We start from the raw sequence: 42417 nt of genomic DNA on the forward strand, positions 1-42417 counted from the left end.
GTATTAGGATGACCGCCATGGCTGCCGAGCTGTGGGCATTGCGACTGCGGGTCGCGCGGGTGCTGGTGTACCCGTTGTGGCGCAGCGTCGCCGGTGCGCCCGCGGCCGTCGACGTGCGGGCCGATATCGCGTGGTGGGTCGAGTGCATCGGCGCGCCGAAACTGCGCGCACTGGACGAATATTCGCGATTCGCCTACCTCGCGGCCGCACTGCCCGAGTTCCGGACGCTCGTCCATTACCGGCTGCGCGGCCGCTCCCCCGCGCTGCGAATCCTCTTGGGGGCCTGCTACCGGCCGCTGCCGACGCTCACCCTCGAGGCCGATCGGATCGGACCGGCCCTGTTCATGCAGCACGGTGTCGCCACCATCGTCACCGCCCAGTCCATCGGCGGCCACTGCTGGATCAATCAGCAGGTGACGATCGGGCACGACGCGAAGGGCCGTCCGACACTGGGCGATCGGGTCCGCGTCGGGGCCGGGGCGGTCGTGCTCGGCCCGATCACCCTGCACGACGGGGCCACCGTCGGGGCGAACGCGACGGTGATCCACGATGTGCCCGCCGGGGTGACCATGGTCGCGCCGCTGGCGACCGAGCTCATCCGGCGGCGCGGCGACGCACCAGCCTAGGCACCCACGCCAGATCCGGGAGCACCTGCGCGAGCAGGGTGGCGAGCGCGGCGGCGACGACGACACCGACCGCACCGAAGTGCGCGGCCACCAGGATGCCGCCGCCGATGCTGAGCGCCGCCATCACCACCGTCCGAAGCGCCTGCCAGCGGGCCTCGTTCGGCCTGGTCAGCAGGACGTTGGCCGGGAGATGCGCGCTCTGGGCCACCAGCAGCGCGCCGAAGGCCAGCGCCAGCCCGGAGGACACCCCGATGCGCCCGCCGGACAGGATCGATGCCGCCCACGGTCCCAGCGCGGCCAGCGCGGCGGTGCCGACGGCCGCGATCGCGACGAATATCGCGGTGATCCGCCACCAGATCCGGACCGTTTCCGCCGACGCGCCACGGCGTTTCACGAAAACCGGCCAGTAGGCCAGACCCGCCGTCGAGATCACCGACCAGATCACGCCGTAGAGCTGGGCCGTCAGGGCGTAGCGGGACAGTTCGTCCGGAGTGGACAGGTGCGAGAGCAGCAACCGGCCGGTCTGCAATCCGGCGGGGAGTCCGACCCCGACGAGGAACAGCCACAGGCTCCCCGCAAGCAGCCGGGCGCGGCGATCACCGACCCTGGCGAACACCGAGCGACCGAGACCGGAGAGACGAAGGGCTGCAACGGTACCCACGCCATGCCCGGCCAGCACGCCTACCAACGCCGATACGCAGTACCAGATCGGGCTCACGTCGGCCGCAGCCAGCAGCAGCGTCGTGAGTAGAGCGAATGCCGGGCAACTCATCAGAACGAGCGTCGCGAGCTCGTTGCGGTCGATGCCGATGAGAATCCGGACGCCCAGTCCGGCCGGAATGGTGAGCGCGAAAAGAATTGCGGCAACGGTGATGGCCCAACCGTCCTCCGGCCCGGACGACAGCCCCGTGAGCAGCGTCCACCGGCCCGTCGCGAGGATCGCAATCGCGATGACCGTCGAACCCGCTGCCACGCCGAGCAACACGCGGTAGGCGCGCCGGATGACGTCGGCGGCGAGCGGATCATGGCGCAGCTGGGCGCTCGCGCTCAAGACCGTCGCGCCGATGCCGAGGTCCGCGAACGGGAACAGCAGGGTCACGGTGGCGATCAGGGACACCAGGCCGAAGACCGCCGAGCCGGTGTGGCGCACGATGATCGCGGTGTTCGCCAGGCCCAGCAGCGCGACGATCGGGGTGCCCGCGATGCGGTAGAGCGTGCCGCGCAGCAGCGCCCGGCGCTCGTCCGGGGCCAGCCTGGTCGGATCGGTCATCGGCGCAGTCGGATCGGTCATCGGCGCAGCATGATTCGGACGCCGTTCAGCACGGCGTAGGCCACCGCGAACGGACCGGGGCGCCCGTGCCGCAGCGCCGCCCGCAGCGCCCGGCCGACACCCGACAGCGAACCTGCCGCTACCGCAGCGCTGACCGGACTCGTACACAGGTAGTCGCCACGGATCCGGGGCGGCTCGGTGCGCAGGTACTCCAGCCCCCACGCGATATAGTCGTCCACCTGGTCGGCGTCCGAACGCGAAACCGATTCGCCCCCGACGAAATAGGTGCCGAGCACCTCCGGCACCTGGATCACGCGCACATCCGGAACGGCCCGACGCACCGCCAGCAACCAGGTGGCTTCATCGTGAACCGTGTCGATATCCCAGCCGACGGCGCGGGCGAGTTCGATGGGAAAGCACAGCGTCGAGGTCTGCAGCACAGCGCCGCCGACCCGCAGCGAGGTGAACCGGAACAGGTATCGCGCCACCGATTCCCGCGGCTCGATCAACCGGCGCGGCCAGACCCGGCGGTGCTCGCCGGGGCCCGACACGACCATCCGAGACGAGCAGATCCAGTGGCGGCCTTCGACCGCGTCGAGCTGCCGCCGCAGCTTCTCCGGCAGCCATTCGTCGTCATCGTCGAGCAGCGCGATCACGGTGCCGTGCGCGGCCTCGATTCCGACCTGCCGGGCCGCGCCGGGGCGGACGCGACCGGCGGTGCGCACGACCGTGATCCGGGTGTCGGACGGTAGGTCCAAGACGATCCCCTCGGCGGCGACCACGATGACCTCGGCGACCGGTCGCGTCTGGCACAGGGCCGATGCCACGGCCCGGCGCAAGGACGCTCGCCCGACCGTCGGTATGACGACGCTGACGGCGGGATGCCCGGTGTCCGCCGGATTCATACGGTGTCCGCCGGATTCATGACGCCCGCCGGAAGTGGACCGCGCAGTAAGCGAGGACGAGACAGGCGAGCTCGGGGATCATATTGTAGGTCCAGGGCGCGTAGAGCAGGTCCCAGATCCCTTGCAGCGCAACCAGTACGAACAGCGGAGCCCACTCCCCCAGCCGGTCGTGATTCCAGAACACCCCGGCGCAGGCGACGAGGATCAGCAGCGGCAGCAGGGCCGCGACCACCCCGCCTTCAGCCCAGGTGCCGAACAGGATCGAGTGGAAGGCGGAGTAGTCGAATACCGGTAGCCGCCAGTACAGCTCGAAAGGAAACGTCGGCGCGAATCCTATCCGGATAGCGAGATGTTCTGCCCGCGCGTACAACTCGGGCGTGAGGTGCTGGGCACTGCCCCAGCCGAGCAGCGGCCGCTCCGCGATCGCGGACAGCGTCATCGGCGGTTCGGTCCGCCCGGCCAGCAACAATGGCAGGTGCGTCGCGTCCTGTTCGACCGTCTTGCGCCGCAAGGCCGATCCGAACAGGCCCGCGCGGGCCGCGATCGGCATTAAGTACGCGAACAGCAGCCCGAATCCGGTGACCCCGGCGAGCGACCGGCCGCGCCCGATGCGCGCGCCGAGCAGGTGCCTGGTCGCCAGCCACACCGCCGCGACCACGCACACCAGGGCGTGCGACCGGAAGTTCAGGCCCAGGCTGGCCAGCGCGAGCACGGCGAGCACACCGCAGATCACCATCGGACGGGCGTGCGCGCGAATCAGCGCGAAGACCATCAGCACCGTCACCGCGTGCGCGATCCCGTACTTCCACAGGTCCAGGAAGCGGCCGGTATTGGTCAGCTCGATTCCCTTGACCAGGAAGAAGACGACGCTGCCCGCGGCGATCCCGGCCAGCAGGGACGCGATCGCGTCGATCGAGCGTCCGGTGAGCACCGCGAAGCCGATGAAATACAACCCGAACGCGGGCAGCGCCAGCGCGTTCGGCCACAGCACGCTCACGCCGTTCACCAGGCACGAGACCAGAAACGAGATCCAGGCCAGCGCGGCGATCACGATCGGGGCCAGATCCACGCCGCGATGCGACATCAGCGCGAAGCCGGGAACGGCCAGCAGGCAGATCAGCGACAGCCCGGTCACGGTGAAGCTCGCCACCTGCACACCCGCCGTCGCACCCACGATGACCAGCGCGAACACCGACCCGTAGCGAAGCGGGCGCGCAGCGGATAGCGGTGCGGCCGGAAACCGCAGATCGGTCACTGATCAATCCCCTTGCAACAACGAACGACTGGCGTCGTGTCGGAAAGTAACGGTACATTGTTCGTGCTAGTGGGGGGTGTTTGCCAGGGGAGGTGATCATGAGCGATGCCGGACCGGAACGCTCCCTGGCGGCGCTGCGGGGACACTCCTACGACAAGGGCCGCGGCCTGCTCGCGCAGGTGCTGTGGGTCGCCGTCTCGACCCTGATCTTCACGCAGGTGTGGTGCCCGAATCGATTGCGGGTGAGCATCCTCCGGCTGTTCGGCGCGAGTATCGGCACGGGGGTGCTGATCAGGCACCGGGTCAGCGTGCAGTGGCCCTGGAAGCTCACCGTGGGCGACGACTCGTGGATCGGGACCGGGGCGGAGCTGTACAACATCGAACCGATCACGCTCGGCGCCAATGTCTGTGTCTCCCAACGCGCCTACCTGTGCACGGGCAGCCACGACCGGCACTCGCCGACCTTCGCCTACGACAACGGGCCGATCGTCGTCGAGGACGGCGCCTGGGTGTGCACGCGGGCCACGATCCTGCGCGGGGTCACCATCGGCGCGCACTCCGTGGTCGGGGCGACCGCGCTGGTCAGCGTGGATGTGCCGCCGTATGCGCTGGTGCGGCCGCCGCCGTCCGTGGTGACGCCACGCTGATGCGGATCCTGCACCTGGTCACGCTGGTGTCACCGGAGGGCGCCTACGGCGGGCCGGTGCGGGTGGCGTTCAACCAGGCGGCCGAACTCCGCGGGCGCGGCGACGAGGTGGTCGTGGCGGCGGCCGGGCGCGGGTACGACACCCCGCCCACCGTCATCGACGGTATTCCCGTGCGGCTGTTTCCGGCCCGGACCCTGGTTCCCGCAACGGGTTTCGCCGGTCTGGGCGCGCCCGGCCTGTGGCGGTGGCTGCGCCACAACGCCAGCGGATTCGATGTCGTGCACATCCACCTCGGCCGCGATCTGGTGAGCCTGCCGGGGGCCCTCGCGGTGCGACATGCGGGGACGCCCTACGTCCTACAACCACACGGCATGATCACACCCACCTCGAATCCCCTTGCCGGGCCATTGGATACGGGCTGGACCCGTAAGGTGCTGCGGGACGCCCGCGCGGTCTGCTTCCTCACCTCGGCCGAGCGGGAGGCGCTGACCGCCGTCGCCGGTCCGGGACTGCGCCTGGTGCACCTCGACAACGGCGTGCCCGCCTACCCGCCCGCCGCCGGGGCGCGCACGCCCGAGGTGCTGTTCGCCGCGCGGCTGCACGCCCGGAAACGACCGCTCGCGTTCGCCGAGATGGCAAAGACCTTGCTGGCCAATGGAATCGATGCGAACTTCACCCTGATCGGTCCCGACGAGGGTGAGGGACCGGCGGTGCGGGCGGCGCTCGGCGACGACCCCCGACTGAGCTGGGCGGGTCCGCTCGACCCGGCCCGGATGCCTGAGCGGATGGCCGCGGCCACGGTCTTCGTGCTGCCGTCGGTACGGGAGCCGTACCCGATGGCGGTGCTCGAGGCGATGTCGGTCGGGCTGCCGGTGGTGATCTCACCCGACTGCGGTCTCGCACCGCTGGTCGAGCGAACCGGCAGCGGCATCGTGACGGCACCGACCGCAGCCGGACTCGCCGCGGCGGTCCGGTCGCTGCTCACCGACCCCGCGCGCGCCCGAGACATGGGTGCGCGCGGCAGGCGGGCCGTGGCAACGGAACTGGGGATGGCGCGCATCGGCGATACGCTCCGCGAGCTCTACCGCGAGGCCACCCGATGACCCGGCCCAAGCTATCCGATCTCGCCGCGGTGACCGTCGCCATCGCCATCGCCGCCGGGCTGGTGTTCGCCCTGCGCGCCGATCCGACCGAGCACGGCGAGAGCACGCCGAGGCGGCTCGTCATTCCCCAGCAGATCGAACCGACCGCATTGTTCATCGGCGACTCGTACACGGGCGCAAGCATGCTCGCCGAGATGTCCTACGCCTGCCAGGCGGCGGTCCGGCTGCGCTGGCTCTGCGACCTGGCCGCCATGCCCGGCACCGGGTACATCAGCGGCGGGCAGGCCAACCGATTCCGCCTCGAGTACCTGGGCGATTCGACCTCGTTCGACGAGCGCATCACGCGCCTGGCCCGGCGCGCGGACCCGAACATCGTCGTGCTCGACGGCGGCCGCAACGATAAATTCGCGCCACTCGACGATGTGTACCAGGCCATGCTCGGCACGGTCGCCGACGCGCACCGCACCTGGCCCGCGGCGAAGATCGTGTTCGTGCGACCGCGTTTTCTGCGAGATCCAGCCGATGACAACGGTTTCGACGACGATTTCTTCGCCCGCCTGCAGAGCGAACCGGCCATGGCCGAGGTGGTCGTGATCGATCCGATCGCGTCGCTCGACCAGAGCGACACCGCGGGCTGGCTCGGTCCGGACCGCATGCATCCCAACGCGGAAGGCAACCGGCGCATTGCCGCCGCCCTGGTCGACAGCCTCACTACCCAAGGATTGGCGGCGTCGCGATGAAACCCCCTGCCCCGCACGATGCCACGGCCGCGCACGATGCGACTGCCGCGCAACCCTCCGCGATCGCACAATCCTCCACGGTCCCACAATCCGCCCCAGTCTCAGAATTCGCCGCGGTCCGGGAATACGCCGCCCTGCTGCGGCGGCGCTGGCGCTGGGTGATGTGGGGAATGCTCGCGGCCTTGGCGACCACCACGGTGTTCCTGCTGGTGCGGCCACCGGTGTACCGGTCGGAGGCGACCGTGTTCATCCGGACGCCCGGCGACGTGAGCCGCGTCATCGACGGCGGGGATTCCTACGCGAAGGCGCGTGGGCGGACCTACGCCGAACTGGCCGAGAGCCCGGACCTCGCCGCGGTGGTGCTCGGCGATCTCACGCTTGCCGAGGATCCGGCCCGCTTCGCCCACCGCATTTCCGCGTCGAACCGGACCGGAACCGTGCTGATCGACCTCGGCATCACCGGCCCCACCGCCGCGGAGACCGCCCGGACCGCCGAGGTTTTCCTGACCGACTACGCCGCGCTGGTCCGCACGCTCGAAACGGTCCCCGGCAGCCCGGTGCCGCGCGCCGAACTGGTGGTCGTCACCGGACCCAGCCGCCCCGAGCGCGAATTCGCCTGGGGTGCACCGATTTCCGCTGTTCTGGCTGGAGCCGCACTGGTCGGCTGCGTGCTGGGCGCGGGTGCGGCGGTGGCGCGCCGGCTCTTCGAACCCGATACCGAACCCGAGGCGGGCAATTGAAGCTGAATCAATTCGCTGCGCAGTTGCGCAGGTACTGGGCGACATTCGGCGTCGTCGCGGTGATCGTCGCGGCGGCGGGCATCGGCCTGGCCGTGCTGAGCCCGCCCCGATACGTCTCGACGACCCAGCTGCTGGTGTCGATCGAGGGCTCGACCACCGCCTCGGCGTACGAGAACGACAATGTCGTCACCGGGCGGGTCGCCACCTACGTCGCGCTGCTCACCACCGATGCCGTCGCCCAGCGCGTCATCGACCGGCTCGGGCTCACCGAATCACCGCGCGACCTGGCGGGGCAGATCAGCGCGGCGGCGGTGCCGCCCAGGACGGCGATCATCGATGTGGCGGTGACCGATTCGTCCCCCGACCGCGCCCGCCGCATCGCGGCCGCCATCGGTCCCGAATTCATCGCCTACGCCGACAGCCTCGAGACACCGACCGGCGAGGACAAGCAGCAGGTGCGCACCAAGGTCGTGACCGCGGCCGGTGAGCCCGGCAGCCGGCTGCCCGAAACGCTCTCGCTGGCCGGGCTCGGCGTGGTGACCGGGCTGCTGCTCGGCGCGGTCGCGGTGTGGATCCGCGGCCGCACCGATCCGGTCCTGCGAACCACCGCCGACGCGGCCGCGGCCGGGGTGCCGCTGCTCGGGTCGGTGGCCGCGGTGCCCGCGCCCTCGGAGGACGAATTCATCGGATACCGCGGGCTGCGGGCACATCTCGAGCGGCGGCCCGTCCATCTCGACCAACAGCGGGCACATCTCGGGCAATTCACGCCGACGCCGTCGGTCTGGGTGATCGCCAGTGCCACAGGCGAAGCCGACGTGGCGACCGTGGCGCGGAATCTGAGCCGCACCATCGAACGGCACGGCGGGCAGCCGGTGGTGCTGGTCGGCGACAGCTGCGATCCGGCGCAGGCCAGGGCCCTGATCGAGCCCGCGCGACCGGACCACACCCACGTTCTGGTCACCGCGCCACCGGTAACGAAAAGCGTCTCCGCGTCGGTATATGGAGAGTTCTCGGACGGTGTGGTCCTGCTGGCGGCCCTCGACTCGTCGCGCCGGGGCGAGGTGCGTGCGGCGGTCGCGCATCTGCGGGCGGCAGCGGTCCGGGTGGCGGGCATCGTGGTGGCAAATACGTGGAAACACAATCGAACTGAAGGATGACGAGGTGTCGTGTAATTTCGGCCTTCGAGCCGGGTATGCGATGTTCGAAGGGGGAAGTTGACATGGATTTATTCGATGTCGCGCGCTCGTGCGCCCGCCGCTGGTATGTGATCCTGCCGCTGCTGATCCTCTGCCTGCTCTACGGGAAGCAGACCTACGCGGCGGCCAAGCCGGTCTACTACGCCAATGCCGTAATCGGTTTCGCGCCAACGAGTTTCCGCATGGATCAGGCGGTGGCGGGGGAACCGGTGCGACGCAACGGCCTGCTCGATGTGGGCGGCGCGACGCTGCTGGCCAACCTCGCGGCGCTGGGCCTGCGGCAGCCGGCGGTCATCGACAAGGTGGTCGCCGGGGGCGGGCAGCCCAACTATGTCGCGCGACTGTTCCCCGTCACCACCGGTTCGCAGCAGATCCCGCTGGTCATGCTCGAGGAGACCGCGGCCGACCCGCAGTCCGCGTCCAAGACCCTGGAACTGGTGACGGCGCAGGCCGATCCGACACTGCGCACCCTGCAACAGCACGCCGCGGTGCCCGAGGATCAGATGGTCTCCTCGTTCACCGTGCAGCCGCCCAGTACGCCCGTGGCGGCCACGCCGTCGCGCACCCGGTCGACGATCTCGGTGCTGGCGGCCGGGGTCGGATTGTCCATCCTGCTGACCGTGCTGCTCGATGTGGCGGTCGGGCGGTTGAACCGCAAACGTCAACGGCCCGCGCCGCCGATACCGTTCGGTTCGCATGAACCGGTGGCCGGTGACGTCCACGCTGCGAATTCGAATTCGATGTGAGTACCGCCCAAGTCGTCGCCGGCCGATCCGCCGTCGGTGAGCGGCGGCGCGAAGCCAAGCCGTGGGCGCTCGCGATCCTGTGCGTGCTGATCCCGATCCTGCCCGCCTACGTGGTGCCCGGCGGTCCGCTGAAAAGCAATGGCGCGCCCGCGAAGGTCCTGGCGCTGTGGCTGTTCGGGCTGGTGGTGCTCGGCTTCGTGGCGGGTCGTCGCACCGGGCGGGAGCGGCGGATCAATCCCGGGGTCGCGGTCCTGCTCGTGTACTTCTTCGCGTGGCTGTGGATCTACGGGCTCGGGCGGCTGCACATCGACGACCCGCTGCTCGAGGCGGCCAAGAGCCGCGCGGTGATCGCCCTGATCGCGAATATCGGTGCGGCGCTGTATGTCTTCGCGCGCATCAAGACGATCCGGGATCGTGATTTCGTGCTCGGCGCGCTGCTCATCGGGCTCGCCTTCGAATGCGCGGTGGGGCTGCTGCAGGGCGTGGCGTCGGTCGATCTGCGATTCCTGTTCCAGCCACCGGGTTTCGTCGTCAACACCACCGACCTCACCCTCGACGAGCGCATCGGCGCCAAACGCGTCATCGGCACCGCGCAGCACGCCATCGAGTTCTCGGTGCTGGCGGTGGCGGCGGTGCCGCTGGGGGTCTACTTCGCGCGCAATGCCCGGCGCGGCGAGGTGCGGGTGCTGGCGGCGGTGGCGGCGCTGCTGGGGCTGGCGGCCATGCCCGCGGCGGTCTCCCGGTCCGGGGTGATCTCGCTGGTGGTCGCGCTGCTGGTCTACATGTTCTATTTCCGGGTGCGCACCATCGCGATCGCCGCGACGGCGCTGGTGCTCGCGGTCGTCGGCTACATCGCGATCTTCCCGACCGTGGTCAACGCGCTGTGGGGGACCATCACCGGGTCCGCCGACGATCCGAGCATCAAACACCGCACCGAAGATTACGCGGGCGTCTCACGAATCTTCCACGACCACCCGTACTTCGGCCTCGGGCTCGGCGGGCAACCGCACCTGCTCGACAACGAGTGGCTCCAGACTGTGGTGCAAGGTGGGATCTTCGGGATCGCCGCCATGATCGTGCTCAGCGGAGGGGCGCTGTTCGGTGTGTCGGGTGGCCTGCGGGCCGCCCGGACCCGGCGCGAGCGCGAACAGGCGTTCATGCTCGGCGCGGTTGTCGCCGCAATCCTGGTGTCCAGCACCACCTTCGACCTCTTCTACTACCAGCAGGCGACACTGATCTTCTTCATCACGTTCGCGCTGCTGTGGTCGACCTACTCGATTCCGGCGCAGGGTGGGGGCGGGCTCGGCCGCAGCCGCTTCCGACGCGACCCGCCACCCGGCGGTCTACCGGCGACGAACGGCCGCGCGGAATCGCATGCGCCCGAACCGAAGCCACCCGCGGCGGAAAATGCTCCGGCCGTGACCGAACCGGAACCACCCGCAGCTGTACAGGGACCGCCAGTGGCCGACACCGAATCACTCGCAGCGAGCCTGGAACCGCCTGCCACCGACGCGGAATCGCCCGCGGTCGGCAAGGGGCTGTCGTCAGGAGTGCGCTGGACCAGCGTCTCGATGGTGGGGCGCGAGATCGCGCGGACCGGATTCACCGTGCTGCTCGCGCGGCTGATCGGGCCGGACGCGTTCGGCATCGTCGCGCAGGCCACCGTCTACCTGGGCATCCTGAGTCTGCTACTCGACCAAGGCTTTGCCAGCGCGTTGATCCAGCGCCCCACGCTCGACCGGTACATGCCCGGCGCGACCATGACGGTCAATATCGGTGTCGGCGCGGTCCTGGCCGCCGTCACCATCGGTATCGCGCCGGCGTGGGCGGCGTTCATGCACACCCCGGACCTGAAATGGGTGCTGATCGCGCTGGCCCCCAGCCTGATCGTCCGGGCCGCGGCGATCACGCCCCGGGCAATGCTGTGGCGCGAGATGGAGTTCCGCAAGAACGGCATCGCCGACATCACCTCCGCGCTGCTCGGCGGCGCGGTCGGATTGGCCGTCGTGCTGGCGGGCGGCACCTACTGGGCCCTGGTGGCCCAGCTGGTCACCACCGATCTCGTCATCACAGTCGTCCTGATCGCGGTCGCGGGCTCCTGGCCGAACCTGCGCCTGAACCGCCTGCGCGAAATCGCGGGCTTCTCCTGGCGTGCCTTCGTCGGCGCGGTCCTGGTCAACTCCCTGGCCCGCAATGCCGACAACCTGCTCATCGGCAGATTCCAAGGCGCGCAAGCCCTCGCCTTCTATGCCCTGGCCTACCGGCTGCTGCTACTGCCGGTTCAGCTGACCGTCCAGAGCATCGGCTCGGTCCTGTTCCCGTTGTTCGCGCGCCTCGCCGACAACCTTCCCGCCCTCCGCGCCGAACTGGCCCGGGCGACCCGAATCATGGCCCTGGTGGCCCTCCCCGGCATGGCCCTGGTCTCGATCGCCGCCCCCCAACTGATCCAGCTCGTCTTCGGATCCGCTTGGGCCCCCGCGATTCCCATTGTCCGAGTCCTGGCCATGGCGGGCGCCCTCCCGGCCGTCTACCAACCCTCGACCATCCCGGTGATGCTCGGCCTGGGCCACGCGAAACTGCAACTCCGCTACGCCGTCCTCTGCACAGCCGTCTCGATCGGCGGCATAGTCGCGGGCCTCCCCTTCGGCCCCTTCGGCGTAGCCGTCGGCTACAGTGCCGCCACCGTGGCCCTCCTGCCCGTCGAATGGGTCGTCCGCCGCCGCTGCGTCGGCGTAAGCCTGCGCACACAATTCACCCAACTGCTCCCCGGCCTGCACATCGCCTTCTGGATGGCCGCGGCCTACGCATCCATCGCCCTGATCCTCCCCGGCCACGACTTCGTAATCCTGTGCGCCGGAACAGCAGTCGCCCTCGCCGTCGGCGCAGTGGTACTCCGCCTGGCCTACCGCACCCAACTCGACGAGATCCTGCACCTGGTCCGACGCGTCGCGGGCAAGCGCGGCAACGACACCGAACCCGCCCCGGAACCACCGGCCGCCCGAACCGCCGATCCATCCGGCACTCGATCACCCTGACCACCGTCACCCCCACCAACCCCTGCATCCGGGTCGGCGCGAATGCGCTCAGGCGAGCTGCTCGCGGAGGAACGCGACGGCGTCGGTGAGTGCGGACTCGCCTTCGGGATGGGTGGCCTTGTCCTTGAAGAATTGCACGAAGCCGTGTTTGGACGCGGGATAGACGCGGTGGGTGGCCGGGACGCCGACGGCGGTCAGTGCTTCGGCGTAGGAGATGGCCTCCTCGCGCAGTGGGTCGTATTCGCCGACGAGGATCGCGGTGGGCGGCAGACCGGCGAGATCGCCCCGCAGCGGTGAGACGCGTGGGTCGTCGATGCCGATGCCCGCGGGGAGATAGGCCCGCAGGGCGTTGGTGTTGACCAGCCGGGTGGGGAAACGGTCGCGCCCGAACTGTTTCCAGGAGTCGGTGTCCATCCGGTTGCTCAGGCCGGGATAGAACAGCAATTGGGCGGACAGGGTGGGGCCGTTGCGGTCTCGTGCGCAGGCGGCGGCGACGGCGGCGAGGTTTCCCCCGGCGCTGTCGCCGCAGATGACCAGGCGTGTGGGATCGGCTCCGAGCGTTTCGCCGTGTTCGGCGGCCCAGTCGAGCACGGCGAGCAGATCGTCGAGTCCGGCGGGGAATGGGTGTTCGGGCGCCAGCCGCCAGTCCACGGATATCACCAGCATCTCGGCTCGATTGGCCAGCGCCCAGCACAGCACGTCGTGGGTGTCGAGGTCACCGGAGACGAAGCCGCCGCCGTGCGCGAACACCATGATCGGCAACGGCCGCGGGTCGTCGACACTCGGGCGGTAGGTGCGCACGGTGATGCAGCGGTCCGGCGCGGCCGCGGGAATGGCCATCCTGCGCAGCTCCGCGACCGGGTCGGGGTCACCGGCGGTCGGCATCAGCGCCCAGTAGCTCTCGCGCATGCCGCGCACGAAGTCGATCAAATCGGGATCGTTCAACAGGACGCCTTCCTCAGGATATTGAATCTTGTTCCGGTGCAACACCATTCGCCGCACGATGGCCGCAGTCCCGCGCGCGGCGAAGCCAGCTAGCCGATGGTGTTCACTTCGTACAGGTGAACTGCATGACGTCGATCAAGCCCGAGCGGAAACGGTCGGCGCAGCCGGTGAGGTAACGCATGTAGGTCGCGTAGGTCTGCTCACCGCACAGTGCGACCGCATCGTCCCGGCGCTCCTGCAGGGCCTGCGCCCAGTGGTCCAGGGTCCGCGCGTAGTGCAATTGCAGTGGCTGGATCTGCCCCACGGTGAAGCCGCCCGCTTCGGCGTATTCCTTGACGCCCTTGAACGCCGGGCTGTACGGGTAGGGCAGGCACCCGCCGGGGAAGATGTCCTTGCGAATGAATTTGAGGAACTCGACATCATCGCGGGTGTAGGTGATCCCCTGGTCGTGCAGCTGCCCCTGGGTGTACATCACGATGGTGTGCAACAGCATTCGCCCGTCTTCGGGCAGCGACGAATAGGCGAGGTCGAAGAATTCCGGGTAACGCTCCTTGCGGAAGTGCTCGAACGCGCCGATGCTGACGATACGGTCGACCCGCCCGTCGAACTCCTCCCAACCCTGCAACCGAACCTCGCCCCGGCCCGCCCCCAGCCGCTGGTCGAGCAGCGCGCCGACGTGCTCGTACTGGTTGCGGCTCAAGGTCAGGCCGATGACGTTCACGCCGTACCGTTCGGCGGCCCGCAGGATCGTCGAGCCCCATCCACAGCCGACGTCGAGCAGCGTCATGCCCGGGCGTAGATCCAGCTTGCCCAGGGTCAGATCGATCTTGGCCAGCTGAGCCTGTTCGAGCGTGAAGTCGTCCTGCTCGAAGTAGGCGCAGCTGTAGGTGCGGGTGGGATCGAGGAACAGCGCGAAGAACTCGTCCGACAGGTCATAGTGCGACTGGACGTCGGCGTAGAAAGGCGTGTACTGACTCATTCTTCCTCCGTCTACTGGAATGTTCGGGACAGAGCTGAGCAGCGAAATCACAACAGGATCAGGTGAATCTGCGCGGTAGCTGGGTGCGGTGGTAGTCCACGAAAACACTGCCCGCACCGACGCCGAGAACCGATCATAGGGGTTCGAGCCGGTCGCCCAGGATGGGGCCGCCATCACCGGTACGCAGGAACGAGTCCGAGCATGGCGATTTCTTGTCAGTGAACGGCATTTTTGCCACTGGCAGCCAGCACTGAGATTGCTGAAAAATCACCAGGGTGATTGAAAAAGTGATAGCAACGGCGGTATTGACGGTGTCCGCGGCATGGCCCACGGTCGTGGCGGCCGCGCCCGTCGACGACTACGTGAAGTGCACGGACCGCATCGATTACGCCGGCGATCCGCGCCCGAACGTCGAGATCAACATGCTCGGCGAATGGCTCGGGTACTGCCCTCCCCCATGTTCTGACCGCGACCATCGAGGAGATCGACAATGACCGGCACCGACGAGAAGCTCACCGCCCTCGGCATCGAGAAAATGCTCGAGGACTACTTCGACCTGATCTACACGCAGAACATGGATCTGTTCGACCGTGTATTCCATCCGTCCGCGGTGCTCTATTCCGCGCAGGACGGTGTCGTGGTGGCGCGTCCGCGCGAGGAATATCGAGAACTCATGCGGGCGCGGCGCTCCCCCGAGCAGAACGGCGCGCCTCGCGACGACAGTGTGCTGCGGATCGACGTGCTCTCACCGGAGATGGCGATGGCCAAGGTGCGGCTGCGGCTCAACGACAACATCATGGTGGATTTCCTGAATCTGCTTTTGGTCGACGGACATTGGATGATCGTCGCCAAGCTCTACCATCGGAAGCTGTCGCGGCGGGCCCGGCAGGGGGTGTATCGGGCGCTCGCGTACGGGAATCGGGAGCGGCTCGCGGATGCGATGCTGCCGCGGGTGCGTGACCTGTACGGGGATCGCGAGGCCGCGCGGATGCTGGCGTTCTGTTCGGCGAAGGTGGTGACGGAGTTGCTGCCGGAGCTGGCGTATGCGGCGACACACCGGTCGGGGCTGGGGCATCGGCACATCGGCGTGATCGTCGACTATGTGAGCGCGCGGGCGGCGGACGCGGGCAAGGACGAGTGGCGTGAGCTCTGGGAGTGGCTCACCGCCGACGTGCACGCGGCCGCGGGCCACGACCCGGCGCAGGTGCTCTCGCTCGCCGCGCAGGCGGTCACGCTGATCCCGATCTCTGCGCTGAAACCCGTTGCGGGCCAGCTGACCCGGCACGATCCGGACGCGATGTGCGAGCTGATCCTGCATTCGAGCGGGCGCGGCCGGGTGCTGATGGGTCCCGCGGTCTGGCGAGCCCTGCGCGGGCTGCCCGATGATCGACTCGAACGGCTCTACGAGGCCTGCGCACCGCACGAACGACACCGATTCCTGCGCATCCTGCCACCCGCGCGGCGGACCGCGATCGCCCGCCCCCTGCTGACCCGCCCCGGCCTCGGCCCCGGCGCGACCGACCTGGTCGCGCTCGACGCCCTGCCCGGACGCGAACGTGTCGCCATCGCGCGGGAACTGCTCGCCCGCCCGGGTGGCGCGGACATCCCGGAGATCGCCGAGCTGCTCACCGCCCGGCTGCCGTGGTCCGAGGCGAAACCCATACTGGCCGAGGCGATCCGGCGGCCCGAGGCCGAGGAACGGGCACGCGCCTACCCCGGCCTGGTGACCGCGGCCGTCGGCACCCGCGATCCGGAGGTCGTCGGCGAGCTGCTGGACCTGCTGAAGCGCCTGCGCAATGAGCAGGATCCGGTGCGCCGCAGCGCATTACACGCGGTGACGACGATTCCGTCCCTCATCGAAGCCGGTCACCTGCCCGCGCTCGAACAACTGGCCGGCGATGCGCTGCAGGCCCGCGACCGCTCGTATCAGAGCGTGGCAACCATCGGGACCCTCACCCGCACCCTGCTGCTGCGCGGCGCGCAGACCGGCGACAGCGCGTTCACCGACACCGCCTTGCGACTCACCACCCGGCTGGCCGAGCTCTCCGCACCCCTGAATCTGACCGGGCTGCACCACAATCTGCCGCGCGGCATGGAGCATCGGCTCTTCGCCGCGCTCCGCCGACGCCTGCTCGACGACGCCGCTCGTGACAGCTGGGCACTGACCCTGGAATTGTCCGACGGGCTGCGACGGCGCGCCTACGCCCTCACCGAACTCCAGGACCTGGTTCTGAAAGCCGTTACCGCGCACGATGATTCGACCGTGCGCTGGGCGGTGCGGCTGGCGTTGGCCGCACCCGCCACCCGCGACTCGCACCTGGACGGCCTGCTGCGCCGCGACCGATCGCTCATCGCGCTGCCGGAGGTGCAGGCGATCATCGCCACGCGACGCACGGACCTGCTCGACACGGTCCTCGGCGGGGCGACCTCGGGCCGCTTCCTGTCCAAGAAGATCCGATTCGTACCCGGCTTCTACACCGGATTCGACCGCTGGACACCACGCCAGGTGGACCGGTACGCGGCCCTGCTGGACACCTACGCGCGATCGTCGAAAGCCTCAGTCGCGGAACGTACCGACGCGGTCCGCCGGTTGGGCCTGCTACCCGGAACCTTCGATCGTCTTCGCCCTTATATAAGGGCAGACGATCTCACCGTCGCCGAGGCCGCGCTCACTGCCCTCGGCCGCAGCGACGAACCCGAGCGAGCCATCGCGGTGCTGGCCGCCCACACCGGCGACGACAAGGCGCGGGTCGCGGTGAGCAGCATCAGCGCCTGCGCCTATGCGATTCCGCCGGATCGCCTGGGCACCACCCTGGCACCGCTGCTGGACTCGCCGAAGATCACCGCGGTCAAGGAGGGCGTGCGACTGCTCGCCGTCCTGCACGCCCCCGACGCGATGACGATCATCCGGGCCCGCTGGGATCGGCCGGGCACACACCGCGACATCCGCCGGGCGGCCGTGTTCGCCACCCGCTGGCTGCTGGATCACGAGCAGGCGTGGCAGCTCGTCGCCGAGGCCGCCGCCGATCCCGAAGTGGCGGGGGCCATTCTCGACCTGCCGCCGCGACAGCTGCCGGTGCCGCAACGGGAACGCTTCGCCGCCTTCCTGCGCGACCTGGCAGCCGGATCGGATCACCGCGTGGCCGGTGCCGCGATGGACGCACTCACCCGCTGGCACCGGTGGTCCCCGGCGGACACGAGCGCGGTCCTCGTCGATCGTTTCACCGATCTGTCCGAGCTGGGCCTGTGGCAGACCGCGATGCGGGCCATCCTCTCCCGGGTGGCCGCGGAGGGCGACCCGAGCGTCCTGCTCGCCATCGTCGACCGTCTCCCGGACACGGCGTTGCCCGGCCGGGATCTGCCTGCCCGGCAACGGCTTTCCACCTTGCTGAAATGGCTGACCACCACCGTGCGCAACAATGACGCCGCCCGCCCGGTCGCCGCACCGGTCATCGAGCGGCTGGCCGCGGATCCGCTCTGGCACGGACAGCTCATCGAGCTCGCCATCGCGGCCGTGCGCTGGACCGAGGCCGAGCCGACCGTCGCCGCGGTGGAAGCCTTGTCCGCCATGGCCTCCGGCACGCTCACCGGCCTGCCCGCCGAACAGCTCGCCGCCCGGCTCCCCCGCGATCTCGGTGGCGGCCCGGCCGACCTGCTGGCCCCCGATCGCCACCGCTCTGGCCGCGAGTCGCCGGGCGTCCAGCGCACTGGTGGCCGTCGCACTGACCGCCAGGTGCGGTTCCGGACTCGGCTGGCCCGCACCCTGGCCCGATCTCCTGACGAGGCTGCGCGAGCATCCGGACCTCGACGTCCGTCGCGGCGCGAGCGCCGTGTACATGACCCCGGAATAACGGGACAGGCCCGGAACCTGGTGATTCCAGGCCTGTTTCTCACCCCGCCAGCGCGGGCTGCGATGCGCCGCCGAACCGCAGGGCCGGGTCGTCGATCGGGCCCTTGCGCAGTCGCGCGAGGTCCGAGGCGTAGGTCATCGTCACCGTCCACGGGCCGGATGTGCCCTGCTTGGGCAGGGCGCCGGCCGCGCGCTGGACGTAGCCCGCGTGGAAGTCCAGCATCGGACGGCGCTCGACGGTCCGGTCTGCGACCGGCTCCACCGTGTCGTAGCCGCGCTCGTCCATCAGCGCCAGCATGCGGCACAGGTGCTCGCACACCAGGTCCAGCTTCAGCGTCCACGAGGAATTGGTGTAACCGATCGCGTAGCCGAAGTTCGGTACTCCGCTGAGCATCATGCCCTTGAACGCCAGCGTCTCCCCCACATCGATGGGCGTGCCGTCCTTGCTCAGCTGAATGCCGCCGAACGGCAACAACTTCAGGCCGGTGGCGGTCACGATGATGTCCGCCTCCAGCTGCTTGCCGGACTTCAGCGCGATGCCGTGCTCGGTGAACCGGTCGATGTGATCGGTCACCACGTCGGCCTTGCCCTGACGGATGGCTTTGAACAGATCGCCGTCCCGCACCGCGCACAGTCGCTCGTCCCACGGGTTGTAGCCCGGCTTGAAGTGCACGTCGACATCGAACCCGCGCGGCAGCAGGGCCTTGTTCACCTCGCGGATGATGCGCCGGGCCACGGCCGGATGAAGTTGGCTCACTTCCCAGATCAGGCGCTGCCGCGCGATATTGAGCCGCCGGGTGGCCCAGTAGGCGGTGTGGTCGGGCAGCAGTTTGCGCAGGGCGACGGCCACATAGTCCTTGCCGGGCAAGGGGATCGCGTAGGTCGGCGAGCGCTGGAGCATGGTGACGTGCGCCGCGTCCCCGGCCATGGCGGGCACCACCGTCATCGCGGTGGCTCCGCTGCCGATCACCACCACGCGCCGCCCGCGGTAGTCGAGGTCCTCGGGCCAGAACTGCGGGTGCACGATCTGCCCGGCGAAGTCCTCCTGGCCTTCGAAGTGCGGCGCGTACCCCTCCTCGTAGGAGTAGTAGCCCGCCGCGCTGAACAGGAACTGGCAGGTCATCTCCTCGACGCGGCCGGTGGCCACCTGCTGCACCCGCACGGTCCAGCGTCGTTGCGCGGTCGAGAAGTCCGCGCTGAGCACCTTGTGCCCGAAGCGGATGTGCGGCATGAGCGCGTCCTCGTCGACGGCCTCATCGAGGTAGTCGAGGATCTCCTGACCGTCGGCGATCGCGTAATCCCTTGTCCACGGCTTGAACTCGAAGGCGTAGGTGTGCAGATCGGAGTCCGATCGAATGCCGGGATAGCGGAACAGATCCCAGGTGCCGCCGATCCGGTCGCGAGCGTCCAGCAGCACGAAGGACTTGCCGGGCAGCAACTTCTTCAGATAGTGGCCCATGCCGATGCCGGAGAGTCCGGCTCCGACGACCAGCACATCCACGTGCGTCGCCCGGCTCTCCCGAGACCCGGTGGTCTTCGGCTCACTGCTCATCGTGCTGTCCTACTTTCCTTCGAACTGACATGGTCGGGGCGGGCGGCCGATTCGAGTTCCGCCCAGGTGGTGAATTTGACGCGCGGCCGGCCGGTCGCGGAACCGAGCACCGATTCCGCGGAGTCGATGGCCCGCCACCCCGCCGAACCGATCGCGCGCGGCGCCCGGCGGGTGAGGATGGTCTCGAAGGCGCGTCGCGTGCCGCCCGGTGTGGGCAGCAGACCGCGATCGAGGTCGTCGAGCAGCGCGGTCACCGTCTGCTCGGCACAGCCCTTGTTGGTGCCGATGTAGCCGGACGGGCCGCGTTTGGCCCAGCCCGCCACGTACACCCCCGGCCGGACCCGGCCGTCCTGGTGCGCTATGGTGCCCGCGTCGTCGTCGAAGGGCAGGCCGGGCAACCGCCGCGCCCGGTGGCCGATGGCGTGCAGCACCAGACCGGTGTCGATGACCTCGGTGTCCTCGGTCATGGCCACCCGGGACGTGCCGTCCGCGCCGGATTCCACTCGGGTGCAGGCGATTTCGATGCCGCTCACCCGATCCGATCCGGTCAGGCGCACCGGAGCGGCATGGAACTTCAGCACGATCCGGCGGGCCGCGCCCGTGGCGGGCCGTGCGGCCAGCTCGGCCAGCAGCGTGGTCTTGGCGTCGACCGGTCTGATCGGAGTGCCGCCGGTGTCGACGCCCACATCGACACCGGGCAGCGCGGCCAGCCCGATCAGCTCGCCGATGGTGCAGGCCGCCGACTCCGGTCCGCGCCTGCTCAGCACCACGACCTCGCGAATATCGCTGGTACGCAGGGCCGCGAGCGCGTCGTCGGCGATGTCGGTGTGCGCCAGGCGTTCCGGGTCGGCGGTGAGGATGCGGGCGATGTCGAGCGCGACATTGCCGTTGCCCACCGCCACCGCTCGCGCGGTGTCCAGCGAGGCGGGCGCGGTGACGTGATCGGGATGGCCGTTGTACCAGGCCACCAGATCCGAGGCGGCCACACTGCCCGCCAGCTCTTCGCCCTCGATGCCCAGGGCCTTCGGGTTCGGCGCACCGACCGCGTAGATCACCGCGTGGTAGTGGTCGGCGAGTTCGTGGTGGGACACGTCGCGGCCGACCTCGACCCCCAGGTGATAGGCGAAGCCCGGCTGGCCCTCGATCGCCCCGAACAGCCGGGCGATTCCCTTGACGGCCTGATGGTCGGGCGCCACCCCGGAACGCACCAGTCCGTACGGCGTCGGCAGCCGGTCGAATACGTCCACCGCCACCCCGACGTGTTTCAGCAGCTCGTCGGCGGCGAACAGCCCGGCGGGACCGGCCCCGACCACCGCGACCCGAATCGGGCGGTGCGGGGCCAGCTTCCGCTTCGGCGGCGCCAGCGCCAGCGGGGTGCGATCGGCGTGCGGGTGGTCCTCGTAGTAGGCCGCGTTGAGCTCGAGGAACGGCAGCTGTGCCGGGGTCAGCGTGGTGTGCGGGACGATCGCGTCCACCGAGCAGGCGGTGGCGCAGTTGCCGCAGTCCACGCAGGTGCGCGGGTCCACGTAGAGCATCTCGGCGGTGGCGAAACCCGGTTCGCCCGGCGCGGGGTGGATGCAGTTGACCGGGCACGCGACGACGCACGAGGCGTCGTTGCAGCAGGGCTGGGTGACGACGTAGGGCATGTCAGGCCGCCGACCGCTGCGCGGGCTCGCTACGGAATCGCGAGGACGGGCCGTCGATGCCGAGCAGTTTCCACACCCGGGCCGAGATCGGGTTCATCAGCCGGGCGTCCTCGGCCAGGCCCCGGACGTCGGCGAAGACGTCGTGCAGCTGCTGGCGGGAGTCGGGGATGTCCCAGAAGGCCTCGCGGATCACGCTTCTCGGAATGTCCAGCGCGTCGGTCATCTCCTTCGGCGGGATGACGATCACGTCGCAGAGCACGCGCATGATGATCGGGAAGGCGAGCGAGAGCAGCGCCCGCCGGGCGGGCGGGTAGCTCGCCACGGTCTCGCGCAGGTAGCGGTGGGCGAAGGAGATGTGGCGGGCCTCCTCGGCGACATGGATCTGCATGATCCGCTGGATCAGCGGATGCAGCTCGATTCCCGAACGCAGATACGCCTTCTGGATGTGATCGATCGGCTCCTCACCGGCCAGCACACCGGTCCAGAACAACTCCGGGACCAGCTTGCCCGCCAGCGAGACGAACGGCCCGGCATGCCGGAACCACCGCCGCGCCCCCGGAACATCGGCCCCGGAACGGTTGACGAACTCCTGGAACATCTGCGTGTGATGGCACTCCTCGGTGGCCTCGTGGGTCAAGTAACGGAACTCCGGGCTGCCATTGGGCATGTCCATGACGAACGCCATGATCCCGCCGATCAGGATCTCCTCGAAGGTGCGCCCGACCTTGCAGACATTGGCCTGCCGCCAGATGCCGATCTCGATCCGCCGTTCCAGCGGCAGGGCCAGATACCAGGGATGCCGCCCGAGCGGATCCACCTCGGGCAGCACCCAGCGCGGATCGCCGCGGTCGATCGCGTAATCGGGGTTGTCCCAGTCGATGTCGGTGAAGGCGTCGAAGTGCACTGCCACCGACGCCGCGGACAGAGTCCGCACGGCCTCGTCGAATGTCTGCGTCGCGGTCATGTCGCTCCCGGTCGATCGGCGGCCCACCCGGGCCGGATATATGTGTTACCGAGAGTTGCACTTTTCATGCCGCAGGCCAACAAGCCGAAGGACACACAATTCATGGGCCTTTCGACCCTCCGCCACCCATCTCCCGACCTCCGGTCGATCCGCCGAACAGGTTGCGAGCGCACTGCGTTCAGGCGATGGCCCGGGCTCGGGACGCGCTGGTCGCGGCGAGAACGAAACCGGCCACGGCCAGCACCATCAGGAATAGCGACCCGCCCACGGGAGGAACTTCGAGGTAGGGGTGGCCCGTCGCACCGAACAGCGACAGCCGGGTCACCCAGGCGGGCCAGTCGAACATCGGCGCCACCAGGGCGAGCAGATACGAAGCCCCGAGCACGATCGCCAGTCCCGCAACGGCATAGCGCGGCATCCAGGTCACGAGCCAGGTCGCGACCGCGCCCAGTCCGGCAGCCAGCAGCAGTGCGCTCAGGGCCACGCGAGCCAGACCGGCCGGATCGAGCGAGACGTCGACGACCCGCGCGCCGATCAGCAATCCGGCGAGGGCGGCGGCCGCGATCACGATGGTTCCGGCGAGCACCGTGATCAGCCGCTGGCGGATCAGCGCAGTGCGCGACATCGGGGTGGCCAACAGCAGTGCCAGGCGGCCCTGTTCGCGATCGTTCACCCAGCTCGCGGCCTGGGTGACCACATATGCCGCCACGATGGGGCCGGTGAATTCGGAGACGAAGCCCAGGTATTGGGTGCCGGCGCTGAAACCGGGGTCCACCTGCAGCATCCGGCGGGTGATGTCGAACTTGTCCCACATGTCGATCACCTCCGGCTCTAGCCAGGCCATCAACCCGAGCGCCGCGGCGGAGGCCGTCGACCAGACAGCCAGCCCGGCGCGCTCGCGCAGCATAGTCGCCGACCACAGCCGGTGCAGCATCGGGCGCTGTACTCGCACAACGGATCCCGCGCGCCGAGCCGGGCGCGCCCACGGCGAATTGCCGACATCACGGCGGCCGAAAAGCCACGCCGCGATCCCGGTCAGAGCTGCGGCCGCCGCCAGCAGGCCGATCAGCGAGAGCACGTCGAAGCCCGCGCCGGGGACCAGGGCACGGCACCGCGCGAAGTAGTAGAACGGCGAGAGGAACCGCAGAAACGTCAACGGCCCGAACCGGTCCCACACATTGGTGTAGAGGTAGAGCGCCACCACGATCAGTGCCGCAATCGCGCTCGACGACCGCGCGGTCACACCGAGTTGTGCTATCACCGCGCCGAGTCCGTAACCGGCGACCGCGCACGCCGCTGCGGCGAAGGCGATCGCGAACGAACCAGCGGTGTCCGGGTCGCCACCTACGGCCATCGCCAGTGCCAGCCCGGCGCCGACGCCGACGCCGATCAGCCCCAGCACCATAGCGAATCCGAGAGCGCGGTCGCGTACCAGCTGTGCGCGGGTGCGTCCGGTGGCCAGGAGCAGCTCGACCGAACGCCCGGACTCGGCCCCGCGAACCGCGCCGACCCCCTGCACCGCAGCGTAGAGGGTCAGGAACAGCACCAGCAGGGTGACGTTGTGATAGGTCAGGTAGCCGCCGAGTGCGTCGAGCCGATCGGCGGGCCAGCGCAGCAATCGCATCGCCTGCACACCGGCCTGCATGCTCTCGGCCATGCCTTTGGGGCCGCCCGCGAAACGCTCTGTCTCACTGCGGAATCCCGCGCCGATGGCCGTCATGGCGATCGCGCTGCCCAGGATCCAGCCGAAAATGCCACGGCGGTGGCCGCGGACGGTGTCAACGGCCAGTCGCAGGCTCGGGGGTGGTTTCGAACTCATGCAGGAACACCTCCTCGAGTGACAACTCGTGGCTGTCCAGTTCGACCACACCGGCTGCGGTCAGGACGTCCAGTAGCGGCCGGATCGTGCCCTGGACCGAACAGGTGAGGTGGTGATCGGTGACCCGCGGATCGCCGACGCCGGGAATGCCTTGCAGCCGCTCCGGATCCAAGGTCTCGGAGACGATCGCCTCGATCCGGTGAATCCGTTTGGCCCGCAGCTCGTTCAGCGAGCCGACCTTCCATACCCGGCCGTCGCGGATCAATCCGATGCGATCGCAGACCGATTCGACCTCCGAGAGCACGTGCGAGGACAGCAGCACCGTCGCGCCGCCCGCGACGGCCTCGTGCAGCAGTTCGTGAAAGACCCTCTGCATCAAGGGATCCAGTCCCAGCGTCGGTTCGTCCAGGATCAGCAGTTCGGGGCGGTGCATGAACGCCTGGATCAAACCGACCTTCTGTTTGTTGCCGTGCGAGAGCTCCTCGTACCGGCGGCCGAGGTCCAGGTGCAGCCGATCGGCGAGGACGTGGATGTGGTCCTCGTCGACGCCGCCGCGCAGGCCCGCGAGGGTGCCGATCACGTACCCCGCGGTCACGCGCGGCCACTGGACCAGTTCGCCGGGCAGGTAGCCGATCCGGCGTTTGAGCTGCACGCTGTCGGTGTGGGCGTCGAGCCCGAAGATCGTCGCGTGCCCCTGGTCGGGACGGGTGAGGTCCATCAGCAGCCGGATCGTGGTCGTCTTCCCGGCGCCGTTGGGGCCGATGAAACCGAACGTCTCCCCGAGGCCGACGGTCAGGTCCAGGTCGAAGACGCCGCGGCCCGCGCCGAAGTCTTTCGTCAGCCCCGCACAGGTCAGCACCGGTGCGGCAGCCGAGTGGGCATCGATATCGGAGGTCATGATTCATGGTCACAGCCGGCGCCACGGACCGGCAGAGCCCTTCGTCCCCGACCGACGAGGATCCGGCGACGCAAGCCAGTCCGGCGACGGTGACCACGGCCAGCCCGTTCTTCGATTTCCTACGCTATCGACGGCAGCACGACTTCCCACGTCGGGCGAAAATCACTGGAGTACGGGTCCTTACGACTCGACGCCGGGCAGCGGCACCCGTCCTAGCGGTCGGCGCCGTGCTCGCTCGGCGTGGTCGGGAGCAGCTTGGTCCAGTCGATTCGAGCCAGCAGTACGACCATCAGGAGCAGAACGAGTTGGAGGGCTATCCCGTACCCGGAAGTGACCGCTTCGCGGAACACCGCACCGAGGCTCTGCTCGGCCACACTCGTGGCACCGACATAGAGGGAGTAGCTGACCAGTCGTCCGGCGACGAACGCCACGGTGATCGGCGGCAACCGCCGACCCATCAGCCCGGCGGCCCAGATCATGGGGTCCTCGCGCTGTCGGTTCGGTGGGACCGGGTCGGCGGGCGGGCCTCCCACAGGCGGCCCGCCGCGATGACCACGCCTGCCCACAGCGCGCCCAGCACCCAGCCGGCGAGGACGTCGCTGAGGTAGTGGACACCCAGGTAGACGCGGGAAAAGCCCACTCCCGCAACCACTGCCAGCACCATCGTCCACACAGCAACCTGTCCGGCCAACGATCTGACGCACCACCGGGTGAGCAGCCAGGCACTGATGATTCCGACCACGCACACGCCGGTGGAGTGCCCGGACGGAAACGATGAACCGTCGATGTCCACGGACGGGTGCGGCAGCGCCGGGCGCGGGCGACCGACCACGAACTTGACCGCCACCACGGCGAGCAGGAACCCCGCCACTGCCAGCGCGCCGATGCCGAGGGGCGCGACCGTGCGCGTCGGACCGGCGGCGACAACAACGACCACGGTCATGACAGCGACGAGCATGAGCGGATCACCGAGCCGCGTGAGTGCCGTCATCACCGCCGTGAGTCCGTGATAGCGATGCGCGGCAACCCATCCCGTCAACGGAGTGTCGATCGCGGCGATTCCGTCGCCATCGACCACATTGTCGAGGATGGCGGCGAACACTATCGCCAGCACCGACATCCCGGCAGCGCCGACAGCCGCCGTGACCAGCGCGGTACGGCGATCGGTCGGACCGGACGACCGGGTCATCGTCGTGGCTGCCGAGCGGCGCCGGATCGGCCCGGTGCCGAGTCATATTCGGGTTCGTCCTCGGTCAGGGTGAAGTAGTTCTCCTCCTCCTGCCGGAAGTGCAGTTGCAGCACGGTGTAGAGCCCGTACAGGCAGGCGAGCAGGTCATCGGTCTGCTCGGGGCCGATGCGACCGGCGATCCGCGCCAGGTTCAGATGTGTTTCGATGCGCATCGTCAGCCGTTGGATTTCCGCGTGGGTGCGGCTCATGGTGGCGGTGGCCTCGGCGCTGCCGAGCGGCACTGCGAGTGCGGGATACCGTTCGGCCTCCTCGGCCTGCTCATGCGGTAGCAGCTCCTCGGCGAGGAAACGGTGCGCGTCCTCGACCGCGGCCAGCGCGGCCGCGTCGTCGCCCGGGGCGGCGAGCCTGTCGGCGGCGGTGCGCAGCAGGGCCAGCGTGTCGCGCAGGGTTTCGTGCTCGTCGGCGAAGCGGTGCAGCATGGCCTCGGTGTCGGCGGGAATTTCGGTGCGTAGCGCGGGATTGCCCCGTAAGGCGCGCAGCGCATTGAGGATCACCGCCACGTCGATGCCCTCCTGCAACAACGCACCGGCGGCCGGAGGCAGCCGGCCGAACGCGGCGACGACCATGGCCACCAGCGACAAACCCATTCCGACGACCGCACTCTGCACGGCGATACGGCGCGACCAGCGGGCGGTGTCCATGGCATCGGCGAGACGGTCCAGCCGGTCGGTGGTCAACACGATGTCGGCCGCCTCGGACGACGCCGTCGATCCGCGCGCGCCCATCGCCACCCCCACCGATGCGGCGGCCAGCGCGGGCGCGTCGTTGACGCCGTCACCGACCATGACCGTCACCGCGGCCTCGCATTCGCGGCGCACGGCCTCGACCTTGTCGGCCGGGCTCTGCCCGGCGTACACCTCGTCGAGGCCGAGGACCGTGGCGACCTCGCGCGCGGGCTCGGCTCGGTCGCCGGTGAGCATGACCAGCCGTCGCATACCCGCCTGGCGTAAACGGCGGATGGTGCGAGGTGCGCGCCGCCGCAACGGATCTCGTAGCAGGATGGCCGCGACGAGCTCGTCGACGACGACGACCCACGCGATCGCCGCGCTATCCAGGCTTGCCCGGTTCACGACCGATCGCGTCCAATCGGCGCCGGTGGACCCGTCGGGCAGTTTGCCGACATCGACCCGGCGGCCGTCGACGGTGCCGGACACCCCGCGGCCGGCTTGCTCGACCACCTCGGTCGGAGCCGAGAGCTCGAGACCGCGCGCAAGAGCCTCGGTGACGATCGCTTCGGCCAGTACGTGCGGTGACACCTGGTCCACCGAGGCCGCGAGGCGCATCATCTCGTGTGCGTCGCATCCGGGCGCGGCGATCAGGTCGACGACCTTCGGACGGCCGGCGGTGAGGGTTCCGGTCTTGTCCATCACCAAAGTGGTTGCGTGACCGAGACTTTCCAGCGCGCCCCCGCCACGCACCACCACACCCAGCCGCGAGGCCCGCGACAGCCCGGACACGATGGCCACCGGAGCGGCCAGCAGCAGCGGACACGGAGTAGCCACCACCAGCACCGCGACCGCCCGCACCGCCGACCCGCTCCACAGATACGCGCCCGCGGCGACCAGCAACGCCAGCGGCAGGAACCACGCAGCGTACCGGTCGGCCAACCGCACCACGGGCGCGTTCTCCGCATTGGCCTGTTGCGCAAGCCGCACGATCCCGGCATAGGTGCTATCGGCCGCGGTGGCACCCGCGCACATCTCGAACGCGTCACCCGCATTGACCACACCGCTGCGGACCGGGTCGCCGGGCGCGCGCTCCACCTGGAGCGGCTCCCCCGTCAGTACCGACTCATCCAGCACCGCAACGGTATTCAGGACCCGTCCGTCGACGGGCGCCACTTCCCCCGCCGCGACCACGAGCACATCGCCGACGGCCACCCGGTCGAGTGGAATCACCGTCACCTCGTCACCGGCACGGCGGCGGGCCGATCGCGGCGCGTGTTCGAGCAGAGCACGCAGGTCCCGGGAGGCGCGGCGTTCGGCGGCAGCATCGAGAGCGCGCCCACCGGCCAGCATGACCGCGATCAACGCACCCGCGAGATACTCGCCGACCAGTACCGTTCCCGCCAGCGACAGCACCGCGATCAAGTCGACCCCGGCCCGGCCCTTCAGCAGAGTGGAGATCATCCAGTACAGCGCCGGCACGAACGCCGAAGCCGTCGCCGCGATCCAGAAACCGTCGGCGATATCACGCATGCCCGTCACCCACAGCACGCCACCGATCGCCAGCGCGCCCACGGTCAACGCCACCAGCGCAGGTTCGAACCACGATCCGAACCGATGCTTCCACGACTGTGTGCCGGTTGTCGGCTGGCTCATCGCACACTCCTTCCGGCCGGGGTGACTGCCGACCCGACAACCAGTGCACCGGAACGGCGACCACCAGGACAGGGGACGCGGTCCTGACCACCGGTGCCCTTCGCCCTTCGCCGCCCGATATCCACCGGTCGGGGACTTCGGCGACCTCTTCGGAGTCGTAGTGCTCTGTCAACGGGACCACGCGGGTGGCAACGATCGGAGCACAGAGGTCGATCGAATCGACCCGGCAACCGAAGGACCCCGCTCATGACTTTCCTGGAGATGGTGAACCCGCATTCCGAGCGCCATCGCGGCGAGCATGCGGGCTGGCTGCGGGCGGCGGTCCTGGGCGCCAACGACGGACTGGTGTCGACCGCGAGCCTGATGGTCGGTGTCGCGGCCAGCGGTGCCGCCGCGGGCGCGGTCCTGACCGCGGGGCTGGCCGGGTTGGCGGCCGGGTCGATGGCGATGGCCGCGGGCGAATACGTCTCGGTCAGTTCACAAGTCGACGTCGAACGCGGCGACCGGGCCAAAGAGGAACACGAATTGGCCACCGACCCGGATGCCGAACTCGCCGCACTGGCCGGCATCTACCGCGACCGCGGACTGCCCGCAGAACTGGCCGCGCAAGTCGCCGCCGTGCTGCATGAGAATGATCCGCTCACCGCTCATCTGCGCGACGAACTCGGCCACACCGAAATCACCGCCGCCCGCCCCGCACAAGCCGCGATGGCCTCGGCCGCAAGTTTCTTCATCGGTGGCCTGCTGCCGCTGCTCGGTTTGATCGCCCCGTCCAGCAGTACCCGGCTGGGGCTCATCGTGCTCGTCACCGTGCTCGGACTGGCCATCGCGGGCGTACTCGGTGCCCGAGTCGCCGGTACGAGCACCCTGCGCCCGGCGCTGCGAGTCGTCATCGGCGGCAGCCTCGCCATGGCGGTCACGGCACTGGTCGGTCAACTCGTCCACGTCGCCGGAATCTGACGAGGCCGTCGTCGAGGCGATCGGCCCATCGCCGGAAAGCAGGTCATGTGTGAATGCTCAGGCCGCGGGCCCGGTGCAGGAGACACGGGTGCTGGTCGTGGAGGACGACCGAGGCATCGCCGACGCTTTGGTGCGCGGTCTGCGGCAGGCCGGATACACGGTCGAGGGCGTCCACACCGGACGGGCCGCCCTGGCTGCCGCCACCCCGGATGTAGTCCTGCTCGACCTGGGTCTGCCCGACCTCGACGGTGTCGAGGTGTGTCGGCGGTTGCGGGCGCGTTCGGACGCGGCGATCATCGCCGTGACCGCGCGGGGCGAAGAGGCGGACCGGGTGGTCGCGCTCGACGAGGGAGCCGACGACTATCTGGTCAAGCCGTTCGGGCTGGCGGAGTTGCTGGCACGGATGCGGGCCGTGCTGCGCCGTCGACGCCCGGCCGGACCCGAGATACTGCGGCACGGGCCGTTGACGATCGACCTTCGTGCGCGACAGGTGTTCGTCGATGGGCACGCGATCACATTGACGCCCAAGGAATTCGGCATCCTGGAGTGCCTGGCCGCTGATCCCGGACGGGTGGTGAGCCGACAGCAGATCCTGGAGCGGGCCTGGGACGCACACTGGTACGGTCCCACCAAAGTGCTCGACGTGCACATCGCCGCCCTGCGACGCAAGCTCGGCGTACCCGGGCTCATCGAGACCGTATACGGACACGGATTCCGGCTGGGATCGGTCCAGGAGCGGAATCCATTGTGACGCGCAGGATCTCGTGGACGCTGCTGGTGCTGACCTCGGTGCTGCTGGTGCTGGCGGTCCTACCCCTGGCGGCGTCGCTGACGGCACGCGAACGCATCGCCTACCGCGACGGCCAGCGCGCGGCCACCCGCGTGATCGCGGCGGTCGCCGAAGAGACTCTCTCCGACCACAAATCGGCCGACCCCATGCTCCGGGAGTTGCAAGCCGCGGCTGAGGCCGGTGACTGCGCCGCGGTGTACGACGCGGCCGCGCGCCTGGTAGCCGCTACACCCTGCGCCGCGGCCCAGGGCTGGGATGCCGAGGAGCTGGTGAAAGACGTACTGACAGGCCAGGAACCGGAGCCGACGGCGAACGAAGGCCGCCTGCTGGTCGCGGAACCGGCCGGCGAGGTACACCGACCCGCCGGAGTTGTCGTCCTCGCCCGCGCGGCGGGACCGCTCAACGCCCGCGTCACTGCGATCTGGGGCTGGTCCGCCGCGATCGGCGCGCTGGGACTGGCATCCTCCGCGCTGCTGTCCATCCGCCTCGCCCGGTGGGTCAGCCGCCCCTTGTCCTCCCTGGACACCAGCGCCCGGCGGCTGGGCGAGGGCGCACTCGGCGAACGCGCCGACGTCAGCGACGGACCACCCGAGATTCGCCGTCTCGCAGCCACTTTCAACACCATGGCGGCCCGCACCGAGGCACTCGTGCACGGGCACCAGGCCGTCATCGCCGATGTGTCCCATCAACTGCGCACTCCGCTGGCCGCGCTGCGGCTGCGACTCGATGTCCTCGCCGTCGGTGTCGACGACGACACCGCCACCGAACTGGCCGCGGCACAAGAGGAGATCGCGCGGCTGTCCCGGCTGGTCGACGGGCTGCTGGCGGTCGCCCGCGCCGAGCAGACGACACCTCCCCCCACCGCTGTGCGGGTCGACGAGGTGGTGGCCGAGCGGGTGGCGGCCTGGTCCCCGGTCGCCGAGGAGCACGGAGTGCGGCTCACGGCCGCGTCCGAGGGACTGCCTCCGACGGCAGCGATCGGCGCGGGCCACCTCGAGCAGATCCTCGACAATCTGATCGCCAATGCGGTGGAAGCGATGCCCGACGGCGGAACGATCACCCTCTGCCACCGAGCGACAGGCCGATCGGCCCAGCTACTCGTGCGAGACGACGGTCCGGGTATGACCGCCGAAGCCAAAGCAGTCGCCTTCCGCCGTTTCGGCAACCCGCAGGCCAAGGGCACCGGCCTCGGGTTGGCGATCGTGCACCGGCTGGTCACCGTCAACGGCGGAACGGTCCATCTGGAGGACACCCCCGGCGGCGGGCTGACCGTCGTGCTGGACCTGCCGTTGTCGCCATAGGAAACGCAAGCCGAACATCGCGTCGAGATCTTTACCAGTTCTGAAGAAAACCCGAGCCGATTCCAGACATCCGCCGGCACAGCCTGGAGGGGCACGACGCCGATCCGGGCGTCGATTCCTCAGGAGCACCGCCATGGCACCCTCCCCCGAAGAGCCCTACTCGACACCGTCCTGGGCCGGTTCACCGCGAGCACGTGACCACGGCCTGCGTCGCAGCCGCCGACTGACCGGATGGATCGCCGCCGTCTCCGTGGCCGGCGCGGCGGTACTGGGTGGTGTCTATACCCAACTGCTACAGGGCAATTCGGCCGCGTCGAGTACCCCCGCACAGTTCCCGGCCACCACGGTGGGCGATGACGACGGAGAGTACGACGAGCCGAGCAGCCACGAGGGCGACAGCGAGCGCGGGGCCGCGGTCACCCGACCGACGTTCCCGCCCCCGGTTCAGGCTCCCACCACCACCCGGCAGCCCGCGCAGACCACGACGGGAGCGTCATGACCGACCACGCACCCGCCCAGGTCAGGTTCCCCGCCCTCGGCACCACGGCCGCTCTGTTGGTCACCGATCCGAGCGCGCTGCCGCTCGCGGAGTCGATTCTGCGCGCTGAACTGGCCGCCGTGGAACTCACGTGCAGCCGTTTCCGGCCGGATTCCGAACTCACGCGAGTGAATTCGACCGCCGGGACCCCGACGACGGTCAGCGAGCGCTTCGCCGAAGCGCTCCAGATCGCCTTGCGCGCAGCCCGAATCACCGAGGGACTCGTCGACCCGACGGTGGGCAGTGCGGTGATCGCGGCCGGCTACGACCGCACCTTCGCCGCGGTGCGCCTCGACGATCCTCATCCCGTGGCCGCCTCTCGTCCCGTGCCCGGCTGGCGGCGGATCGCTTTCGACCCGAACACCCGCCGACTGCGCCTGCCGCCGCAGGCCCGACTCGACTTCGGCGCCACCGCAAAGGCTCTCACCGCCGATCGCGCGGCGCGACGGGCCGCTGCCGCCACCGGGAGCGGAGTGCTGGTCAATCTCGGTGGAGACCTGGCCACAGCAGGGCCGGTACCGGAAGGGGGCTGGCGGATCGCGCTCGCCGACGACCACGCGCGGCCCATCCCGGAGCACGACCACACCATCGCCCTGACCGGCGGCGCGCTGGCGACGTCCGGAATCGGCGTACGCAACTGGCGGCGTGCCGGACGCACCCTGCACCACATCATCGACCCGGTCACCGGGGAACCCGCCGCGCCGGTCTGGCGCACCGTCAGCGTCGCGGCGGCCACCTGCGTGGACGCCAACGCCGCCGGTACCGCGGCCATCGTGCTCGGCGACCGGGCCGTCGACTGGCTGCGTGGTACCGCGCTGCCCGCGCGATTGACCAGCCTCGACGGCATCGTCGTCCGTCTCGGCGACTGGCCGCCCGATGCCCACCCCCGCACCCGCGGAGAATCGTGATGACAACCCTCGAGCTCGCTGGAAGCCCGCTCTGGTACGCCAGCCGCTCCTCCGGCACGCTCGCCCTGCTCCTGCTCACCACCACCGTGATCCTCGGAACAGGCTTCGCCGGACGCGCCGCGCCCCGCCGCATCGGCCGCTTCGAACTCGCACTGCTGCACCGCAATCTGTCCCTGCTCACGCTCGCGTTCCTCGTCGTGCACGCGGTGACCGCGATCCTGGATCCGTTCGTCCACCTGAGCTGGGCGGTGTCGATGGTGCCGTTCGTGGCGTCCTACCGGCCGCTCTGGCTCGGCCTGGGCACCACCGCGCTCGACCTGCTGCTCGCGGTACTGCTGACCAGCGCCCTCCGACTGCGGATCGGAGCACGGCTTTGGAAGGCCGTCCATTGGACGGCCTACGCGGCCTGGCCGCTCGCCCTGTTCCACAGCGTCGGGACCGGCACCGATACCCGTCTGTCCCTTCAACTTTGGCTTTACGCGGGCTGCGTGGCCGCTGTGGTCGGCACTGTGTGGTGGCGGCTCGCGAAGGCCGGGCCGGGAGCGGGCATCCGGCGTTCGACAGCCGCCCTCGCCGCGGCCGCCGTGCCGATGCTGCTGACCGCGTTTCTGGCTGCCGGGCCACTGCGGCCCGGTTGGGCCCATCGCGCCGCGACACTGACGATCACCCTCGGAGGTGGACTGTGACCCCCTCGACCGCAACACCTTTCGCACCAATCCATCTCGCGCCCGATCCCGCCGCCACCCGACTGCTGACCGGCTGGTACGAGACCGGACGACCGGCCACTCTCACCGATCACCTCCGTCGCTACGGGCCGCCCCCGGTCGACCGGACGCTCGGCGGTCGAGGCATACCGCCGCTGGTGGATATCGTCGAGGCAGCCGGACTGACCGGGCGCGGCGGCGCCGGATTCCCCGCAGCCACGAAACTGCGTGCCGTCACGGAGCGACGCGGCCGGGCCGTGGTCGTGGTCAACGCGATGGAGAGCGAACCGGCGAGCTGCAAGGACCAGTTCCTGCTCGGCGTCGCACCGCATCTCGTCCTCGACGGCGCAGTCCTGGCCGCGACGGCGGTCGGCGCCGACACCGTCCACGTGTGTGTGCCCCGCACCCGCACGACCCAATATCGCCGGGTGGCAGAGGCATTGGACCAACGGCGACGCGCCCGCCTCGACCGAGTGCGCCTGCTGCCGCACGCCCTGCCACACGCCTATGTCTCCAGTGAGTCGACCTCGCTGGTGCGCTGGCTCAACGGCGGCCCCGCCCGCCCGCAGGGAAACCGACCGCGCACCCACGAACGCGGTGTCGGTAAACGCCCCACCCTCGTTCACAACGCCGAAACCCTGGCCCACCTGGCGCTCATCACTCGCTACGGATCCGACTGGTTCCGGCAGACCGGCACTCGGGATGAGCCCGGCACCATGCTCGTCACCGTCTCCGACGCCAATACGGTACCGGCTGTGTTCGAGATCCGAATCGGTACAACGCTTTCCGCGATCCTCGACCTCGCCGGTCACAGCTGGGAACCGAAGCCGACGATCCTCATCGGGGGATTCGCCGGAACTTGGCTTCCGGCAGAATGTGGGCACACGCCGCTGAGCCGATGTTCCTTGGCCGAGGTGAATGCCGCACCCGGTGCGGGGGTGCTCGTCGCACTTCCCCGCGCAGCCTGCGGGCTGAGCGAGACGGCTCGAATGCTCACCTATCTAGCCGCCCACAGCGCTGCCCAATGCGGTCCATGCCGTTTCGGGTTGCCCTCCGTAGCCGAGGATTTCACCGCTTTGGCCACCGGACGGACCGATCCGGACCTACTGTCCAGGCTGCACCGCCGGATCGGGCTGCTGCCCGATCGAGGTGCCTGCCGTCACCCGGACGGAGCGGCCAGGCTCGCCGCTTCCGCCCTGCACGTCTTCTCCGACGACGTGCACCGGCACCTCACCCACGCTGCCTGTCCGTCCGCCCACCACCCACCTCGCATCCTCGTACCGCCCGCCGCACCCCCGGAGACATGGCGATGACCCGAGCCTCGCCCCTGCGCATCGACCGCATCGCCTGCACCGGCCGGGGACTGTGCGCCGAACTGCTGCCCGAACTGATCACACTGGACGAATGGGGCTACCCCATCGTCAACGATCGGACCATCCCGGATCACCTTCGCGGCCACGCCCGGCGCGCCATCGCCGCGTGCCCTCTCCGAGCTCTCCGCAACGACAAGCCATGACGCGAAGAGCAGTCGCACACGGGTATCGGCTCCGGCAGCAACGCCCGCGACAGGATTCCGGGACGAAAGCGGGTGCCGACGGGGGCGCAAGCCACTGTCGGCCTTCCCGCCGCAGACGTACGGTCCTCCTTACCTGCCCGAAACAGCCACGGCCGCATACGATATCCGGACGTCGATGCGGCCAGCGAAACTCTTGCACCCGAACACAGTCCGGCAACTGTCCCGACGACGGTCGACAACGATGATGGGCGAATCCCGTGAACCACCGAGAGAGCACTGCCACGGTGATCGACCATTGGCTGCTGGGCCGTGTCTCTCCGCAGCCATCGGTGATGCTCGACCGGGTGCTGCCGGCGTTCGGCCGCGCGGCCGATTACGGGCGGTTGTGGTGCGTCATCGCCGCAGCCATGAGCATGACCAGAAACCGCCGGGCACGCCGAGCCGCGCTCCGCGGCGCGATCTCGGTGCCGATCGCCGGCGCGACGGCGAATCTGCTGGGCAAGAGACTCTTTCGCCGCACCCGCCCGGCGGGAATCGATATCCCACCGATCCGTCGTGTGGTTCGACAACCGATCACCACCGGATTTCCTTCCGGACATGCCGCGTCCGCGGCCGCTTTCGCGACGGCAGTGGCTCTCGAGGCTCCCGCACCGCTGGCCGTTCCGATCGCGGCCGCCGCCGGCGCCGTTGCGATGTCACGAGTCGTCGCCGGGGTGCACTATCCATCCGACGTGCTCGCCGGAGCCGGAGTCGGCATCGTCGTCGCCTGGCTGACACGCTGGTGGTGGCCCACTCGCCCGCCGGGCCCGGCAGCCGCCGCCCCCGCATCGGTCGAGGTTCCCGCCACCCTCACGGGTCGGGGCACGGTGGTCGTCGTCAACATCGGCGCGGGCACCGCCGACCGGCAACTGCGCCACCACATCTGCGTCGCGCTGCCCGATGCCGAGCTGATCACGGTCGAACCGGACGACCTCGAAGCCGCGCTGGCAGACGCCGCGACCCGTGCCTCGGTGGTCGCCGTCGCCGGAGGTGACGGCACAGTGAACGCCGCGGCCCGCCACCTCGCCGACACCGGGATCCCATTGCTGGTGATTCCCGCCGGGACGCTGAATCACTTCGCCCACGAACTCGGTGTCCACACCCTCGAGGACGCCGCCGCGGCCCTGCGCGAAGGAAACGCTGTGCGCGTAAACCTCGCGCGCGTCGGCAGCCGGATCTTCCTCAACACCTGCGGAATCGGCCTCTACACCGAGCTGGTCGCGTTTCGTTCCCGCTGGGAACCACGTTTCGGCAAATGGCCGGCCCTGGTAATCGGCCTGCTCGATGTCGTACGGCGCGGTGAGCCGCTGTCCATCCTGATCGACGGCCACCCGCGGACGGTGTGGATGATCTTCATCGGCAATGGCCGTTACCACCCACCAGGCTTCGCCCCCGCCTACCGAACCCGCCTCGACGACAACCACCTCGACGTCCGAATCATCGACGCCGCAACACCATTCACCGCCACCCTGATGGTTCTGGCCATGCTCACCCACACGGTGCGCCGGTGCCCCGCCTACCAGCGAGAAACCCCGCACGAGCTTCGCATCGATACCACCGACCGCGCTCTACCGCTGTCGCTGGACGGTGAATACGTCCAAACCTCCGAACCGATCGAGATCCAGATCGACACCGCGGGTCTGCTGGTCTACCGTCCACGCGAGCAGAACCGGAACTCAGCCGTGTAGGTCTCGAAAGCAGCGGGCCGGGCCTGAGCTCGAACGCCCGCCGACCATCCCGCCGACCCTCCCGACGGCGCGACTGATTGCGAATTTTCTAAGATAGAAATATCACTTCGGTCTGGGCCCGTGAGAGTGAGGCATAAGTAGTGGTCAGCCACATCGACCCCGGTCATTGGGACAGCGCCGCCCGGCGCGGAGGACCCGAGGGGAGGGGCGTGGGGGCAGCAGTGGTCGCGGCGTGGGGCGGCCGCGGCACTCGAACCAACAGCTCGTGCTGGATGGCCATGGAGGACTACGCCGCGCTGCTGACCGATCACACCGTGCTGCGCACGTCGGTCGTCCCGGTCACGACAGGCCGGCCGCACTCGGTCGCCGCACGGATAGCGAAACTGCCCCATCACCGCACCGCGGTGTTCCTGATCGGACTGAACTCAACGGAATCTGCTGCTGTGCAATCGATTACAGACGCCGACGGCGGACGTCTCGTGGTCTCCGAGACCGACGCCCTCACCGCCACGGTGGCCGCCGCGGCGGTGACGGCACTGCGCGCGAAGAGGATCCCGCCACGACACGGCCGGCTGGCGGTACTCGGCGCGGAACGAACACCGCGCCTGGAAGCGGTGCTACTCGAATGCGGGGCTGCTCATGTCACCTCCTGGCACGGCGACGCATTCCACGGACCCGCGATCCGAAAGCTGATGATCGACCACGACATCCTCGTCGACCTGACCGGTCAGGACCCGATGTGGACGGTCCCCACCCGCACCGTCTCGATTCCCGCGGACCCTTATCACCTCGTCGCACTGGTACTCCCCGGACTACTCGGCGCACTGTGCGGTCACGGCACGACCCGGGTCACGGTCGACGCCCTGGCAGCCGCCGCGCGAGCACTCGCACTCATCACCGCCGTCGATCGCGCACTGCCCGACGTGCGCGACCACAGATTGAACCCCACAGTCGCACGGCACGTGAGCAAGGTTCTCGGCGCACCCGCCTGAGGCCGACACACCCACCCGGGCGGGAAATAGGACGGATGCTGACCTAGATCATCCATAGATTGTGCGCATGAACGCTGACATCATTCCCTTCCGGATCCAGATCCCGCAGGCCGAGCTCGATGATCTGCGTGAACGACTCGCCCGCACCCGCTCGCCGCATCCCGTACCGGGCGCGGACTCGCAGTGGGACCACGGCATCGCCCCGGGCTACCTGCACGAGCTGGCCGCCTATTGGGCCGACGGATTCGATTGGCGCGCACACGAATCCGAACTGAACACGCTGCCGCACTTCGTGACCGAGATCGACGGGCAAACCATCCACTTCCTGCATCTGCGCTCACCCGAACCCGATGCCACCCCGCTGCTGCTCAACCACAGCTACCCGACCTCGTTCGTGGAGTTCCTCGCCGCCAGCGGGCCACTGACCGACCCGCGTGCCCACGGCGGCGACCCGGCGGACGCGTTTCATCTGGTGATTCCGTCGCTGCCCGGGTTCGTGTTCTCGAGTCCTCTCTCGGCGCGCGGCTGGAACCTCGACCGGACCGCGCTGGCATTCGGCGAATTGATGACCCGGCTCGGCTATGACCGCTTCGGCGTCGAGGGCGGTGACATCGGGGCGGGAGTCACCGGCCGGGTGGCGGCACTGCTGCCCGAGCGCGTGATCGGCGCGCACACCCACGGAGACCGCCTCCAGCTCGGCATGGTCGGCGAGGACCTCCCCGTCCCCGAGGGCCTCGACGCCGATGAACGCAAGCAACTCGAAGTGGCGCAACACAGTTGGGCGCAGATGAGGGGCTACCGGGTGCTGCACTCGACGCAACCCAACGCCCTGTCGGCGGGTCTGGCCGATTCCCCGATCCTGCAACTCGCCTGGATCGCAGAGAAATTCGTGGAGTGGGCCAATCCCGCGACCCCGATCAGCCGCGAGAACATTCTGATCACCGCGAGCCTGTACTGGTTCACCCGCACCGGGCCCGCGGCGGCCGACTTCTACTGGGAGATGGCCCACGCCGAGAACACCGGCTGGGGCGGGCCCTCCCCGGTGCCGCAGGGCCAATCCTTGTTCTACAGCGACGCTTTCGTGCGCAAGGTCCTCGGCGCCGGCGACAGCGTCGCCTTCCTCCGCGACCACGCCGAGGGCGGCCACTTCCCAGCCTTCGAAGTCCCCGACCTGTTCGTCGACGACATTCGGGCCTTCTTCGGGCAACTGCGCCAATGAATCCCCGGGGGGCGGTTGTGACGTCGTGATTGCTGCGCCGCCCCTTGTCCGGGGCCTCGTTCCCGTTTCTGCTCCCCTGCCGGAAAGGTGATCTGCCATGGCGACCACAAGCCTCGGCCCGGTGTCCCGATCCACAGGCCCACGGCGGCAACGCCCGCGACGCCTTCCACGTGATCGTTCCGACCCTGCCCGGATTCGGATTCTCCGGGCCCGCGGTCGGCTGGACCGCCGAGCGGGTCGCGCGCGTGTGGGCGGTGTTGATGGTCCGGCTCGGCTACGACCGCTACGGCGCCCACGGCGGAGACCTCGGCTCCCGAGTCACCCGGCACCTGGCCGGACTCGCTATCGAGCACCTCACCGGCATCCACCTCACCTCGATCCTGTCCGCGCTCATCGACCCCGCCACCGCCGCCCCCGAAGACGCCGTCGACCGCGATGCCATGCTGACCAACATCATGATCTACTGGCTCAACTCCACCGCCGGGTCAGCGGCCCGCTACTACTTCGAAGACGGCTTCACCTGGGGCCAGCCCGGTCCCCGCATCGAGATCCCCGTCGCGGTCGCCCAATTCCCCCACGACATCTCGGTCACGGTGCGCCGCATCGCCGAACGCACCCACAACATCGTGCGCTGGACCGAATTCGACCACGGCGGCCACTTCCCCGGACTGGAGCAGCCGGACTTACTCGTCGAGGACCTCCGCGACTTCTACCGCCACGTGCGCCACTGAATCCGCAGACCCCGTCCCGCTTCCGCTGCGTTCCGCTCGATACCACCTGATAGCACTGGCCCCCGGGCGACCATCGACACAGCCGAGTCGGATGATGCCAAATCCGTTGGCACGAACCTCGAAAAAAATTGAGGGCGGTCCTGAAACCTACCGGTCAGGACCGCCCTCGTTAGTAGCGGGGACAGGATTTGAACCTGCGACCTCTGGGTTATGAGCCCACGAGGACCCGGTCCCATGCGGGTCAGCGGGTGCCGCTGAATCCCATCTGTGCCGGTCAGCGGGGTGCCGTCCGTTCCGGGTTGTCCTTGTCGTTCCACCCGTTACGCTGGATTCCGCCGTGTTCGGTTGCCAAATCCGTTGCCAAATTCGGCGGATTCGGCCGGTGAATCCCGGCGCGCGGTCCACCAGCTACTGGGTGCCCGGACCGATCCACTCTGGGTATTGCGCTGCTACCGGCATCGCGGGAGCTTGCCAGTCCTGCGGTGCGTCGAGTGAGCCGTCGGCGCTGATCGCGAATTCCGGGAAGCGCTCGTGCCACCAGGCTGTGCATCCCTGTCCTGGGACCTGGTCCGGGAGGACCCATTTCGCTCCGACCACGTTCCAGTTCCCGAACACATCCCAGTTCGGTGGCATGTGCGCGCGGGGGTCGGTTTGGTTGGGGTCGGTGTCGGCGATTCCGGCCCGCCCCGGTGTGTTGGCGGAGTTGGTCAAGCGGACCTGCATCACCCGTGCCAGCCACCGCTCGGCGCGTCCACCTTGGTTGGGGGCGGGAACGTCGTATCGGCAGACGAAGGCCGATACTTCCGTGTCGTTGCCCGACAGGTTCGTGATGTGCGCGAAAGTGGTGTGCGGAGCCGGTTTTTCGGGGCTGGTGACCGCCTTCAACGACAACAGGGCATCGGCATTCGGATCGTTGCTGTCGACCGCCTGCTGCGTCGCCTTCTGGAATCCTGGATAGGACTCGTCGATACCGACGAAGTAGGCGTACTGCGACGCCTCCAAGGTCGCGCGTACCAGCTCAGCGGGACGGCCGAACAGATCCACGCCAGGCGACGCGGACCAGACGTATGAGTAGTCGATGTCCGGGTGCCGCTCACGGCTTGTGGTGGGGGCGACCGACGGTTCCGACGTGTCCGAGCAGCCGACCAGGACGCAAGCGACGAGGGCTGCCCCGCCGAACCGGGCGATCCGGCTACCCATCTTTGCGGACAACATCTGTGTAGGAGTTGCGCATCATGTTCCCGTTTCCGTCCTGGCCGCCGAGTCGAGCGAACATCGCTTCGTACCCCTTCAGCTCTTGAGGATTGTTGCCGAACTTCTGCATCGCTTGGTCGTAGGTCAACAGCTTCCCATCGGCTCCGAATGCCCAGGGGAAGTCTCGCTGGAACTCGGTCGGCAGCGAGTAGGTGTCCTGCCGGAACGCGAGGATCTGCTGATAGTCGCGGTCGAAATTGACGCCATGCAGTTCCGGTGTCGAGTGGCCCTCGGGCTTCGGGCCGATCATCGCCTCCTTGAAGGCGTCACCGCCGGAGTTCATACCCCAGTAGGTGAACTTCGCGAAGTCGCCGGCATACCCGCTGGCGAAGTTGACGCTGGCCTTGAACACGTCGTAAGCAGCGACCTTCTGCTTGTACGCCGCCTCGGCCGCCTTGTCCTGGTCGTGGTACTCGTCGATGGTTTCCAGCTGTAATCCCTTGTCCAGCAGGCCGTGCAGGGTTCCCGCTGTCGACAGCCACTTGCCGGAGTTCGGGGCGGTCGGATCCTTCGCGAACTGCGACTCCGCGTTCAGGATCTGGTTCAGCACCGCGGAGTTGAAGTACTTCCCGGCCTCGGGATCGGTGTTCATGACGGCAAAAACGTTGGCGGACCCGGAGTAGCTGTTGTTGCCTGTGGGGTCGATCCAGCTCTTCCCGTTGTGGTAGGTGTCGAAGCCGGGCTTGTCCGGTTGGTCGAGGCCAGCCAGGTCCGCTGTGTACGGGGCCATGCTGTGAGAAATGGTGCGCATCAGGTCCGGATTGAGCGGACCCACCGACTGATTGTCGGTCCCCGGCACGTTCGACAACGTGGCCCAGGCTTCCTTCGTGCTCATTGCCTCACCGACGACGGACATGATGTGTCCGGTCCGGTTCGCCGTCAGTACGTCCTGCGCGTCGGCCGGATTCTCCACGGTCGCGTCCTGATCGCCGAACCGGAACATCGACAACGCCGACTTGCCGTCATCGGTCCAGTTGTGGGTCAGCACATCGGTCACGAACTGCTTTCCATGCTCTTTGTCGGTGACCACCGATTCGACAGTGACCTTGTCGTCACCCACCGCCGCGAAAATGCCTTCGGTGATCGCGCGGTCATCGGTGCCCTTGCCATCGACACTGAAGAAGGCGGAGTTAGGGCCTCCCGGCGCCTGCTCGTAGGCATTCTGCGCCGCAAGGTACCGGCGACCGGCGTCGAGCAGTTCCCGGTCCACCGCGCTTCCGGCCTTGTACTGCGCGTCTCCGTGCGAAATGATCTTCGCGATCGCCTGGGTATCCGCGACGCCTTTTAATAC

The 42417-nt window shown here is 69.0% G+C and carries 36 protein-coding genes and 1 pseudogene; 22 read left to right on the forward strand and 15 right to left on the reverse strand.

Annotated elements, in window-relative coordinates; genetic code table 11:
• On the forward strand, nucleotides 1-626 hold a 626-nt coding region (locus NS2_RS18310), incomplete at its 5' end, for an LbetaH domain-containing protein (protein WP_308640201.1).
• Here the strand turns inward: NS2_RS18310 and NS2_RS18315 are convergent.
• From NS2_RS18315 to NS2_RS18325, 3 genes are read right to left on the reverse strand one after another with little or no spacing between them, the layout of a single operon-like run.
• The gene (locus NS2_RS18315) at nucleotides 595-1917 is read right to left on the reverse strand and encodes a lipopolysaccharide biosynthesis protein (RefSeq protein ID WP_228102492.1); all 1323 of its coding nucleotides are present in this window, start codon (nucleotides 1915-1917) and stop codon (nucleotides 595-597) included. The two genes, NS2_RS18310 and NS2_RS18315, sit on opposite strands and share 32 nt — an antisense overlap.
• The gene (locus NS2_RS18320) at nucleotides 1914-2801 is read right to left on the reverse strand and encodes a glycosyltransferase family 2 protein (RefSeq protein ID WP_033087388.1); all 888 of its coding nucleotides are present in this window, start codon (nucleotides 2799-2801) and stop codon (nucleotides 1914-1916) included. The genes NS2_RS18315 and NS2_RS18320 overlap by 4 nt, the downstream gene beginning before the upstream one ends.
• Nucleotides 2802-2817: 16 nt before the next feature.
• Nucleotides 2818-4056, reverse strand: a complete 1239-nt coding sequence (locus NS2_RS18325) for a hypothetical protein (RefSeq protein ID WP_228102493.1) — start codon at nucleotides 4054-4056, stop codon at nucleotides 2818-2820.
• 98 nt (nucleotides 4057-4154) lie between these two features.
• Between NS2_RS18325 and NS2_RS18330 the strand changes: the two genes are divergently transcribed.
• The 7 genes from NS2_RS18330 to NS2_RS18355 all read left to right on the forward strand — a co-directional run bounded on the left by NS2_RS18330 (nucleotide 4155) and on the right by NS2_RS18355 (nucleotide 12263).
• Complete coding sequence (locus NS2_RS18330) at nucleotides 4155-4703, forward strand: LbetaH domain-containing protein (protein WP_033087410.1); 549 nt, start codon at nucleotides 4155-4157, stop codon at nucleotides 4701-4703.
• The gene (locus NS2_RS18335) at nucleotides 4703-5806 is read left to right on the forward strand and encodes a glycosyltransferase (RefSeq protein WP_033087389.1); all 1104 of its coding nucleotides are present in this window, start codon (nucleotides 4703-4705) and stop codon (nucleotides 5804-5806) included. Before NS2_RS18330 ends, NS2_RS18335 begins: the two co-directional genes overlap by 1 nt.
• Nucleotides 5803-6546 carry an SGNH/GDSL hydrolase family protein gene (locus NS2_RS18340; protein WP_033087390.1) on the forward strand — a complete coding sequence of 248 codons (744 nt, stop codon included), beginning with the start codon at nucleotides 5803-5805 and terminating at the stop codon, nucleotides 6544-6546. Before NS2_RS18335 ends, NS2_RS18340 begins: the two co-directional genes overlap by 4 nt.
• Nucleotides 6543-7286, forward strand: coding sequence for a YveK family protein (locus tag NS2_RS36105; RefSeq protein WP_052486601.1), 744 nt, complete (start codon nucleotides 6543-6545; stop codon nucleotides 7284-7286). Before NS2_RS18340 ends, NS2_RS36105 begins: the two co-directional genes overlap by 4 nt.
• Entirely contained in the window at nucleotides 7283-8443 is a 1161-nt protein-coding gene (locus NS2_RS18345) for a YveK family protein (protein WP_052086285.1), read from the forward strand. The genes NS2_RS36105 and NS2_RS18345 overlap by 4 nt, the downstream gene beginning before the upstream one ends.
• Nucleotides 8444-8505: 62 nt before the next feature.
• Nucleotides 8506-9228: a hypothetical protein gene (locus NS2_RS18350; RefSeq protein WP_033087413.1), complete on the forward strand. Its 723-nt coding sequence runs from the start codon at nucleotides 8506-8508 to the stop codon at nucleotides 9226-9228.
• Nucleotides 9225-12263 (forward strand): oligosaccharide flippase family protein, encoded by a 3039-nt coding sequence (locus tag NS2_RS18355; RefSeq protein ID WP_063897702.1) that lies wholly within the window; start codon nucleotides 9225-9227, stop codon nucleotides 12261-12263. Before NS2_RS18350 ends, NS2_RS18355 begins: the two co-directional genes overlap by 4 nt.
• Before the next feature lie 48 nt (nucleotides 12264-12311).
• Here the strand turns inward: NS2_RS18355 and NS2_RS18360 are convergent, their stop codons facing one another.
• Together NS2_RS18360 and NS2_RS18365 are read right to left on the reverse strand one after the other, a co-directional pair.
• A complete protein-coding gene (locus NS2_RS18360) occupies nucleotides 12312-13208 on the reverse strand; it encodes an alpha/beta hydrolase (protein ID WP_197707893.1) in 897 nt (298 codons plus the stop codon).
• 103 nt (nucleotides 13209-13311) lie between these two features.
• Complete coding sequence (locus NS2_RS18365) at nucleotides 13312-14187, reverse strand: cyclopropane mycolic acid synthase family methyltransferase (RefSeq protein WP_033087391.1); 876 nt, start codon at nucleotides 14185-14187, stop codon at nucleotides 13312-13314.
• Between the two features lie 275 nt (nucleotides 14188-14462).
• Between NS2_RS18365 and NS2_RS18370 the strand changes: the two genes are divergently transcribed.
• Both NS2_RS18370 and NS2_RS37595 read left to right on the forward strand, forming a co-directional pair.
• Nucleotides 14463-14681, forward strand: a complete 219-nt coding sequence (locus NS2_RS18370) for a hypothetical protein (RefSeq protein ID WP_146162556.1) — start codon at nucleotides 14463-14465, stop codon at nucleotides 14679-14681.
• 41 nt (nucleotides 14682-14722) lie between these two features.
• Nucleotides 14723-15037: pseudogene (locus NS2_RS37595) on the forward strand (nuclear transport factor 2 family protein); the annotation flags it as partial.
• A 3040-nt stretch (nucleotides 15038-18077) separates the two neighbouring features.
• Here NS2_RS37595 and NS2_RS18380 read toward each other — a convergent pair.
• The 8 genes from NS2_RS18380 to NS2_RS18415 form a co-directional block, all read right to left on the reverse strand.
• A complete protein-coding gene (locus tag NS2_RS18380) occupies nucleotides 18078-19589 on the reverse strand; it encodes a flavin-containing monooxygenase (RefSeq protein ID WP_147207225.1) in 1512 nt (503 codons plus the stop codon).
• Nucleotides 19586-21235 carry an FAD-dependent oxidoreductase gene (locus tag NS2_RS18385; RefSeq protein ID WP_033087393.1) on the reverse strand — a complete coding sequence of 550 codons (1650 nt, stop codon included), beginning with the start codon at nucleotides 21233-21235 and terminating at the stop codon, nucleotides 19586-19588. The genes NS2_RS18380 and NS2_RS18385 overlap by 4 nt, the downstream gene beginning before the upstream one ends.
• 1 nt (nucleotide 21236) lies before the next feature.
• On the reverse strand, nucleotides 21237-22199 hold the full coding sequence (locus NS2_RS18390; RefSeq protein ID WP_033087394.1) for an AurF N-oxygenase family protein: 963 nt from the start codon (nucleotides 22197-22199) through the stop codon (nucleotides 21237-21239).
• Between the two features lie 178 nt (nucleotides 22200-22377).
• Nucleotides 22378-24018, reverse strand: a complete 1641-nt coding sequence (locus tag NS2_RS18395; RefSeq protein WP_052086286.1) for an efflux permease Rv1217c-related protein — start codon at nucleotides 24016-24018, stop codon at nucleotides 22378-22380.
• Nucleotides 23978-24916: an ABC transporter ATP-binding protein gene (locus NS2_RS18400; protein WP_052086287.1), complete on the reverse strand. Its 939-nt coding sequence runs from the start codon at nucleotides 24914-24916 to the stop codon at nucleotides 23978-23980. The genes NS2_RS18395 and NS2_RS18400 overlap by 41 nt, the downstream gene beginning before the upstream one ends.
• Before the next feature lie 212 nt (nucleotides 24917-25128).
• Nucleotides 25129-25395, reverse strand: coding sequence for a hypothetical protein (locus NS2_RS18405; protein WP_052086288.1), 267 nt, complete (start codon nucleotides 25393-25395; stop codon nucleotides 25129-25131).
• Nucleotides 25392-26105, reverse strand: coding sequence for a phosphatase PAP2 family protein (locus NS2_RS18410; protein WP_052086289.1), 714 nt, complete (start codon nucleotides 26103-26105; stop codon nucleotides 25392-25394). Before NS2_RS18410 ends, NS2_RS18405 begins: the two co-directional genes overlap by 4 nt.
• A complete protein-coding gene (locus tag NS2_RS18415; RefSeq protein ID WP_045437040.1) occupies nucleotides 26102-28486 on the reverse strand; it encodes a heavy metal translocating P-type ATPase in 2385 nt (794 codons plus the stop codon). The genes NS2_RS18410 and NS2_RS18415 overlap by 4 nt, the downstream gene beginning before the upstream one ends.
• A 246-nt stretch (nucleotides 28487-28732) precedes the next feature.
• Here NS2_RS18415 and NS2_RS18420 point away from each other — a divergent pair, with 246 nt between their 5' ends.
• The 12 genes from NS2_RS18420 (at nucleotide 28733) to NS2_RS18475 (ending at nucleotide 39872) form a co-directional block, all read left to right on the forward strand.
• Nucleotides 28733-29446 (forward strand): VIT1/CCC1 transporter family protein, encoded by a 714-nt coding sequence (locus NS2_RS18420; protein WP_197707892.1) that lies wholly within the window; start codon nucleotides 28733-28735, stop codon nucleotides 29444-29446.
• A 49-nt stretch (nucleotides 29447-29495) separates the two neighbouring features.
• Entirely contained in the window at nucleotides 29496-30197 is a 702-nt protein-coding gene (locus NS2_RS18425) for a response regulator transcription factor (protein ID WP_052086291.1), read from the forward strand.
• Nucleotides 30194-31537 (forward strand): sensor histidine kinase, encoded by a 1344-nt coding sequence (locus NS2_RS18430; protein ID WP_045437046.1) that lies wholly within the window; start codon nucleotides 30194-30196, stop codon nucleotides 31535-31537. Before NS2_RS18425 ends, NS2_RS18430 begins: the two co-directional genes overlap by 4 nt.
• 133 nt (nucleotides 31538-31670) lie before the next feature.
• Nucleotides 31671-32036 (forward strand): hypothetical protein, encoded by a 366-nt coding sequence (locus NS2_RS18435; RefSeq protein ID WP_147207226.1) that lies wholly within the window; start codon nucleotides 31671-31673, stop codon nucleotides 32034-32036.
• Nucleotides 32033-32983 carry an FAD:protein FMN transferase gene (locus NS2_RS18440; protein ID WP_036550669.1) on the forward strand — a complete coding sequence of 317 codons (951 nt, stop codon included), beginning with the start codon at nucleotides 32033-32035 and terminating at the stop codon, nucleotides 32981-32983. Before NS2_RS18435 ends, NS2_RS18440 begins: the two co-directional genes overlap by 4 nt.
• Nucleotides 32983-33669, forward strand: a complete 687-nt coding sequence (locus NS2_RS18445; protein ID WP_033087398.1) for a ferric reductase-like transmembrane domain-containing protein — start codon at nucleotides 32983-32985, stop codon at nucleotides 33667-33669. Before NS2_RS18440 ends, NS2_RS18445 begins: the two co-directional genes overlap by 1 nt.
• Nucleotides 33666-35000 carry an NADH-ubiquinone oxidoreductase-F iron-sulfur binding region domain-containing protein gene (locus NS2_RS18450; protein ID WP_052486611.1) on the forward strand — a complete coding sequence of 445 codons (1335 nt, stop codon included), beginning with the start codon at nucleotides 33666-33668 and terminating at the stop codon, nucleotides 34998-35000. Before NS2_RS18445 ends, NS2_RS18450 begins: the two co-directional genes overlap by 4 nt.
• Nucleotides 34991-35203, forward strand: a complete 213-nt coding sequence (locus NS2_RS18455; protein ID WP_230464193.1) for a ferredoxin — start codon at nucleotides 34991-34993, stop codon at nucleotides 35201-35203. The genes NS2_RS18450 and NS2_RS18455 overlap by 10 nt, the downstream gene beginning before the upstream one ends.
• A 284-nt stretch (nucleotides 35204-35487) precedes the next feature.
• Nucleotides 35488-36930 (forward strand): bifunctional phosphatase PAP2/diacylglycerol kinase family protein, encoded by a 1443-nt coding sequence (locus tag NS2_RS18460; protein WP_045437076.1) that lies wholly within the window; start codon nucleotides 35488-35490, stop codon nucleotides 36928-36930.
• A gap of 209 nt (nucleotides 36931-37139) precedes the next feature.
• Nucleotides 37140-37922, forward strand: coding sequence for a hypothetical protein (locus tag NS2_RS18465; protein WP_045437049.1), 783 nt, complete (start codon nucleotides 37140-37142; stop codon nucleotides 37920-37922).
• 67 nt (nucleotides 37923-37989) lie between these two features.
• Nucleotides 37990-39141, forward strand: coding sequence for an epoxide hydrolase family protein (locus NS2_RS18470; protein WP_155239262.1), 1152 nt, complete (start codon nucleotides 37990-37992; stop codon nucleotides 39139-39141).
• 170 nt (nucleotides 39142-39311) lie between these two features.
• Entirely contained in the window at nucleotides 39312-39872 is a 561-nt protein-coding gene (locus NS2_RS18475; RefSeq protein ID WP_052087073.1) for an alpha/beta fold hydrolase, read from the forward strand.
• Between the two features lie 408 nt (nucleotides 39873-40280).
• Here NS2_RS18475 and NS2_RS18480 read toward each other — a convergent pair whose 3' ends face one another.
• Nucleotides 40281-41072: a hypothetical protein gene (locus NS2_RS18480; protein ID WP_033091523.1), complete on the reverse strand. Its 792-nt coding sequence runs from the start codon at nucleotides 41070-41072 to the stop codon at nucleotides 40281-40283.
• Nucleotides 41065-42417 (reverse strand): TPR repeat domain-containing protein (locus tag NS2_RS36110; RefSeq protein WP_444980891.1); only part of this gene is annotated, 1353 nt, incomplete at its 5' end. The genes NS2_RS36110 and NS2_RS18480, both read right to left, overlap by 8 nt.

The organism is Nocardia seriolae NBRC 15557 (assembly GCF_007990715.1).
Taxonomy (GTDB): Bacteria; Actinomycetota; Actinomycetes; order Mycobacteriales; family Mycobacteriaceae; genus Nocardia; species Nocardia seriolae.

Excerpts from the sequence above, each read along its gene's own strand:
- NS2_RS18315 (WP_228102492.1), bottom strand. The coding sequence starts at position 1,917 with ATGACCGATCCGACTGCGCCGATGACCGATCCGACCAGGCTGGCCCCG.
- NS2_RS18320 (WP_033087388.1), bottom strand. The coding sequence starts at position 2,801 with ATGAATCCGGCGGACACCGGGCATCCCGCCGTCAGCGTCGTCATACCG.
- NS2_RS18330 (WP_033087410.1), top strand. The coding sequence starts at position 4,155 with ATGAGCGATGCCGGACCGGAACGCTCCCTGGCGGCGCTGCGGGGACAC.
- NS2_RS18335 (WP_033087389.1), top strand. The coding sequence starts at position 4,703 with ATGCGGATCCTGCACCTGGTCACGCTGGTGTCACCGGAGGGCGCCTAC.
- NS2_RS18340 (WP_033087390.1), top strand. The coding sequence starts at position 5,803 with ATGACCCGGCCCAAGCTATCCGATCTCGCCGCGGTGACCGTCGCCATC.
- NS2_RS36105 (WP_052486601.1), top strand. The coding sequence starts at position 6,543 with ATGAAACCCCCTGCCCCGCACGATGCCACGGCCGCGCACGATGCGACT.
- NS2_RS18350 (WP_033087413.1), top strand. The coding sequence starts at position 8,506 with ATGGATTTATTCGATGTCGCGCGCTCGTGCGCCCGCCGCTGGTATGTG.
- NS2_RS18365 (WP_033087391.1), bottom strand. The coding sequence starts at position 14,187 with ATGAGTCAGTACACGCCTTTCTACGCCGACGTCCAGTCGCACTATGAC.
- NS2_RS18380 (WP_147207225.1), bottom strand. The coding sequence starts at position 19,589 with ATGAGCAGTGAGCCGAAGACCACCGGGTCTCGGGAGAGCCGGGCGACG.
- NS2_RS18385 (WP_033087393.1), bottom strand. The coding sequence starts at position 21,235 with ATGCCCTACGTCGTCACCCAGCCCTGCTGCAACGACGCCTCGTGCGTC.
- NS2_RS18390 (WP_033087394.1), bottom strand. The coding sequence starts at position 22,199 with ATGACCGCGACGCAGACATTCGACGAGGCCGTGCGGACTCTGTCCGCG.
- NS2_RS18395 (WP_052086286.1), bottom strand. The coding sequence starts at position 24,018 with ATGAGTTCGAAACCACCCCCGAGCCTGCGACTGGCCGTTGACACCGTC.
- NS2_RS18400 (WP_052086287.1), bottom strand. The coding sequence starts at position 24,916 with ATGACCTCCGATATCGATGCCCACTCGGCTGCCGCACCGGTGCTGACC.
- NS2_RS18405 (WP_052086288.1), bottom strand. The coding sequence starts at position 25,395 with ATGATCTGGGCCGCCGGGCTGATGGGTCGGCGGTTGCCGCCGATCACC.
- NS2_RS18410 (WP_052086289.1), bottom strand. The coding sequence starts at position 26,105 with ATGACCCGGTCGTCCGGTCCGACCGATCGCCGTACCGCGCTGGTCACG.
- NS2_RS18415 (WP_045437040.1), bottom strand. The coding sequence starts at position 28,486 with ATGAGCCAGCCGACAACCGGCACACAGTCGTGGAAGCATCGGTTCGGA.
- NS2_RS18420 (WP_197707892.1), top strand. The coding sequence starts at position 28,733 with ATGACTTTCCTGGAGATGGTGAACCCGCATTCCGAGCGCCATCGCGGC.
- NS2_RS18435 (WP_147207226.1), top strand. The coding sequence starts at position 31,671 with ATGGCACCCTCCCCCGAAGAGCCCTACTCGACACCGTCCTGGGCCGGT.
- NS2_RS18440 (WP_036550669.1), top strand. The coding sequence starts at position 32,033 with ATGACCGACCACGCACCCGCCCAGGTCAGGTTCCCCGCCCTCGGCACC.
- NS2_RS18445 (WP_033087398.1), top strand. The coding sequence starts at position 32,983 with ATGACAACCCTCGAGCTCGCTGGAAGCCCGCTCTGGTACGCCAGCCGC.
- NS2_RS18455 (WP_230464193.1), top strand. The coding sequence starts at position 34,991 with ATGGCGATGACCCGAGCCTCGCCCCTGCGCATCGACCGCATCGCCTGC.
- NS2_RS18470 (WP_155239262.1), top strand. The coding sequence starts at position 37,990 with ATGAACGCTGACATCATTCCCTTCCGGATCCAGATCCCGCAGGCCGAG.
- NS2_RS18480 (WP_033091523.1), bottom strand. The coding sequence starts at position 41,072 with ATGGGTAGCCGGATCGCCCGGTTCGGCGGGGCAGCCCTCGTCGCTTGC.